This is a genomic window from Priestia sp. P1_B12_1, from assembly GCF_056406695.1.
Map to the genome: position 1 here is coordinate 922,256 of NZ_JBFTZR010000002.1, position 57,671 is coordinate 979,926.

The window sequence follows — 57,671 nt, forward strand, 5'->3', positions numbered from 1 at the left end:
TCTTCTTACTGCTCAATGAAACCTGCCTTAAATCATATAATTAATTCTACAATAATTGGATTAATTTAATTAAAATGGAAAAAAAGATATTATTGGACATTAGGAGGTATTTATGTACAAATTTTTGATTTTTATTATAGTAGCGTTTTATATCGCTCATTATGTTGAAAAATACTTAAGAAAAAAGATGCACTTAGAAACCGATCCAGAGATTTACAGAAAAAAAGTAAACAGGTGGCACTCAAGAATAGAAGTTGTACTATACATAATATTTTTATTTTCCCTAAGCTATTATAATCAAGTCCCTATGTGGATTATTTTAGCTGCTTTTTGTATTGTTTATCAGGGATTTAATATATTTATGGAATGGAAATTTGCAAGAGAAACGAGGGAACACCTTTTAGCCGTTATTTTCTTCTTCTTTTATTTAGCTTCTATAGGAGTTGGCACTTTATTAAATGTATTTTAAATAGGAGTTGAATATTATTGCTAAAAACATTTTTATACCTCTTACTATTATTGTTAGTAGCATCTCTTATTACAAAGTATCTTGCTATAAAATTAAATGTTAAAGATGACCTCGACACTGAAAAAATTATGTGAACAAGTGGCATAAATGAGTAGAAAAAAGTTTTTATTATACTCTTTATTGCTTTTGAACAGGTTCCTATGTGGGGCATGTTAATTATTTTCTGTTTATGTTATTTAAGTTTCCGAATCTTTATGGAGTGGAGATATAACGGAGAAACGAGGGAATATTTACTGTCATTTAGTCTCCTGATATATTTTTTAATAGCAATTATTATTGGAGCAATATTGAATGTTTTCTAATGGTTTATTTATACATACACAAAGAGCTATGTACGTTATAAAAAGCATAGAAAATAAATACACTATAATACATAAAAGCAGGTGGAAATAATTTTTATACCTATATTAGTTTTACTAGTTGGTTTGTATCTATTAATCTCGGGAATTTTAATCATTGTAAAAGATAAAAACACAAAAGGAAAGACTAAAAAAACTTTAGTTTTTTTAGCAGTAGCATCCGATATAGTTACTGATCCAGTGTCGTCTTCTGGGTTCCGTATTATGCTTGGTGCTGTTCTTATAATAGGTGGATTAATTTTATTATAAGAAATACCTATTGGTATATAACTATGTTTCAAAAGGACTCATATCAATTAACCGGTATGAATCCTTTTTTATTACTAAAAACGTTCGTAAAAGTGCATGGATTCCAGAAGACGTTCATAATTGTTTTTATAACTTAAGCGAACGATAAAGATGATAGATTTCTCATGAAAAAGAAAAGTTCGTAAAGGTATACCTTTGCGGACTTATAGAAAACCTATCCTTTTATTAAATTGGTATAAAATAACATTATATAACCAATGGAACTGAATAACTATCTAACATATGTTATGATGGATAATTAAGGAATAAACATATAGGTAGCGAGGGGATTTCAAATGAGAAAGTTGAAAGGATCTTACTCTTGGGTTGTAGCAGGGCTGCTAGTGTCTAGTGCCTTTGTCAATTTTGTTTAGAAAGGACAAACTTGACCAGGATACTATACCTTATGTACATTATTGATATTAATCATCATAAAGATAATGCTATATAACTATGAAAAGAGTGAGAATAAAAAAAAGTAATGCATCACACTTTAGGTTTGCTGCATTCCTTTTTATGTGCCCATAATTTGCTAACACCTCACATTGTGAATTAGGTAGTTACATATAGAGGAATGAAAAAAGGAGGCTAAGTGTGGGATTATTTTTTAGAAAGATCGACCCTGATAAAGATAGTAAATATAGACAATGGTTAAATTCCATGTTGGTAGTCGCGATACTAATAAACTTAATAAATAGTTTGTTTTTAAATTGGCGGTGGCTTTATTTTACAATGACCATTGTAATTGGCATACTGGCTATTTTAATATTTAAGGAATATAAAGGTGAGAAGTAAAGGGTGTATGAAATTGTGTATGAAAAAGAAGATTAGTTTAAAATTATTTTGGATTCTTAGTATTATGGCAACTATAATTTTTGGTTTTATTCCAAACGTTGGTATTAGGATTGAAGGACCATATCATTATTTCGGTTTTCCTGCTCAATGGTTGGGATATTATAAAGGTCCAAGGCTAACTTTTAATATATTAGGTATCTTGTTTAATATTGCTTTCTTTTATTTTGTTTTCTTTATTTCAAACAAAATATTAAAGAAGATTTTAAGAAGCACTGCAAGTTAATTGCTTTTAGATAAGAAGATTATAGATAGTAAATAGATATACTTTTTGAAAAAAGCCTAATATAAAAAGAAGAACCTACTATTATTGTATAGCAGGTTCTTCTTTTTACTTATTTCTATAACGTACAATATGTTAACTAATGCTGAATATAGTGTGCAAAATTCTTTAGCTTAAGAAATCCTTTTTATATCGAACAGCAAGATATATACCTGCAGCAAGGAATGCCAGGGAGTATTTAAATAAGAAGAAAATTTGCCACATATACTCTTTTGGAAAAATGAGGTCGCATAAAATAATTCCACACAACATAATAAGGGCACTTTTTAAATTTATTTGATTGGTTCTTTCGTCAGACACACTCATTCCCAATTTTTTTTGAAATACGTATACTAAGATTATTGCGATTATAAGCGATAAAAGTCCAATACCAATCAGCATATTCCAGTTACTATTTGATTGTTCTGTCCAGGTTTTTAAAGGGATAAAAATAGCATCTTCTATTTTGTCAGTTATCATCTCAGTCACGTCCTCCCACATAATTAAAGATATCGTTAACGTCTACGTCGAAGAAATTAGCTATTCGAAAAGCTAAAACGAGGGAAGGAGAATAATTATTTTTCTCCATCACATATATGGTTTGTTTGGATACTCCTACAGCGTCTGCCAATTCTTTTTGAGACATTCTTTTTAAAACTCGGTACTCATAAACTTTATTTTCAACGTAGTCACCATTTTTTTCTTTCAATGTAATCACCTTCCTTTTTTGACTACAAACAAATAATACAACAAACTTATATAAAGGTAAAGTAAACTTATACAAAAGATAAATATTATTATACGATTTATGATAATAAAAAGGGTTAGACTCTTAGCGAGGAATCTAACCCTTTTCCATTTTTAATCGAAAATATAAATTCTTTCTCACTGTCTATAAAGCACATTATGTTAACTAAGTTTATATGCTATATGTGAAAAAAATAGATGTTTTGTAAAAGATATTTGACAAAAAGAAAATATTACCATAAACTATAAATGTAAAAAGTTTTTTACATTTAAGGGGTAGGTTGATAAGTATGAATAATCGTATCAAAGAACTTAGGAAATTTAATAAGTTGTCTCAAGAGGATTTAGCTAAAGCTTGTGAAGTATCCAGGCAAACAATCAATGCTATCGAGAATAACAAATATGACCCAAGTTTAGCTTTAGCATTTCAACTAGCAGAAAACTTAGAAGTAAGTGTGAACGAATTATTTTTATATCAGAATGGGAGGAATTCGTAATGAAAAATGTACAAAGAAATTATATTTTGGGTATTGTTGTTTTGCTAAGCTTCGCTTTTTTTCTAATCACTATGTATATTACAGATTTTAAGAATGGATATAGTATAGGAGTAACTGGTGTTATAGGAATAGTCGTAGTTTTAACTAGCATATTTCAATTTGCTACTTGGGGATTCGATAGAAAAGTTCAAAAAGATGAAATGGGCAAGAAGGTTGCTACTATAAGTGCTAAAACAAGTTATCATATCTTAACAATATCTCTCTTTGTTTTATGGGTAGCAGATCGTATTATTTTTGTCAGAAGAAATGATTTCGGTAATATCTCTTTGTTTGCAGCTATTTGCCTGTCCTTAGTTATTTTTCCGATTGTTCAATTCTTCTCAGCAAGACAATATAAATAAAAACTTAAAAATAATGGAGCGTTAACAAAATAAAAGAACAACCTCTGCAGTGGACGAGAGGTTGCTCTTTTGCTACGTTGAAATTTGTAAAAATAGTCTGACCCTTAGTGTAGCATATTATGGTATCAAATGCTATTTTTGGGTCTGAAGCATATGAATAAAAGGTGCGCTTTTTATTCATCGATTTAGTTGGTCCTCCTAATGAAAAGCCTAATAAATCAAGGATGTATAAAAAGCTGCATAACTCATAATTGAGACCTCTTTCGAACCCTTACTCTCATAAGGGTTCTTTTTTGTGATGTGTTCCGGAAAGAGTGCTTATGTTGACTAGAAATTACTGTTCTCTGTATATAAAATGTACGTAACTAAGTATATTCAAAGGAGATGTCTCGTTTTGTTAGATTATATATGGATCGATGGAGATGTACCTATTTTGTCTCAATTACCTAATAACTTTAATTCTGCAGCTATTCTATTCCACCCTTTTATTCAAATGCCCTTTGGTTGGGATAAATCAAAGAGAGAAAATCCTTATCAGCATATATATCCTAGTGATGAGGAAATGCTTAAACTTGGAGAACCAATACTATGGAAAGAAGTAATGGCCAAATGTAATTTAAAATCCTACAAGGAACTATTCAAAGCGTTGCAACACCTTACTGGTGTGCCTAGTGATGAATATAAAAAATTAGCTCCTTATGTTAAGTCTAATCCAGATTTTTATTACCCAGAAGAAGATCGTACATCGTTGTTTATACTAAATAGTTTAGTAGAGATCCTCTGTTCAAAAGGGGCAAATACTTTATATTTTTCTGAACCTATTCACGACACAAACGGTTCATTTAAAGTCAATAATGTGTCATCTTTAGAAATAGCTAACTTATCTCCTAACGAGTCAATTATCACAGATGAAAATATGGACTTTGCATTTATGGGGATCTATGATTCGTTTATAACATTGCTTTTAGCTAAAGATACAAATATTGAGGATACAATTAAGTCTCTAAACCTTGAAGCTTTAATATGTGATAAAGAAACACAGCTTAAATCGTTTATTTAATAGGTACCAATAAGATACATTATGGTAACTATAAATGTACGACCCATACATGAGATAATAAGCACAAAAAACGTTAAAGGAGAAACGACTTTGAAAATAGAGAATCGGAGATTCGCAGAGAAAGCGTTAAGGCATTTACTTGTTGGTAGTCAAATGGATGGAATAAAGTTTGCGTCTGAGGTTTCCGCCATTTCATTAATCTTTACTCAGTATGATCGAAAAGAAGATGATGCATTCATTTTAACGATTGAAACAGCGTGGACGGTATATGAAGAGGTCCCGCTTGTCTATCCATCTTCGGAGAGAGAAGTCCCCACACATACTGAAGAACAGCACTTTAAACATATTTGGGATGTTAAGAGACAAAAAATAGTGGATGTACATTTAGGTCATCGGTCGCCCCATCTAATCATTTCATTTGAATCAGGTAGCATTTTGTTTGTAAATGGTCATGATACGAACTATGAATGTTGGCAACTAGGTGATCATTGGGGAGGAAGCGACAATGAGTGGCTTTTAGTTGCCGTTCCAGGCGATGATATAGCTGTTTGGTCTCCTGAACACTTTGAATAAGCTCCTAGAAGCCGTATTATGTAAACTGAATTTGTATAATTTATACACTGAGTATCAAAGTGAAACTGATATAATAAATAGAACTTATAACATACATGGGAGAATTAAATATGGATTCTAAACAGTTATTTTTAAGAGAACTACATAGCATCATTAAGAAATATGCAGAAGTAGGGGAACAATTGAAACAGCCAGATAAACAATTATCCTGGGAGGAATTCGATTTAACTGAAGAAGAAATAAGTGCTTTAAATGCTCAAAAGTTTACTGACGAAAGTATTAGTGCAATTGAAAAAATCGTAAGAGATAATATTATGGGTGCTTTTCATAGTGCTTTTTGTTTACTAGATGGGGTAAGTGATCCTGTATCAGAGAACGAAGAAGATATATGGGTTGGTTTAAAGTTAGAAGAAAAACAAGACGACGATGAAGATGAAGAATTTTTACATGATGAACTGTATAGTTCATATTGGGATTGGCACGACTTAAATAATAAAGACAAATAGAGCAATAATAAAATTCTTTAAGAAGTACTATAAGGTAATGAGAAAAGGAGACTCTTAAAGTGTTAAATATTAAGAACTTTCATTTGTTAAATAGTCTTTCACCAGAATTTTCGTTATTAGATATGAAATACATCACAGAAATAAGGTATTTTATAGAATATAGCAACAATTTTTTGTTTGATGAAGAAAACAAAACTAATTTGCATGTAATTTTTCTTTTACAACCTAAAGGGAATCATAACTTTTATGAAGTCAGTATGAATTTTTATGGAGTAGAAAATTTCGAACTATTTGCCAATGGCGGAGCTATACAGCTATCTATACTACAAATAATAGATATTAGTGATAGAAGTTGGGAAAACATTAGGTTTCAAGTAAGAGACGTAGAAAATGAAGATATCGACTTTTATTGTAACAGTATTGAAATTTTAAATGTTAAGGAATCACAGATTATTGATGGCTAATACATATATATTTAGATAGCCTTTCTACCGATAGAATGTTTTATGTTAACTAGTTCGTAAATTAGTGCATCAAATTATCTTTAGGTGTAATGATCCTAGAATTATTATGAAGTTATCATCTTTTAACCATTGAAAATGATAATTACTTCTTATATGATTCAGAATTGACAACAGATTAAATGTGATGACTAACCGGAGGATATTATGAGGCTTTTAAAAAAAGTGTTTAAGCGTAAAGTTACATGGATTGTTTTTTTGATTGTAATAGCTTTTATTTATTTAAATAATAGTTCTTTACTGGCTAAGGAAAGAGAGAGTCAACCTTTTCTGCTTGCTCATAGAGGCGTCGCTCAAACATTTACGATGAAAGATATTCAAAATGATACGTGTACAGCCGAAAGGATTTACAACCCTGAACATAATTTTTTAGAAAACACCATTCCGTCTATGGAAGCTGCTTTTGAAGATGGGGCTGATATGGTTGAACTTGATGTTCACATTACAAAAGACAATCAATTTGCAGTATTTCATGATTGGACAGTAGATTGTCGAACAAATGGAAAAGGCGTTACAAGGGATTATACAATGGCTGAGTTAAAAAAATTAGATATTGGATACGGATATACAGCTGATGGAGGGAAAACGTACCCTTTTCGTGGTGAGGGAGTCAACCTCATGCCTTCTCTGAATGAAGTAATGGAACATTTTCCTCACCAAGCATTTCTTATTCATGTGAAAAGTAATGATCCTAAGGAAGGAAAACAATTAGCTAAGTATTTATCACAATTTTCCAAGAAGCGTTTAAAAAATATAACCGTTTATGGTGGAGAAGAACCCATTGATTCATTAAAAAAGGAAATGCCCAACCTAAAGGTTATGTCCAAAGCGACTATGAAAGATTGTCTTATCCCATACATAGCAACAGGTTGGACGGGGTACGTACCAAAGGCATGTGAAAATACAGAATTACATATACCAGAAAAGATTGGGCCTTTTCTATGGGGATGGCCAAGTCGTTTTTTAAATCGAATGGATGATGTAAATACTCGAACAATTATCGTAGGAGGAAATGGAAGCGAGTTTTCAACTGGTTTTGATTCTATTCAAGATTTAAAAAGACTTCCAAATGGTTATTCAGGAGGAATATGGACCAATCGTATTGATAAAATAGGAGATTACTATAAGACGAATGAAGAGTAATTTTAGAATCATTGAAGCAATTAAATAACAGCAATGAGGCGATTGGTTTTTATTCCAATTGCTTTTCTTATTTATGTTTCCTAGAATTTACATTACGTTAATCAACAATCCATTGGATAAATGTGTTAAATTTAATAATATTAGGGGGGATATACCTGATTTATTTAGTTTGCACAATCATTGTTTCAATAATTATTATCTTCCAGATTGTTAAAAATAGAGATTTCATATGGTTATGTATGTTTATTCCTATGCTCATAGACCTTCTCATAGGAAAGATTCACTTTTTTGATTTTATAACTAATGGTTATAGGACTGCTATTCTATTAATTCTTTATATCGGAATATATTTCACTTTGTTTTTATATGACATTAATAAAATAAATCCTGAAGAACAACCTGACAATTAAAGTATACTTTAATTGTCAGGTTGTTCTTCGTACTAATAAGCCATTTTATGGTAACTAGAAGACTATAGTATATAAATTGTATTAGGGCTATTACAAAGAAAAGAGTAAGGAGTGCTAAAGTGTCTGTTGAAAGAGATAATATGATTAATTCTTTAAGAAAAAATGTTATTCCTACTTTGAGAGATTGTGGTTTTAAAGGTTCCTTTCCTCATTTTTATCGGAAACTGGAGAATCGCGTTGATTTGTTAATGTTTCAATTTAGTGCTTGGGGTGGAGTTCTCTACGTAGAGGTTTCTAAATGTTCTCCAGGAGGTCATATAGATGTATCTGAAACGTTTTATACACCTAACAAGGTAAAGGTCTATAATATTGATACCGCCCCTAGACAAAGGTTAGGAAAAGAAATAGATGAAATGTTTAAATTTAATAAGGATAACACAGAAGTGATTTCATTGAACGTGAGAGAATCATTGAAAGAAGGAGAAGAATGGTGGAATTCTTCTGCTAATTGGTGGGTTTAACACACATAATTAAGTAGCGATAAGAGTTGTTGTGTACACTTAAGTTGTATATGATATTCATAGTTATAAGTGCTTAAAAGGCAGGGATATTGTATGAAAGATAATGTGATAAAGAAGATATATGAACAGGGTTATCCTGATGCACAAACTGCACCTTTAGTTTCTCTAGAAGAGTTTTTCGAAGGTAATGAAGATGAAGGCTCTATTGGCTGTAATCTTATGGACCATCCAGGAGTTGATACTTTTTATTCTGTTTTACTAGAAATTAAAAGTAAGCCAAGTGTACAAGACGTACTTGTTGAAATTATGGAAGTTGAAGACGGGGAATATTGGCCATTTTCGGAAAGAGTATATATCCTATCAAGCGCTAATCCCGAAGAAATAGAGGAATGGGTTAAAATCTTAGAACCTGACGAAATTGAGGAAGGTTATATGTTTGGTACCCCCCCTACTGCTCCAGAGTTGTACCCTAATCATAAAGTGTTTGGAGTTTGGTGGGGTTGATAAATAAAGCTTTATCTAGTGCTTACGAAACTGGTTCTTTTTATGAAGGTAATATGGACTTTAGAGAATTAATTTTTAATTTAGAGACAAAATTGATAGAACTCGTTGATCTTGAACCTTTAAAGTATTTATATTTCAACGTAAAGGACATTTCTCTACGTCATAAATTACTCTTGGTTTTACGAGATATCTATAACTCTCAGCTTAGTGAGTTTTTTCAAAAGGCCTATAAGAAAGAGCGAGATTTAGAAATGAAATTAATAGCTGTACGTGGTTTAGTGAAATACGTTGAAGAACATGAAATAAGTAAAATTATGAATCATTTCATGAAAATCTTGATAAAGAGGCCTGAACACACTCCTTACAATTATAAAGAATATGAATATTTGCGTTCACCGAGTGGATTACCTTATCTAATTAAGGAATATAATTATAACTGCTTTCATCAAGTATTAGAGCAAGTAGAAAAACAGTATGAAGCTATGCCCTTCCAATTTAAGAATCATTATACGTACGATGAAAATGATAATATAGTCGAACTACGAAGCCCTGATGAGAGTGATCAAATGATTGAAGACTTCTTTAAAATAAATTAACTTCTAAAAGACGTTAGACTAATGTTCTAACGTCTTTTGCTACCTAAAATACGTTTTATATAAATAGGATATACATATTCAATCGAATTATAGTATCTTAAATAAAGCTGAATAGATTAATTGAGGAGCATAAAATATGTTTAATTTTAGAAAAAAAGAGAAGAAATTTTATTTAGATGCAAGCCAAATAAAACAACTTATTGATTCATATGAAGGATGTATTGCAACTGATAGGATTACAGTAGATGGTTGTAAGGTTGGTTATATGTATAGAGAAGAACCCTATGAATATAACGAGGCAGATAGTGGTTGGAGATTTCTTTCCGGAGATGAAGATGATCGTTACATGAATAATTCTAAAAAACACGGTGTTTATCTGGTAAATACAATATGCAATTATGATCCAGATATAATGCCGTTTCTTGATGCAGAACCTGGTACTGCATATATTCGTGATGAAAAAGGCAATTTCGTTCTTGATGAGGAATAAAACCTGCCTGTCGATACATTACATTAAACAAGCTTGTATATGATAGGCTCTTTTAACATTCCTTGTTATTCTACTTATAACTAAACTTTTGATTGAAAGGAATTACACATATTGAATTCAAAAAAGTCAGTGCAAGTAGGCGATATTTTTGCTGCTCCGTTGCCGATGAATAAGTATGGTGCAGTTAAAGTAATAAATATAATTGAACGCTCTTATCTTCTTGGTATTACAAATTATATAGGTGAACAGATACCTACAATCGATGATCAGAATGTTTGTCAAATTTTAATTACAAAGTCTTTACTTAATGAAAAAGAAGAACCGACATTCAAGTGGGTAGATGGAAGATTACCTAAAGAGTTAATCTATATTGGAAACATTCCTTTAGCTCAAGAGGAATTAGGTATAGAGTCAAATGTGTATGGAGGGATGTGGTCAAAAGAATGCGCGATGGATGTTTACTATAAATGGCGAGAAGAAACAGATCCTCAAGGGTTTAAACTTGAGATGCAAAAGAAGATAGAAGAAGCTGACGCTTATGCTCGTAGAAACAAGATTATGAAACCAAAGAAAATGATGGATGATCAAATTTTCTGGAACATCATCTCTTTATTAGACTGGAGTAAAGAAGATGAAGAAGAGATTGTAGATGCTGCTATTAAGGAACTTGCTACTTTCACTGCATGGAAAATAAGACATTTTGAAGAAACTCTATCTTATAAGCTTTTCTTATTAGATACAGAAGAGCATGCAAGAGAAATCGGAGAATATTGTTTTTCTCCACAAGATCAACATTTTTCACCTGATTTTTTCTTATATGCACGATGTGCAGTAGTGGCTCGTGGTAAGGAAGTTTTTGAAGATGTCTTATCTAATCCTTTAAAAATGCTCAAGGATACTGAATTTGAAATTTTACTTTCTCTTTCATCGGAAGCTTATCATTTAAAAATGGGCAAAGAATTCGAATATGAAAGTGGATGTAGTTATGAGACATTTTCAAATAAAGAAGGCTGGTCAAATACTCTTTAAGAACAAAAAGGGGGTGCTTACAATGATAAATGAACCTTATGGACAGCATTGGAAGGGGCATAAAGGCTTTAGAGCCATTGAAGGTAATGATGTTTATAATCATCGTTTTGGAGGACAAGAATGGAATGTACCAAAATGTCAGTTATGTGGCGAGGATTTACATCAGATTTTATGTTTTGATCTAAAGGATGATAGATTAAGTGAACTACGAACTTCTAAACTAGAAGAATTACCTTTAATATCGTGCTTAAATTGTTCTACTTTATGGGATCCTCAAGTATTTCAATTAAATCCTACAACAAAAAATGTTACTGTTTTAAGTCAAAATGATAAGGAAAAATGGATTCAAGACGAAGAAGATAAAATACCTGTTCCTCTTCCTTATACGAAATTCAAACTTATCAATATGTTAGAAGAAGATATACCAGTCAATGAAGATGCCTACTATGATGCATTTGACTTATTTGGTCAGGAGTATATATGTAGAGTGTTGGGAGCGCCTCTATACGTTAAAAAGCCAAATGATATAAGCTGTCCAACCTGTAACCATGACATGCAATATGTTTCCAGTATCACTCATGATTTTGAAGTAGATCTTGTATCCGTGGTGGACCTTTTCCTGGGAGAAATGATTATCTATTTTTATTTTTGTAAGGAATGTTTAACCCTAAAAACAGAGATACAAGGTACATAACAACTACATAAACCATAAAAGCCCTTTTACGGGCTTTTTGTACTTCTACCTAGATTGATTATGTGAACTTGTTTTGCATATCCTATGCACCTTCATTTAGAGAACTAGATGAATTAAACTATTAGATAAATGGGGGTAAAAATATGAATAAAAAAATATTAGGTTCTTTCGAGGTGAAAGGAAATCAACTTATTGTTTCAGATCCGTGTTATCCAGTAGAGGACGCTTTTGACAAAAGTGACATATTATCTTGGGTATTGGAGCCAGCTAAAAGTGGAGAATGGGAATCGATTGTCTTCTTCACTGAAGATTTTACGATAACTAAATTAATAGCCTGTCACCGTGATGTTGAATTGGGTTCAGAATGGACAGAAACAGGTAAAAATATCGGCGTTGATTCTGCTATGGCGGGTATATTTGATGCATCCGTTTTCGGTAGAGATGGAGCTATTTCATATGAAGTAAAAAATATTTATGAGATAGAAATGGATGAAGAAGGCATGAAATATTATGTTGCGTGCTCAGACATTATCGCTTCTTCTGATGACGAAGCTGGCATCGTAGCAGGTGGTACAGTTTCAATGTCTGGTATAGGTGATGGATACTACCCCGTTTTTGTTCAACAAAATGATCAAAATGAAATTGTTGCTGTTTTATTGGAATTTTACGTAGAAGATGAAAAAGGATAAAGAAGTAAGAGACTTCCAATAAAGGGAGTCTCTTACTTCTTTATAGAGTTTTGTATATGGTAACTAAGGATGTGGATACCATATACAAGTAGAAATTATATTATAAAGGGATATGGACTTCTTTCATCCAACTGCTTGTTTTAGACTTAATAGTAATCAATTGATTGCTTTCCCATTTCAACTGTCCTAAGAATCTAGCATATACAACTTCATTCCCAACTTCTTCTACCAGTAGCTCATTAATTATTCTTAAGCCTCTTTCATTGTAAACTTCACACCATAATTGAAATCCAGAATATCTATGTACTCCCCTTAACATTGCTAAGAGCTTGCGATCAGGGCTTTTCTTTGGTGTTTTTGCAACTAGAAAACTGGCTTCATAACCTTGGCTAACTATTTCTTCTAGAGCTTCTTCTACATAATTCTGTGTAGTTACTAAAGAAAATGAAGAGTATTTTTCTAAGACAGGTACTACATAGCTTCTAACTATGTTACAAAATGCTTGATATTTTTCTTCAACAGATTCTAATTCTATAAATAACATATAATCATCTGGAAGAAGGATTTCAACCTCCTTAAAAGCTTTCATTTCTGAGTATGATATGTCCTTATTGGGGTCGGCTAGACAATATAAAGTAATACTGTTAAGTTCGTCTAATTGTAATCCTAGATCCTCTAATTTCCTACAAAAAATCAATTCGAAAACCCTAAGTCCGTGTATATTATTGTAATGATTTTTAGGTCTTTTCTTTGCCCAATCCATAATATGAATATCAAACATTTAAATGGTGTCCCTTCTTGTTTATAAATAAAAATTAAATATTACTTAACTAACTACCATTTTAAACATTAATTTTAGAAATGCTACTAATCACTGTGATTACGTTAACTAACTTTGTATGGAATATACATAAGGTAATTGAAGAGTATTAAAGTATATGGGAAAATAATTGAGGAATTTTTGTTGTTTAATATTGTGCAAAAGAATCTATTTAAATAAATAGTTACGACCAAGGAGGAAACAAATGCGAGATTGTCCCGAAGAATTAGACTTTATTTCATTATTTGAATGTATTCCACTTAAAAAGGACCAAAATGAGAGCTTTTTGTACGATGAGTCCACTTTTACCTTTACGAGCGAAATGAACAGGTTTGAAGTGAAAATCTCACCATTCTATAATTTTTTCTCGCTTTCAGTAAAGGATTTAGAAGATGATGAGATCTTTTACTACAGCCTCGAATCGGTTACAAAGATTGAGATCATGAATGATAATAAAGAAAGCAAAGCAATTCGATTATTTATAGATCAAGGAATTGACCGTTTTATAATGATTATGGATTTAGTATTTAGACCAAAATTTAAAGTTGTACTAAAAGAAGTTTTAGATTCCTAGAATACCTGTTATGTTAACTAATTATGTATGAAGTATACATACGTTTTATAGAGATTTTGATATATAATTAAGGTTAAAAAAAGAATTATTTCAGGAAGAGGAACATGTGTGAAACGTCGTCAATTGTTGTCTTTATCGTTAGTTAGTAGTTTATTAGTTATTTTAATATCATTCTTCCAATGGGATTTAGTTGATCTTATAACGGAATTTTTAATGCTGCCTATTTGGCTGGGTGTATATGCCTCCTTTATCATTATGACCGGGTGGGCACTGGTTCATCTTTTTAAATATAAATATTGGCAACCTTTTATTATCCAACTTATAACTATTTTAATATGGTTTTTCTTTCCCTTCAATCAAGTTAATCTTGATATGAACTTCAAAATTCATCAGGATAAAAGGGAAGAGATTGCAGTTAAAATAGAGAGTGGAATACTTAAACCTAATGTATCTTATAATTCATCACTTATTCATTTACCTAAGGAATATAATCAGTTATCTAAAGGTGGAGGAGATATTGTACTAGAAACAAAAGGTAAGAAAAAGTCAATCCTGTTCTTTACATACAGAGGAATGCTAGACAATTTTTCGGGATTTGTATATGCTCCAAATGATCAGAGACCTTTAAAGAACGACTTTGATGGGGACTTTAAACAAATAGAAAAAGTACATAAAAATTGGTATTACGTATCGTCTTATTAAAAAAGAGGGCTTTTAATTTATAATTAAAAGCCCTCTTTTTTTACTGTTTTTTTTAAGATTTCCTATAAATGTTGATTACGTTAACTAACCTTAATAAGTAAGCCTCTTTATGTTAAAGTGAACATAGAAATATATATATAAGTCTGGAGGCAAGTTATGAAACGCGCAGTAGGGATATTTCTTATTGCTCAAGCTTTATTAACGTACTTAACTATTAATATGAATTATACTCCTTATACAACTACAACAGTGAATGACAACACGGGAGCTGTGACAGTTTCGTATAGTTATCCTTGGGTATATTGGTTAGGTTTTATTGGTTTGGGTATTATGCTTCTAGTGGGAACATATTTAGTTTTTTCTAAAGAAAAGAAGCAGATCTTTAATTAAAGGTCTGTTTTTTTTATTTCTACCGACAAAATTGATTATGATAACTGCTTATGTATGGAATATACATATGTGCTTGGGAGACTTTTGATATATAATTTAATAAAGAGAATTTAATTAAAAATGTATCTAGAATCTATGGAGGCTTTATGCTAAAGAATTTATTTAAGAAAAAAATTACTGAAAAAGAATTCTGGTCTTGGTTTGAAAAGAATAGCGAAGATTATTTTCAATTAGATGAAAATAACTATGATCTTTTATTTAACAAATTGGGCTTACAATTATCAAAGTATCATAAAGATTTAACTTTTGAATTTAGTGTAGAAATGGACCAAGGAAAAAGAGAATTTATTATCAGTGCAGAAGGAATGGTTTCAGCGTTCCCTGCTGTTATAAAGCTTGTAGAGGAAGCTCCTTGCCTTGAGAAATTTAATATTGTAGCGTTTAGACAAAGACAGAATAGCGAACAGGAAATTTATTTTGAAGATATTGTTTTAAATACAAAAGATATCTTTTTTACGTATAGAGAAGATAAAGAAATGAATTGTTTAGATATTGTTATTTACATTAAAGGATACACTGAAGAAAATGATCAGTTTATTGGTGCAGCATTTATTATGCTTGATAGTTTAATTGGTGAATATGATGTAGGTGTAAAACTTGGTGAAATAAATTTTGAACCATATCAAGGAGAGAAAGAAGCAGAGCCTATTTTAAACTTAGTTTCTCTAGTCGATAAAATATGAGTTAAAAGAGCGTAAAGTTTTTAATAGACTTTACGCTCTTTTATTCCTAGAAACAATATTATGGCAACTGAATTTAAAAAAGAGCACCTGTTCAAAGGTGCTCTTTTTACTTATCGGTACAATTTGTTCTTTGATTTTTTATGTACGTACGTATAGCAAATATTCCTATTACACTTAAGATAAGGATAATAACGTTAATAAACATGTCTAGTAAATTATTTAAAGGTAAGTATGACATGAGTAAAAGTGAAGGTATAAATAATACACATTCCCATATCATCATGTCTTTAAATAGTTTTTTTGTATGTAACATATCGTTCAACTTTCTTTATTCCTCCGTTTCATGGCTTACAAAGTTCTTTTATTTAATAACTTCATTCAGGTTATCTTCTGCTTTCTTCATAGGTTTATATACAAATACGTGTAAGCATAGCCCTACAACTGCAGTAGCATTAAAAATAATACTTATTATTGGTAAAGTCCATTCAAGAAATATAGGCAAATGCTCATTAGTACTCATTGTAGAAGTACTAACTCCAATTATTAAAATGAAAATTAGCAAAGGTAAATTTTTAATCAATATGAATCCCCCTATACATTATCATTTTTATTTTACCATAAAAAGAAATAAATGTATTTTTAGTAAACGTGCTCATAATTGGTGTTATGTTAACTATATCTATGTATTGAATGCATGAGATAATAAAGGAAAATAGTTTAAAAGGAAAGATGTAGATGTTTAACAAAAGGTTTTCAATCAAAAAAGCTCAGCATTCCAACGAGAGAGAAAAAGAATATAAGGAATATTTTTCAGAAATCGTGTTTAAATTTGGCGATACTTTATCAGTGGAAGGTAATTCAGTATATTTGTTAAAAGACGAAGAAGAAATAAAATTAATTCAGCCATTGCGTTCTAAGACATTTTGGTATGAAACATGGATAAATTTAAAAGATTTTTATGGTTTGGAGTAATTGTGAATATTGAAAAGAAATTCTTATAGACAAGCCTTCTTTCATGTTCCTAGAATCCGTTTTATGGAAACTAGGTATTTATAGAAACATTTAAGTTCCATTTTAAAGGCATGTTACAATTTGATTGTAAGGAAAAGGGGTGGTCATCACGGAAGTTATGGACATCATCATTATAAGAGGAAAAGAAAGAGTGGGAGTTTCTTTAGTAGTTAAATGAGAAAAGGGTACCTCGTTCTAATGGCATTGGAGAAGGAAGTCCCTTTTTAAAAAAACTTGAATTCTATATGACAAACAAAAGCGTAATCAGTGCTAAAATAGCCGGAAGTCCCTGTTTTATAATAATTGACTTGTTAGATGTAAAACCACCGTAAATAGCTGCTACCACCACACAAATGATAAAAAACAACTGAATCATATAACCAATTGAATTAAATCCAAGTATGAGCCCCCAAACGAGTCCTGCGGCTAAAAATCCATTGTATAATCCTTGATTTGCAAACATAATAGCTACATTCCGATCTCCTTCCAAGTGCTTAGGTAACTGGAATGCTCGTTTTGCTACCTTCGAACGAATAAAAAACATTTCAAGAATCATAATGAATAAATGTTCTAATGCTACAATTCCAACTAAAATAGCTGAAAGTATCTCCATGCGCCATTCTCCTATTCTTTTTTCTGATTTTTCCATCCATAACAACTCATGAATTAACTTAATGTATTTTTCTCGAGTAAAATCAATAACGCCTAAATTAGCTTATTTAGGTGCGTTTATTAGTTAAGTTTATAGAATAGATACCTTGCATCTTAAGTCCTTTTTAGATAATCTGCTTGTTCTTATTAGGTTAACTTATTGTTTAGTTAGAAATCCTCATTATTTAAAAAAAGTAACGAATCAATTGTCCCTTTTATTTTATATTCAAATGTTTACAAGTCAATACTGTTATCAATAAACCTTTTCATCAATAGTAAAGCCAATTTTGGTTTTACTATTGATGGGAAATAGAAAACTTTGCTGTTCACGCCCAGCAGCAATGTCCTCGAAACACTCTCGGTCATATAAGTGACAAGCATTCATGTATTGATGTAGAAATACAAGAGTTTTTCAAAACAAACAAAAGAAGTAAGGTCAAGACCGTCAGCATCTTCTAGTGGCATTAAGATCAATCTAACATAAGGAAATTACATATGGAAAACAAGAAAAGCCCTTAATTAGTTAAGGACTGAAAGGGCTCTTCTTGGCTACGAATAAGTAATGGCTTTATAGATGGAACCATCTAGTCCATTTTATCATGTATTCACCGTAAAAAAGTAATTTTTATCCTTTAAATAGAAAATCTTTAAAATGAATAAGACTAGTTAGAATCAACATTTAGGCTATGACGGCTAAACAGAAGAGATATAAAAAAACAAAGGGAACTAGTCGTTTCCTTACCGATAAAAAAGCGCTTCGTATAATTACGTAAGCGCTTTTATTTTTATTCTACATCTGTTAGGGGCCGATATTGTTCAGAGGTAATTAAATCACCTTCCATAAGAACATAAGGGTGTGTTTCCATCAAAATAGTTTGGAGATACTCCGGCATCCTCTCTGCTTTGTATGCACAAATTAACGGAAAGGAGAGTTTATTTACTGCATCATCCACGATTCTTTCAAAATCTTCAATGAGATGTAAGGGATCTTCCATCGTACTCCATTCTACATGTGCCCATGATCTAAAAGAAAGTTTATTTTCTAGATAGAGCTGTACACTCTTCTCAAAGTAAGCAAGAATAGCAGGAGGATGATAACTACCACTTGAATAATAGAAATCAAAGTTGTTTATACGATGGATTTTTTTCATTTGATCTGTTGTTAAGAGTGCTTTTAAATGGTTATGAATAAAAGGATAAAAACGGTCATTTTCAATAAGAAGAATGCAATCTCCAGCAAGAATCCCCTCTTGAATATAACTTACAGCTTGTTGTATATACGTTTCTTGCTGGTCATAAGAATACAGTATATGAACACTCTTTTGTTCTGCAAACAACTGATTCATTTTACTTTTTAACATACAATCCCTTCTTTCTTCTCGCTTTCTCATTATACGTGAATTATGTATCTAGAATACAGTGGTATTTTATTGAATTTTCAAAAAATAATAAAAGTGCAGAAAGTTCACTTTTAAAATACTTCTCTAAATTCCGTCCCTAAGGGAAACCTTGTTAAATTAAGGTTGTATAAAAAGCTGTATGTTCCGTAAATATAGAACTCAACAAACCCCACGTGGCACAAGTGGTTCTATTTATTCTGTGTACAGGAAGAGTGATTATGTTAACTAAGGATATATATCTTAAGCTTAAAACCACAAAAGATTCCTTACAATTCCTGTTATATCAAGTAAATAAATTATGTGGTTTAATAAATTAAAAAAACTTTTAAAAGAAGTACATTATGGGGGTTACAGCAAAGAATTTATTGTTATTTATTTTATGGGGAGGTTTAAGTGCCCTTATTTTTCAATTAGTCTCTCCTTCAAGCCTTTTAGTTCAATGTATACTTATATTTTTTATTGGATCTATTGGAGAATATTTAGGAAATTATCTAAGAAGCACACGTGAAAAATGGATAAGATAAAATACTCTTATTTAAAAAGGTTTGAATACTGATAATACGTTTTATGGTAACTAAAGAAATATACATTATTAAAGTTAAAAAGCAAAAACCCCCTTCTCTCTAAGGCGGTTTTAGCTCTTACGTGACTTTATCCAATGACACCTTTTGGCATCTTGGTTAGTATGCTCCAATTACGATTCTTTCATTCACATAAAATTAAAAGAGACCTGTAGACCAGGCCCTCTTGTTACCTTTTTTCCTTTTCAATATAAAAATCTGGGTGTTGATAGTTCTTCTCTAAAAAGGTTTTCTGTTCTTTTTCAGCAAGCTTATTATTTTCAACGGTATTGATATAAGCATCATAAGTGGCGAAGCCATAAAGGGAAGGGAAAAACAGTAACCATTCTGCATTTAATACGTTAGTAGCCTTTCGGATTTCGCCTAAAAAGAGAAGAGAAATAGCTTCAAGAAGATGAGAATAGTAAAAGAAAACAACCGTCCAAGTAACGATAAAAAAAGCAACGATTATTCGATGAATATAAAGCTGACCTAAACCTGGCATAAATAAAGACCATACGATAGACATAAGAGGATTTCTTTTATCCAAGTAGTTAATCTCCATAGATCCTATACTAAAGGAATTAAAGGTGTGATTTTCTCTTTCAGCTAAGACATATATTTTATTTAAATCAACTGTCGTTCGATAACTATCCCATATGGCAAAGATATAAACCGGAATATAAATGAGAAGCCATCTAGTGTTTAGTGACTCTTTGGCCATGTCTATGTCTCCTTGAAAGGAATGAATCATAGCCACGTTTATATTAGACTGAAGGTTAATAACAACCTCCCAAATAAATAAAACAAAGCCTCTAAGATATTTGGATAAAAGTAAATGTCCAAAACCGGGAAAAGCTGCTGACCACCAAGCTATGATGTAAGGATTTCTTAAGTGAATTTGAGTGGTTCCAAATATACTAACGTGGGCTATATAGCGTCTTGCCGTATTATCATTTTTATAATTGTCCATATATGTTCTCCTATGGAATTGTTATAGGATTGGGAAAATGTATTTTACATCTTTAATCCATAATTAACATACTGTAATATATTTATTCCGTTTTCCACATTTAAAATAGCTAAAAAACCTTCATGAAACAAAAAGGTTTCTTAGCTATTTATAAAATCTTTTCATAATTTCTCTAGAACACTTAATTAATCATAATATTCCGTCTTTTAACTACAATTTGTAAACGCTATCATATATACTATATTTAGGTTGTATAGCACGCGTGGCTATCAACGTATGTGGCGTAGGCGGAGCCAGTACAGAATGGAAAGTGCTTATCATATAAACATCAGTTGTTAATTTATATGTATAAAAGATTGCTAGTTAGGCAATAATTAAGAATAAGAGCATGAACAAAGGGGGTAAAACGATTGAGCAAACAACAGGGTTTCTCTACATTTATTAAAGAAGAACGTTTTGACTTACATTCGTACCTTACCTATTTATTTATCAATGAGTGCCAGGAGAATGCAGTAAATGAGTTAGAAAAGGAACATGTAAGTCAATAAATTTTAAATGTTGAAAGGATTACGAATTATGGAAGAAAAAAAGTGTAGGTGACTTGATCTTTCTCAATGGAAGGAACAAGTCGCCTATTTGTGTTTCGTCTAGACATTCATTGTGTTAAAAAGCGAATATCTCTACTTCGTATAACTCTCTATTATATCTTCTTACCTTTAAGTATGTTATTGAAAATACAATAATTAAATATAAATTCCATAATAATTTATGTTTAGTATTATTTAAACAAATTAATCATCAATCTAATTAATTATAAATTTTATATCATTTAAAGAAGTAAACATATAAAGTTTGTTATTAAAATTAAAGTTGTACTATTTACTTAATATGACGACAAATAAGAAGTTTTTCTACAAGGTATGTAATAGTTAACACTATTTTTAATAAAGTGCGTTAACTATATACATGAAGTATTGTACTTATAATGAATATAAAAACGACCAATATTGTATTGGTCGTTTTTCACAAGATAAACCTACTTGTTCAGATGTCTTTAAGTATTATATGTTTCTCTACTTTATTCATCTAAAATGATAAAGGTATACTTATTTCACTTTCACATTAGTTTTATTCACTCTATTTTTTCTAATAGAGTTTGCTGTATTCCATGTTTGTTTTCCATTCCCAACCTCATAACATTTTTGTTATATGCGTTATAAAAAATATGCATTTCATTTATAAAAAAGCCTAATGTACCATAGAAGAGGATTAAGTTTCAAGAAATTAACTGGAGGTAATTAGTATGGTCAATCGTAATAAATTGTTTCTATTTGCACTTATACTAGCTGCATTTAACCTTAGGCCAGGTCTAACTTCAGTTAGCCCAGTATTACATGGAATAACGAAGGATCTAGGTATGAGTTCTACTTTAGCTAGTTTGCTCACTTCCATTCCTTTGTTATGTTTTGGTTTTTGTTCGTTATTTGCTGGTCGTTTAGCAAATCGCTATCAACCAGAGAAGATGATTACTTTCGCTATAACTTGCATAGGTATTGCAACATTTCTAAGGGCCTTTACAAATTCTTCAATTTACCTGTTAATAACGGCTTTATTAATTGGTGCAGGAATTGGTGTTGTAAGCCCTTTGCTTTCTGGTTTTATTAAAAGTCATTTTCCAGACAAGGCAGCATCGATGATAGGCATATACTCTACTTCAATGGTAGTGGGTGCATCTATTTCTATTGGGCTAACAACACCACTTCAACACTGGTTCAATAATTCATGGAAAAATGGATTAGCATTTTGGAGTATTCTTGCTCTACTCGCTATTCCACTTTGGCTTATGGTAATAAAACAATCCCGTATTCCTGTAAGTGATTTTTTACAAAAGACGAAGGCTTCTTTACCATTAAAAAACAAAAAAGCCTGGCTATTAACTTCTTTTGTAGGGATTGTAACTCTTCTATTTTACTGTTTTGCAGCATGGCTACCAGCCATTGTAGAGGAAAAAGGGTGGACACCAGCATTTGGTGGTCTTGTAGGTACAATTGCTATGATTTCACAGCTACCAGCTACTCTTTTATTACCTAGTCTTTTAAAAGTGCTACCGAGCAGAAGGTTTTGGATTACAACCTTTACCTTAAGTATAATAATTGGTTTATCCCTTTTATGTTTTACAAACGTAACACCTATTGTTTCAAGTATATGTTTAGGAGTTGGTGCCGGTGGTCTTGTGTCGCTAACTTTGTTGTTACCATTAGATATGGCATCTTCCCCTCTAGAAGCAAGTACTTGGTCAGCAATGACTCAAGCAATTGGATATATGATTGGTGCAGTCGGCCCATTTATAATTGGATTTCTGCATGATTATCTAGGAAGTTTCGTTCCGACATTATATCTTCTTATAATTATAGGATTCATTGCCATCTTATTAGGGTGGAAAATCACCAAACCAGCTAAAGGTAAAACAGAGGGCTTACCTGTGAAATAAAAACCACGAAGTAAATCGTGGTTTTTATTTTAGCTTTTAAAAAAGCTAAACAACTTTCAAAGTATAGAATGATATTACTGTGTGCAGGAGAAGGTTTAGCCACATGAATACATTTGGTCAGATAAATAGTAGCGATTATATAGAATCACACATGGATACCGCCTACTAATAAAGACTTATATTACTCGATTATTAGCTTAAGACATATTTTTCACATTTCTGAGGTGACGTTATGGATTTACATGATTTAACAGGCCATCTTATTCATCGAACAGATGTAAGAGCAATGAATTATTTCAAGAAAAAGCTCAAACCTTATGGCATGACTCCAGTACGATGGAGCATCATGAGTGTTCTAGATTCTCAAAAAGGGATCACCCAAACAGAACTAGCAGAAGCAATTGATAAGAAACAAACAACTATTGTAGAAATGATTTATGCGATGGAGGAAAAAGGACTCTTAAAAAGAATATACAGTAAACGAGATCGTCGCTTACACTATCTATTTCTTACAGAAAAGGGGGAAGAGTTAAAGAAAATTCTTTCACCTTTAGTTGAAGACGCTCACCTCTTCATCACGCGTCAATTAAGTAATGAAGAAAATACTCAACTAAAGACATTGTTAAACAAGGTATATAACGGTATACAATAAGCCGTGTTACTGAATATTCCTTATAAAGAGAAACCTTTTTTTATAAGCATTCAATAAATACTCTTCCTAGCCACTACCATTCATAAATAGTAGAAATAAAAAAGACAGCCACTTTTTGAATCAAACAGCTGTCTTTTTTATATGCACTAAATAGCAACACATGTTTATTTAAGTACTATTTAAGCATCTTCTTGAGCAAAAAGGGTACGAGCTGTTTGGATAAAAGCATCTGTCGCTTTGGATATATCTTTCATATCTAGCACTGCTATATTGATATCTCTATACGTATCTGGTTTTAACTCACGAACAACAACTTGGTCTGGCAACCACCAAATATTTTGTTTTGTTGTAATGGTAATTCCTAACCCTTCTTGTATCATACTTAATCCTGTCTCTATATAATCCATCTCAAACCGTACTTTAGGAGTCAAGTTATACTCGTTGAATAGAGCATGAATCTGTACCTCATAACCGCATTTTCCAATTAGTATATCTTCACCTTGTAGGTCAGGAATACTTATTGTTTCTTTCTGAGATAAAGGATGGCTTGAGTGCATAAGTACAATCAGTTGATCTTTAATTAAAGGTAAGGTATCAAAATCTTTATCAGGAGGAATGATAATTCCTACATCAATGCATCTGGAACGTAACCACTCTTTTACTTGATCTACACTACCTTCCGAAAGCTTGATTTCTATACCAGGATACTGACTTTCCATTGCACGTATGATCTTAGGAATAAACCTAGTACAAGCAGTTCGGTAAGCGCCAATGTGTACCTTTCCAATTTCTAACCCCTGTTCAGCCACAATTAATTCATCTACTTTTTGTAATTCACTCAGGATTGTTCTAAAAGTAATTAATATTCTCTCTCCTACATCTGTAAAAGATATTCCATTCTTCTTATCTCTTTTAATTAACTTCGTTCCTAATTCCGATTCAATTGTTGCAACGGTACGACTTACCGCAGGTTGTGTCATATGTAGCTCTTCACCGGCTTTTGTAAAACTTCCTGTTTCTGATATCCGGACAATAAGTTCAATTTGTGATTTGTTCATATCAATTTTGTTATCTCCTATATAATTAATATGCATTTCATTTGTATTAGAATCCAATGTATCATGAAAGAGAATTAAACTTCAAGAAATTAACCGAAGATAATTAGGATTAGCGATTGTAATAAATTATTTTCATTTGTGCTTATAGTACTGTTTTGAGGATTTTATTTTTAAAGTGCATTTGGCTTTAGCAATACTATATAATGATCCATCAGGAAAATGAGATCTCTATAGTATACTTGCAACTATAATTTTAGCTTGTACTCATATGGGGTATCTAATTCATTCAGAAAAAGGGGTACTAACAATGGAGGATAACTCGAAGTTACAGCAGGCGACAAAAATATATAAAGCACTCGGTGAACCGACCCGATTAAAGATTGCTCGTTTGCTTGCTAATGAAGCAAATTTATGTTGTTCGGATATTGGGACAAAACTTGAATCAATTGCTGGATCAACTTTATCCCATCATTTAAAACAATTAACTGATTGCGGACTTCTGAGTACTTATAAAGAAGGCACATATATATACTACAGCCTAGACCGTGAGTTAATTGGAAAGTATGCTCCATATGTAATGGAGTAATTTCTCTTAGTTCTATATTTCTATACTTAAGGAAATATAGAACTAAGAGGTATGATTTTTCTTGTCTGGATTATGGCTAAATTGCTTGATAGGTATCCTCATCTAAATTCTGAGTATATCCATTACTAGTACTTTAGATAAAAAGGCTAAAGCAAATCATCTATCATTATTATAAGCGCGTTAAATTCATGTTGTGTCACCTTTATAAAACATTTCTGAAGAAATTGTAAAGGTCCCTTTGTCTACGTGCAAAAATCAGCTCTTTACAGCTAATTTTTCAAAAGCTCGGTTAATGTATGAACTTAAATCTATATTTCTAGAAATACCAAAATATAAAACAAAAGGAGAATGAATAATGGCAATTAAGCCTGTTGATTTAAAGAAAGCATACCGTTTATTACAAGTAGGTCCAACAACCATGATTTCTGCTAAACACAATGGGATAGAAAATGTAATGGCAGCCGCTTGGGTCGGTCTGGTGGGAAATAATAAAGTGATGGCGTTTATCGGCAAACAAGCTTTCACACGTGAACTCGTTGAAAAGAGTGGTTATTTTGTAGTACATGTTCCAACTGTTAAACAAATGGAAACTGTCTTGTATGTTGGTGAGCACAGCTCTAAAGAAATAGACAATAAACTTGATAAGATCTCACTATTTTACCAAGAAGAGTTTGATTTACCACTAGTTGAAGGTTCCGCTGGCTGGCTAGTATGCAAGGTTCTTCCAAATTCTGAAAATGAACAAGAACATGATCTTTTCATGGGTGAAATTGTTGGTGCTTGGAGTGATGATCGAGTATTCAACAACGGACATTGGATTTTTGATGATGCTCCTGATGAATTGCGTACAATACACTATGTTGCTGGCGGTCAATTCTATGCTATTGGAAAAGGTACTAAATTTAATCACGGACCTGGTACAGACTAAATAAATTGGTAAAGAAAACTCTCACAGTCTCATTTTGGTTAGATGAAATGGCCAAAGAGGAAATGCTTTTGAGGATGGACTGAGTCTTAAGAACAAGTAAAAATCAGCCTTACAAAAAAAGTGGCCTTTCTCTAACGAGAAAGGCCGCCCATATTGTTTACTTATTTTGTTCGAGAGTTACATTTTCAACTACCACAGCTTTTTCAGAACCTGTAACTGAATTGGAACTTGTTCCTGTCTCCATTGTAAAGGCCAGTATAACAACGGCTGTCAAAGCAAGTCCTCCAACAGCATAAGCAGCGTAACGCTTTAAGCTCTTTACAGTTAATTTTTCAAACGCTCGGTTAATTTGCAAGATGTCAGTAGAGTATAAAAAGTTAGCTTCTTAATTCATGGTTAATGCCTGCATCATAGAAAAATTGTTAATACTGCTTTTAGATTAATTTTCTTTTAAATGATACCCTTTGAACTCGTAACCGTACACGCTCGTCAACTCTACAAAGCTCTTATAGGAATAAGTGATAGCAACCGGTGTGCCTACTTGGACTTTATCATAAAGCTTTTCGATGTCTGCATTATGCATTCTTACGCACCCTTGACTCACATATTTTCCAATGCTACTTTCATTGTTATTGCCGTGAATACCGTATGTATCACCATACGTACCGTTTGCATTTAATCCTAACCACCTTTTTCCTAATGGGTTGCGAGGATCGCCCCCAGGAATATGTCCTGTATAGTAAGGACGGTTTTTAATTTTGTTTACCACTTTAAAGAAGCCAACAGGTGTTTTATCCCATGTTTTTCCCGTTGCTACTGGATCAAACATTTCAATATAGCCATTGTGAAAATAGGCAAGCTTGTTGTAGTACTTGTTAATAATATCAAATCTTGATTCGTAGGCTTGCTTGCTGCTTCTGTTTTCACCTGATTTACTCCACATAATGCGACCATTAATAAGGTAAGAACGGTCATTGATTTCATGAAAATGTTCTTCATAAAAACTCTCCTCTTTTTTATATTTTTATAAGAAATAAAAAAGCACCTTTCAATTAGAAAGATGCTTTCTCGTCACCATCATTTATAAATAAAACCCTAGTTAATCGATTATTTTTTAAGTGAGGCTTTTCTTCTATTATGATTTTTAGTTATTTAAGCTTGAAAATAGTCCGTTTAGTTCTAACGATTGTAGGAGAAAATGTGTTAAAATATTCCGGAAAAAGGAGTGGTGAACCATGGAAAAAGTAGTAAAAGCGATTCAAGACGAGTATCCGGATGATTTTGCATGGTGTTACGGCTGCGGCCGATTAAATCAAGACGGCTATCATTTTCGGACAGGGTGGTTAGAAGAAAAAACCATTACCCTTTATACACCTAAGCCTGAACATACAGCCATACCAGGATTTGTTTATGGCGGACTTCTTGCATCACTGATTGACTGCCATGGAACAGGCTCTGCATCTCTTGCTCTATATCGTAAAAATGGCTACGAAATAGGAGATTCAGCAGAGCCGCCGCGATTTGTTACCGGTTCTCTCCACGTAGATTTTAAAAAACCAACGCCGCAGGGTGAAGTACTAAAAGCAATAGGAACGGTTGAAGAAATTCACCCGAAGAAATGGAGAGTTAAAACAGAAGTATACGCAAGCGACATCATTGTTGCGACCGGAGAAGTTGTGGCAGTTGTTATGCCAAGTACGTTTAAACGCAAAGAAGACTAAAAATGCAAAACAGTTACATAAAAAGGGAGGAAAAGGGATGGGTAAATGTAATTTAGACCACTCGGCAGAAGATGTCCAACAGAAGTTTAACTCGCAGTCACAATGGCTGCCAGAAGATATTCGCTCGTTATTTCATGAGTTTCTCGTACGAAATCCTTCGCAAACAACATTAAACGAGATGTTTCACTTGCTGAAGAAATATGATTTGGTTGATGAACAAGAAAGAAAAGAGCGAGATCGAAAAATCAAATGGCTGATATTAAATAAAGAAGATACGAAGGCTTAATTTTTTAAGTGACATAGATTTAGCCAATTGAAGGTATTTGAAACATTGATAAACGAGATTAAGATATAACTACATTAACCCAATCTAAAGACGCACAAATTGAATACATGAGCTAGTATCGACTGCTTGTTACACCGCAGTTGATTTCCGTGCAAGACTTCGCTTTCCGCGGGAGGCCGGTAAGCCTCCTCGTCGCATACGCTCCTGCGGGGTCTCACCTGTTCCGCTTTCCCGCAGGAGTCTTCGTCTTGCCCTCCAATCAACAACTAGAAGCAACTACATACAGTAAACCTGCGTTTACGACCACAATGAAAAAATCCGAACGAGGTCGATTCTCCAGCAAGAATCTCGCTTCATCGTTCGGATCTTTCTTCAAATAAAATACTTTTACCCCAGCCTCTTTTTAACGAGGTTAAAAGTAATCACCACCACTTAAACCCGTCGTCTTCTAACAAATGATTTGAAGCTGCTGGTCCCATCGTACCCGCAGTATAAAAATGAAGAGGAAAGCGTTCATCATTAAAAACTTCTAAAATAGGTTGCACCCATTTCCAAGATAATTCAACTTCTTCCCAATGAGCAAAAAATGTGGAGTCTCCCTGTAAAGCATCAACTAACAGCAGTTCATAAGCTTCGGGTACTTCTTTTTGATTTGTTGAGAAATTGATAAAAATAGGTTCGATTTTATTGTCATTCAAAGGGTTTTTGCTGTTTAATTGCAGTGATATACCTTCATTTGGGCTTATTTCGACAACCAAAAGGTTGGGAATAACTTCTTCATCTGTATAAACATCCTTTAAAGGATGTTTAAATTCAATGACGATACGCGTGCATTTTTTACTCATTCGTTTTCCTGTGCGAAGATAGAAAGGTACTCCTTTCCAAAGCTCATGATCAATCCATACCCGCACTGCTATAAATGTGTCATTAACGGAAGCAGCATTGATGCCGCGCTCATCTTTATATCCTATAACGGAACGATTTTGGATTTTTCCCGCTTCGTATTGACCTCTTATGACGTTCGAATGGATAAACTCTTTTTGTAGAGGGCGAAGGCTTTTCATAATTTTTATCTTTTGTTGGCGAGTCCTTGCGATGTTAAGTGTCTTTGGCAGCTGCATGGCAGTCATCATCAGCATTTGAAGCATATGGTTTTGGAACATATCCCTAATTGCACCAGACTCATCATAGTAAGGCGCTCTTTCTTCTACACCAACTGTTTCACTAGCTGTAATTTGAACATTTGCAACGTAGTGATGGTTCCATAGTGCTTGTAAAATAGGGTTTGCAGATGCTAGAGCCTCCAAATTTTGAATCATGGGTTTTCCCAGATAGTGGTCGATACGATAAATCTCTTCTTCATTGAACGTTTCAGTAAGCTTTTGATTTAACACTTGAGCAGATTGTAAATCGTGTCCGAAAGGTTTTTCGATAATAAGACGTTTCCAGCCTTTTGTAGATCCCAATCCGCCGCTATTTATATTTGAAGCAATAACGTCTACAAATTCAGGAGCCACTGATAAATAGAAAAGACGATTTTCAGGAATATTTAATTCTGCTTCGCCTTCTTGAATAGCATGCAGCAACTGTTCATATCCATCACTATTGGTAACATCCATTTTATGATAGCGAACTGTCTTAAGAAATTCTCTTATCCTGGATTCACCTTGTCTAAAGCGCCTTGAAAAAGTCTTTACTGATTCTTCTACATATATTTGAAAGGCATCATCAGACCAGTTGCTTCTATCCGTACCAACAATAGAAAAGGAAGAAGGAAGCTTTTTATCTAAAAATAAATTATATAACGCAGGAAAAATTTTTCTTTTAGCTAAATCTCCTGTTGCTCCAAATAAGATAAAGGTCATGGAATCCACTTCTGACGCTTGTGGTGAATGAGACTTGAGACAATTATCACGTGAACGAGCTACACTGCCCAATTGATCTCCTCCTTTATTTTAACGGTCTAGTGTAGTGAATATAGTCTTTTATCACCTTTACAGATTACAGTATAGCAGGTACAATTTTCCTTTATAAGTAGACACTTTATTTTCATATAGTGTCTAAAACTATACTATTACGCATAAAAAGGGAGGAAAAAGGATTGAGCAGACTCTTTAGCAAAACGTTTAACTGTGAAAAGGAATTAACGTTAACGATCATTGGTGGAAAGTGGAAAATGTTGATTATGTGGCACCTAGGAAAAGAAGGGACGAAACGATTTGGGGAGTTAAAGTCCATGATGCCGGGAATTACTCAGCGAATGTTAGTAAGTCAGCTGCGAGAATTAGAAGAAGATCAAATCGTTCACCGAAAAGTCTATCCGGTTGTCCCTCCAAAAGTTGAATATTCCTTGACTGAACACGGGAGAAGCTTGATGCCTATCCTTAAGAGCATGGATGAGTGGGGAAAAAATTATATGGAAACCGTTATAGAGCCTGAAATGAACAATTCCAGCCATATGGGTTAAAATCTTTTGTTGAAAAGGATAAAACTGTCCCTATTATTCAGAATTTTCTATAAATAAAAATGATACGCTGCATTGAAGCGTCCATAGTATATTTTTAGTGACTATATGTTTTAAAAGTGCCTACTTTTTTTTTGAAAGTAACGGTTTTACAATGAATTCATGCTAGACAACCCTATTTAATGAAGGAGTGAAGTCAGTATGGAACTTCAATTAGCATTGGATCTTGTAAATATTTCAGAGGCAAAAGAAGTAGTGCAGGAGGTTCAAGAGTATATCGATATTGTAGAAATTGGAACTCCAGTTGTGATTAACGAAGGGCTAAAAGCAGTCAAAGAAATCAAGGAAGCCTTTCCGTCTTTAAAGGTATTAGCTGATTTGAAAATTATGGATGCAGGTGCTTATGAAGTAATGAAAGCTTCTGAAGCGGGGGCTAGTATTATTACCATTCTTGGCGCTACTGATGATTCGACTATAAAAGGCGCTGTAGAAGAGGCCAAAAAACAAGGAACACAAATTCTTGTTGATATGATTAATGTAAAAAACCTTGAACAACGTGCAAAAGAAGTCGATGCACTCGGTGTTGACTATATTTGTGTACACACAGGGTATGATCTTCAAGCTGAAGGAGAAACCCCGTTCGAGCAGCTTCAAACGATTAAACGAGTTGTGAAAAATGCAAAAACAGCGGTGGCAGGGGGCATTAAACTGAATACACTTCCTGAAGTTGTGCAGTCACAGCCGGATCTTGTGATTGTAGGCGGGGGGATTACAAGTGAAAAAGACAAAAGAAACGTTGCAGAAGAAATGAAAAAAGTAGTCAAACAAGCAACTTTGGTCTAAAAATAAGCAAAAGTATTTAGACCTTCAAAATTAATTAATCGGTAAATGGTTGAAAAATAAGATAGCTAAGTTATTTTAGCTATCTTATTTCCGTCATTTTTAGTATAACCATTCATTGATAAGAGTCATTTTGATAGATAGATAGTTTCTTTAAAATTCGTTATTCGAAAGAAAAAGACGATGGTTTTTCTGGGATTTTAAAGTTAAGAAAGCGTTATCCGAACATTAGCGAAAGAAAGTGCAAAAAAATCTATGTCACACTTTTTAACAAAATACTTTGAAAATTATGAATATTAAAAATATAATTAACTATCGACAATATTTAACATCTTTAAACCAAAAAAGGAGGGAGATATAAAGTGATGGAACATAAGAGGATAGTAGTGATAGGAGCTGGAATTGTCGGGTGCAGCATTGCCTACTATTTAAGCAAAATGGGGCAAAGAAACATAACAGTGATTGAGCAAGGCCCTTTGTTTGAAACGGGAGGATCTACTTCTCACGCTCCGGGGCTTGTATTTCAGCTTAGCTTTTCAAAAATCCTTACAACACTAGCTTCTCAAACAGTCGAGACCTTTAAAGAGTTGAGTACAGATGAACAGCGCTCGTTTTATCCTGTCGGCAGTTTAGAAGTTGCCCGTACATCCGAGCGATTAGAAGACCTAAAGAGAAAGGCTGGTGTTGCTAGCTCATGGGGAATCGAAGCTTTTCTTCTTTCACCGCAAGAATGCGCAGAAAAAAATTCGCTGATTTGTCCTGAGCGTATTTGCGGAGGTCTCTATGTTCCGTCAGACGGTATTGCCAAACCTTTGCATGCCGTTGATAAAATGACTCGTTTTTCTAAGGAGTGCGGAGTAGAATTTTACGGTCATACAGAAGTGACGAATATTGAAGTGACAAATGGTCAAGTAAAAGCAGTGTACACGAGCGCTGGAAAATTTGAAGCAGATGTAATCGTGTGCTGTGCCGGATTTTGGGGACCTCGTATCGGAGAAATGGTCGGTGTAACGATTCCTCTTCAGCCAATGGCTCATCAATATGTGTTTACAAATGATTTACTTGAATTAAACGGAGAAACGGAAGAAGCGGCGACTCCTCTTATTCGAGATCAGGATAATGCAATTTATTTTCGTCAGGTAGACAAAGGGCTTGGGATTGGATCATATCAGCATGAACCGTTTCCAATCGAACTCAGTGACATTACAAAATACGGAGAAACAAAAGAAATGCCTTCTGTTAAACCTTTTACACCAAAAGATTTTGAAAAACCGTGGGAAGATTCAATGGAATTAATTCCGGTATTAAAACAAGGGGGGATAAAAAAAGGAATAAACGGCATTTTTTCTTTCACACCTGATGGGATGCCGCTACTTGGCGAATCACAAGCAGTAGGGGGATTTTGGGTAGCCGAAGCCATATGGGTAACGCACTCTGCAGGTGTCGCTAGGCAAATGGCTGAATGGATGATGAATGGTGCACCGACTGTGGATTTGGAGCTATGCGATATTAATCGTTTCGATACGTATGCATGCAGCCCTGTTTATTACAAACAGCGGTCTATTGAAGAGTATGAAGAGGTTTATAGCATTCATCATCCATTTATGCAGCGAAAAGTATCGCGAAACATGCGCGTAAGTCCATTTTATATGCGTCAGCAAGAACTAAAAGCGTATTTTAACGAAAAAGCAGGGTGGGAGCAGCCGCAGTGGTATGAAGCTAACTATCCGCTTATATCCACGTATGAAAAGAAGATGGTAATAAGAAAGGGGTGGTCCGCTGAATATTGGTCACCGATTATCGAGGCTGAACAGTTGCATACTCGTCAGTACGCAGCGATTTACGATACAACGGCAGCAAAGAAAAGGTTGGAAATTAAAGGGGAAGGAGCTCTCCAGTTTTTACAGAAGCTAACGACAGGAAATATAGACATTACAGTAGGGCAAAGCATACGTACGTGTATGTTGCATGAGCGAGGCGGCATAAAAGATCAAATAACGGTTATTCGCAAAAATATATCCACTTTCTTGATTGTTTGTACGGGAGCTGTAGAAGCAAGCTGGATTCAAAAACACGTGCCTCAAAACGGTCAAGTTGTTTTTCAAGATGTAACGTCAGGGACATGCAGTATAGCATTAATTGGTCCTAAAGCTACAGGAGTAATGAAGTCCGTGGTTCAACGCTCAGACCTTAGCAGCACTTGGATTGAAGGACAAGCGAAAACGATGTTTATCGAAAATATTTTAGTTCTTGCTCTGCGTGATTCCTACGGGGGAATGGAGAGCTGGGAGTTGATTACGACTTCTGATCAAGGCCTGAATTTATGGGATTTATTAATTGAACAAGGACAGCCTTATCAGCTGATTGCCGCGGGAGACCGTGCTCTTGAAAATCTTCGAATTGAATCTTTTTCGTTAAAAAGCGGGAAAGACTTTTGGAGCGAGCATCATCCATATGAAGTTAACCTTCATAAAATGGTTGATTTAACAAAACCATTTTTTATTGGAAAAGAGGCATTGCTTGATCGTCAGCGAAAAGATTCTGAAACAGTATTAGCGACGCTCATATTAGATGATCCTTCAGCGATAGTAATGGGATATGAACCGGTCTTTTATGGAGAAACAGCCCTCGGATTTGTGACAAGTGCCGGCTATTCATACAGCTTAGGAAAAGGAATTGTACACACTTTATTATCTCGAGCTGTACATGAAGAAATGGTTTTAGAAGTCGAATACTTTGGTCAGCGTTATAAAGCAACAATGATGACACACTCCCCGGCAGTAGTTTAATTGATCAATCCAAAGACAGGAGGAATGCAGATGTCAACACATTATGATGTCATTATTATCGGATTAGGAGCTATGGGGAGTACGGCTGCTTATCAGCTCGCCAAAAAAGGTCAGCGGGTATTGGGGTTAGAACAATACGGTCCCGCTCATGACCTAGGATCGAGTCACGGCGGTTCTAGAATCATCCGACAGTCGTATTTTGAAGACCCCGCTTACGTTCCATTATTGCTTCGCGCTTATGAATTATGGAATGAAATTGAAAGAGAAAGCGGTCAAGAAATTCTTACGGTTACCGGTGGACTTATGATGGGACCTCCTGATAGCTTGACGGTTTCTGGAAGCATCGAAAGCTCTAAACAGTGGAATCTTGCGTATGAGATTCTAGAAGCAAAGGATATTTACAAACGGTTTCCGGCGTTTACACCTTCACCTGCTACGGTTGCTCTATATGAAGAAAGAGCTGGATTCGTCAGGCCGGAAGCGAGCGTATATACTCACCTTCTTCAAGCAGAAAAGTACGGAGCTGAGCTTCATTTTTTTGAAGAAGTGATGTCGTGGGAAGCTCACCCTTCTGGTGAAGGCGTGCGCGTTGTAACAGCTAATGGAATATATGAAGCTGGAAAAATCATTATTTCTGCAGGCGCTTGGGCACCCGATTTATTACGGGATTTAGGTGTTAGCTTACAAGTAGAGCGTCATGTGCAAATGTTTTTTGAACCAACACAAGGAATAGATATTTTTTCAGTGGGAAAACAGCCGATTTATATTTGGGAAGCAGATGATTATGTACAGTTGTATGGTTTCCCTTCTTTTGGATTAAAGGCTGAAGGAGCAAAAGTGGCGTTTTTTCGAAAAGGAACAGCGTGTACGCCGGAAACGATTGATCGAAATATATATGAAGACGAAGTGAACATGATGCGGCACTATCTATCTCAAGGTATTCCACAGCTTAACGGTCGATTTTTACAAGGGAAAACGTGCATGTATACCAATACACTAGATGAGCATTTTGTCATTTCACTGCATCCTGAATATCCTCAAGTAGCGATTGCAGCTGGATTTTCTGGACATGGTTTTAAGTTTGCAAGCGTAGTAGGAGAGATTTTAGCAGATTTAGTGATAGAGGGAAAAACCAATCACCCAATTGATTTGTTTACTCCGCAGCGATTTGCGGCGAATAAAATAGTATAAATCGTCGTCAGCTCTTGCGAATGGTTCTATTTAAATGTTTCTAAAGAAGCGAAGGAGGAATAGTAGATGGTTATGGAACATGGTTTAGTGAATGATAATGGGAGACTTGAGCCCACGTTGAAAGGAGAGCTGTATACATCTTCGGACATTTTTAAGTTAGAAAAAGATCATATATTTTCTAAATCATGGAGTTTAGTTGCATTTGAATACGAAATAGCAGAGCCAGGACAATATATTACGACGAGAGTTGAAGACGAAAATATTTTAATTATTAGAGGAAAAGATCACGTGCTGCGTGGATTCTTGAACGTATGTCGGCATCGAGGAGCTAAGCTGTGCAGCCAGGCATCCGGTAAAGCAGGTGTCATTCGCTGTCCATATCATTCGTGGAGCTATAGCTTAGATGGTGATTTAGTAGGTGTTCCTAACACAAGCCACTGTCGAGAGGAACTCGTGCATAATGAAAATTATGGACTAACATCCGTTCACATTGAAGTGTGGCACGGCATGGTTTGGGTTAATTTATCTGACAATCCTATGTCTGTTGAATACCAGCTAGACGCACAAATTTTTGATCGTTTTGGAGAACTTTATACGTTTACTAGATATGAAATTCAAAACTTGAAATCTGCTCACCGTGAAGAATATGAAGTTGAGGCAAACTGGAAGCTTATTGTAGAAAACTTTCAAGAGTGTTATCACTGTTCCTCTATTCACCCTGAACTTACGGCAACGCTACCTGAATTTCGTTCGGGAGTCGGCACTCAAAGTTCCGTGGGAGGCGGAGCTAAGTTTGGGGATGAATTAGAAGCTTTTTCAATCAGTGGGAAAGGAAGCCGCCCTATGTTAAAAGGATTGCTTCCTGAAGATGACCGCACGTATTTTGGCATTACCGTTCTGCCGCTTGTATTTATCAATTTAACACCGGATCACGTTATTATTCATCGTATTATTCCAATTAGTGCAGAAAAGTCTAAAGTGATTTGTGAATGGTTATTCGACCCGGAGGAAATGGCTAAGCCTGATTTTGACCCAAAAGATGCTGTGGAATTATTTCACCGCGTGAATTTACAAGACTTTGAAGCGTGTGAGTGGTGTCAAGAAAATATGAGCTCAAAATCTTATAAAGAAGGAGGTATTTTAGTACCTATCGAACAGCACGTTTCTCATTTTTACAATTATGTATTGGAAGCAATCGGTATGAAGGTCGAATAGTAAGTAGAAGTGGTCTGACACGTTACCTTGAGGTGTCAGACCACCTCTAACAATCTACTTTAAAATAAGGGGGAAATAAATTGAGTACAAGCTCTAAACTAACAGAACCCATTATCCGCGTTACCGATGTTTCAAAAGTATTTGGTCGCCAAAAAGAACAGGCTCTTAAGCTCCGAGAAGCTGGACAAAGTAAATATGAAGTCGAACAAGCTACTAAGACAACCGTTGCTATTTACAATGCTCATTTCGAAGTGAAAAAGGGAGAAACCTTTGTGTTAATTGGATTATCAGGAAGCGGGAAATCTACTTTACTTCGATGCTTGAACGGGCTTGTAGAACCGACAGAAGGGACGGTATATCTAGAAAACACAGATATTTCTCATATGCCAAAAAGACAGCTTCAGGAAGTCCGGAGAAATAAAATTGGGATGGTCTTTCAAAATGTGGGCCTCCTTCCAAACCGCACTGTGATTGACAACATTACGTTTGGTCTAGAGATACAAGGTGTAGCAGCAAACGAAAGAGAAAAGCGAGGGAAAAAGGCTCTTGAAATGGTGGGCTTAAATGGACAAGCTTATAAAAGAATTTATGAATTATCAGGAGGTATGCAGCAGCGGGTTGGACTAGCAAGAGCTCTTGCTTCTGAACAGGAGATTTTGCTGATGGATGAGCCTTTTTCAGCTTTAGATCCTCTTATTCGAAGAGATATGCAAAAGCTATTTCTTGATATTCAGGGAGAAGTACAAAAAACAGTTATTTTTGTGACGCATGATTTGGATGAAGCATTAACTTTAGGCCACCGGGCTGCCGTGATGAAAGACGGGGAAATTGTACAGCTTGGAACCGCTGAAGATATTTTAAGTCAACCGGCAACTGATTATGTAAAGCTGCTTGTTCAAGACGTTAATTACGGCAAAATTCGCCTTGCTAAAGACGCGGTGATTCCGGTAGAAACGGCTGCCTATGAGTATGAGTCACCGCAAGTCGTATTAAGAAGAATGAGAACCAATCATTTATCTACTATTTTTGTTCTTGATAGCGCTGATCGCTTATTGGGCTTAATGAGCATTTATACGGTGATGGAGCTGATAGAAGCTCATAAGCATGATTTAAAAGGAAAAGAAATGACACAGCCGCATTGTGTTAATCCTGATATGTCTTTACAAGAAATGATTCCTCTATTTACAGACAGTCATTCGCCTGTAGTCATTGTTGATAACTATCATCGCCTACAAGGTATGATTTCCCCAAGCACTCTTATTGCAAATCTCACTGAACGTACTTCAGTGACCGAGCAACAAGAAGTTAAGTCATATCAAATGGAGGTCCGATAAATATGATGGTAAATTCCGCGACGATTCCTCGCATCCCTTTAGATAAATGGGCAAATTCATTTGTTGATTACATGATTGATAGTTTTTCAGGTGTATTTACTGGAATCAACCAGATAATGACCAGCTTAATAAGCAGTCTCGAATGGGCATTGACGGCTTCTCCTTCACTAGTAACGGTCGTTGTTTTTGTTCTATTAGCGCTATGGTTAACAGATTGGAAGATAGCTGTATTTACGTGTTTTGGTTTACTTCTTATTATTAGCTTGAATTTATGGGAAGCATCGATGCTGACCTTATCTCTCGTTTTAGCTTCTACTATTATTTCACTTCTATTTGGCGTTCCTTTAGGCATATTATCACACCGCTTTAACAAAGTTGGAGCAGTGATAAAGCCCATTCTTGATATTATGCAAACAATGCCTGCTTTTGTTTACTTAATTCCGTCCGTACTTTTATTTGGATTAGGGAATGTTACAGCTCTTATTGCTACTTTTATTTTCGCAATGCCGCCTGCGGTTCGTCTGACGCTGCTTGGACTTCAGCAAGTTCCCCAAACCACTTTAGAAGCAGCAGAAGCTTTTGGAGCGACGGAATGGCAAAAATTAATTAAAGTCCAGCTGCCGCTCGCTTTGCCTATGATTATGTCGGGTGTAAACCAGGTTATTATGCTATCTCTTTCGATGGTTGTTATTTCTTCAATGGTCGGTGCAGGTGGCTTGGGTGCTGAGGTATTAAGAAGCATCAGTATGTTGGATGTAGGCTTAGGATTTATCGGTGGGATTGCGGTTGTCATTATTGCCGTTATTTTAGATCGTCTGACGCACCTTTCTACTCAAAAAAGAAAAGGCATTCAATCAAGTAAATAAAATGAATAAAGGTGGGAGTATATGAAACAATCAAAGAAATTTTCTTTTATTATGCTAACAATCGTCATTATGCTGCTTGTCTCCGCATGTGGCAATAGCAATACAGCAAGCGACACGACGACTAAAAAAGAAATTACAATTGGATACATACCATGGGACGAAGCCGTAGCTGTTACGTTTCTATGGAAGGAATTATTAGAGGGAAAAGGTTATAAAGTTAAAGCAGTTCAAAGCGACGTAGCTCCGCTTTTCTCAGGAGTTGCTCAAGGAAACATTGATTTATTTTTGGATGTATGGATGCCGACCACCCATAGTGCTTATATGAAAAGATTTGGAAAACAAGTTGACGTGCTCGGTACTTGGTATGATGAAGCAGATAGCGGATTGGCCGTTCCCGATTACGTAGACGCCCAGTCACTAGCTGATTTAAAAAATAAGAAAGATGAGTTTAACGGAAAGATTATTAGTATTGAACCAGGATCTGGAATAAACGGCCTTACTAAAGATCATGCGATGCCAAGCTATGGGTTAACAGACTGGAATTTAGTAGAAAGCAGCACAGCCGCCATGTTATCGGAGTTAGATAAAGCCATTGCTAATAAAGAACCCATTGTTGTTACGTTATGGCGCCCCCACTGGGCTTTTGAAAAGTATAATCTCAGATACTTAAAAGACCCCAAAAATACGATGAATCCAACTGGACCTGAAAAAATACAGTCGATTAGCAAAAAGGGATTTAAAGAAGATTATCCAGAAGCAGCAAAGTGGCTGAAAGATTTTTCTATTAGTGCCGATCAACTAGCATCTTTAGAATCAGAAATTAACAGTGCAAAAGACGAAACAAAAGGTGTGAAAAACTGGATTTCTAAAAATAAAAAAGTGACGGAAAGCTGGGTAAAATAATAGATGGAAAACAAAAGGCTGTCTCATAAGTGAAGCTATTGACTTAGAGACGGTTTTTTTGGGGGGGAACTTTTTATCTGCATTTTTTCTAACGGATTAAGTTCGGTAAAATCTCAATAAATGAAAGTTTTTTAACCTGATATGTAAATTAAAAAAATATATTTAAATTAAAAAAAGTGGCATTGCTTTCTATTATCCAAGTACAATTTAAATAATGAATGCTTTACGTTTCGCATGTAAGTATTTATTTATACCTATGTTGTCATAATTTATGTGATTCCCCAAAGCATAAATTACTTTTCATTACCTTATTGTGTACAAAAATATTGTAAGATAGGCTCATGCTTTTAACAGCATGGGCCTATTTTTATAGACAGCTTGAAAATAGGTATTTGCAAACTGGAAAATTAATCTTTCCCTCTTGTACAATAAATATTCTTCTGTACAAAAATAGAGTGTATAATAGGAATGTTGACTTGATAGGAAAAAGAGAGAGCCTTATCAAGCAAAGGAAGATGGAGTGGAGAGTGTGTACTGAAAGTGAAATTGTCCAGCAGCAAAAATAAACATGTTTTTCGAATGCTTCTAGAAGAATATCTAGAATGAAAGTAGGAACATTATGGAAAAGAAAATGAGGTTTGGCATCAAATCCAAAATTATTATTGGATATTTAATTGTTATTGTCTGTTTATTCATTGCATTTATTGTTTTAAACAGTCAAATTTCATCTTTGCAAAAAGAACGAAATTTTATCATTGATCATGATATTGAAGTGCATGATTTGACCAATCGAATTGAAAAACACCTGCTCGATATGGAAACCGGACAAAGGGGCTATATTATTACAGGAGAAGCGAGTTACTTAGAACCTTATAACAGCGCAGCATCAAGTTGGGAAAAAGATTATAATGCGCTGTATCAGCTTCTAAATAATAATCCAAATCAGCAGGAGAAACTGGAGAAGATTAAAGGAAGCATTCAAGACTGGATTGAAGCTGCTGGTGAACCGACCATTGCATTAAAAAAAGAAAATAATACAAAAGAGCTTCAGCAGTTTTTTGAGAAAGATCCTGGGCGCCAGTATATGGATGATATACGCAGCCAGTTTACTTCTTTTAGAAATGTAGAGAAAAAATCGACTGAAACAAGAGCAACAGAGTTAGACGAGAAAAATCAAAAAATAAAAATTGGACTTTACGGTTTGCTGTTATTTGTTACGCTTATTTCACTTGCTATCGCTATTGTTTTGTCCAATTCCATTGTGAATACGATTAAAGAAGTTACGCAAACAATCAAACGAATTACGGCTTCAAAAGGCGAGTTAAAAGGAAGAATTAAAGTTCGATCTAATGATGAAATTAAAGATTTAGGGATAGCCACGAACGCGTTGTTAGAAAATATTGAAGAGCGAAACTGGCTTCAAACGAACATTGCTCATGCTGTAACGATGTACCAAGGCATAGCATCTGTAGACAAGCTTGCGGAAAAATTTCTCTTTACGGTTTCAGAAATGACAGGAGCTTCTTTCGGAGCATTTTATGTTCGAGAGGAAAATGATAAAGGAGATCTATTCGTCAAACAAGCTGCTTTTGCAGATAGAAAAGGCGATGCGGGAAGAGAGAGCTTTTTGATAGGCCAAGGGCTCATTGGACAAGCTGCTTTAGAAAAAAGAACCCTTGTCATAAACGATGTACCTGACACGTACCAGCTCATTGCTTCAGGATTAGGAGATGTAAAACCTAAGAGTATTTTTATTGTGCCCGTCTTATTTGAAGATGAGGTAATTGCAGTTATCGAGCTGGCATCGCTGCACGAATTTACAGTTTTAGAGCAAGAACTTATTAGTCAAGTGATTGAAACGTTTGGTCTCACTATCAATGGTGTAATCAGACGGATGGAAATTGCCCGTCTATTAAAAGAATCTCAGGCGATGACAGAAGAGCTCCAGGCTCAGTCTGAAGAACTTCAAACACAATCAGAGGAACTGCAAATGCAGTCTGAAGAGCTGCGTATGATTAATGAACAGCTAGAAGAAAGAACAAAAGATGCAGAAGAAAAATCGTTTGAATTAGAGGCTGCAAAAGAAGATTTAGAAGAAAAAGCTCATCAGCTGGAATTGAATTCTCAATACAAATCTGAATTCCTTGCTAATATGTCGCACGAGCTTCGAACACCGCTTAACAGCATTCTTATTTTGTCTGAAATGCTTGAGGAAAACGCGGCTAAAACGCTATCTGAAGATGAAGAAGAATATGCTCGTATTATCCATTCTTCAGGAAAAGACTTGTTGGCATTAATCAACGATATCTTGGATTTATCAAAAGTAGAGTCTGGAAAACTAGATGTCTTGCTTGCTGAGATGAATATGAGTGAGCTTCCAGATCAAATTGAACGTAATTTCAGCCACGTTGCTGAACAGAAAGAAGTAAAATTAAAAATTAATAAAGCACAAGATGTACCGGACATCATTCACACGGATGAAAAGAGATTCCAGCAAATTGTGAAAAATCTTTTATCAAATGCATTTAAATTTACGGAATCGGGATCTGTCACAGTATCTATTCAACAAGTAGCTGACCATCGTCTTACAACAGCTATGCGTACAGTCGATACGGATTGCTGGCTAGAAATAGCTGTAGCTGATACAGGGATTGGTATACCAAAAGAAAAGCATCAGCTTATCTTTGAAGCGTTTCAGCAGGCCGATGGAGCTACGGTTCGCAAGTACGGAGGAACGGGACTTGGCTTATCTATTTGCAGTGAGTTTGCAAAATTATTGGGCGGCTGGATTTCCCTAAGCAGTGAAGTAGGAAAAGGAAGTACGTTTACACTCTATCTTCCTAGTCTCTCTAACGGTCTTGTTGACTATGAAAAAGTAAATTTTGCATATGAAGAAGTAGCAGTATCTGTAGAAGAAGCTGTAGAAGAAGCTAAACCTGAAGCAGAAATAACTGAAATTGATCATCCTGTACAACCAGTTGAACCTTCATTACAAGATGATGAAAATGTATTTCAGGATAAGCGAGTGCTCATCGTAGATGATGACCAGCGCAACATCTTCGCCTTAAAAACTGCGCTAGCTAAACAAGGTATGACCATTATGACAGCTCATAACGGAATAGAGTGTCTTGAAATGATGAAGAATAGTGAACCATTTGATCTCATTTTAATGGATATTATGATGCCGCAAATGGACGGATATGAAGCGATGCAGAAAATTAGAGGAGAGCTAAAGCTTGTTGATTTGCCTATTATTGCATTAACCGCTAAAGCGATGAAAAATGATCGTGAAAAATGCTTGGAAGCTGGAGCATCAGATTATATCAGCAAACCTTTAGATTTAAATCAGCTGTTCTCCGTTATGCGTGTATGGCTAGTAAATTAAGCGGGGTATGAAACATAAATGGATATGAAGCACCTAGATTTAAGTGAAGACTTAGTTATGAATAAAAAAACAGATTTGGAGATTGATTTACTGCTGACGGCTATTTATCGATTAACAGGATTCGATTTCAGACAGTACGCTAAATCTTCTATCTGTCGCCGAGTCTATAATCGAATGAAAATTGAACGTATTCCAACTGTGTCTCGATTGCTAGAAAAAGCGATTCACGAAGAAGAATTTATGAATCAGCTTTTAAATGATTTTTCGATAAATGTAACAGAGATGTTTCGCGATCCAAGCTTTTTTAAAGCATTTCGCACAAAAGTGATTCCGGTATTAAAGGATTATCCGGAAATTCGCATTTGGCATGCTGGCTGTGCAACGGGCGAAGAGGTATTTTCTATGGCGATTCTTTTAGAAGAAGAAGGGTTAATGGATAAAACGGTCATTTACGCAACCGATATGAACGAAGATGTATTAGAAAAAGCAAAACAAGGTGCCTTTTCTTTACGTAAAATGAAGTCATATACAAAAAATTATATTCAAGCCGGTGGAAAGAACGCCTTCTCAGAATATTATCAGACGGATCATCACTATGCATATTTTCATCCGTCGCTGCTGAAAAATATTATCTTTGCTCAGCATAATTTAGTCACGGATCAGTCATTTAATGAATTTCACGTCATCATTTGCCGAAACGTCCTTATTTATTTTACAGCTCAGCTGCAAAATCAAGTGTATAATTTATTTTCAGAAAGCCTGTGTACAAAAGGATTTCTTGGACTTGGTGATAAAGAAACGCTTCGCTTTTCTGAAGGGTCCGCTTCTTATATAGAGTTTGCAGGTAACGAACGAATCTATCAAAAGCAATAAAAAAAGGACCTCATGGTGAGGTCCTTTTCTTACTGTGCTTGCGCTTGAATCATGAGTACACACATATCATCAGGCTGATTTAACTTTTGTTCTTCTGAAAAAATTTCATTCATGAATGTTTTTGGATTGGTCCACTTTTGTTCGGTCAATTTCTGCAGACGAAGAGCGGATTCAATTTCGCAAGGACCCATTGATTCGAGAGCTCCGTCAGTAAATAGCAAAATTTGCACATCGTTCTCAAAGCTGACAACAGATTTCTGAACGTCCATTTCTTCAAAAAACCCTACGGGGCAGCTGCCGCGCTGAAGAGGAACAAGCGTATGTTCATCTACTAACATATAACCTTCTGGATGCCCGGCATTCACGTATTCTACCGTTTTAGCTTCCGTATCAATAACTAAATAAATAGCAGTGAAATAGTATGGAATTTCATCTTTTTCGCTGTGCAATAATTCCATGTAGCGATTCAACTCTGTAATAACCTGCTCAGGGTCTACGAGAGACTTGATAGCTTCTCTGAGCACAGACGAAATAAACATACAAACAAGCGAGGCAGAGATGCCGTGCCCCATCATATCAAAAAGGATAATCCCGTACCGGTGCTCATCAATTTTGTGCCAATAGTACATATCACCCGCTAATTTAAAAGAAGGATAATATGAAACTTCCATTTGAATATCTTTCTCTCGTAAAGGGGGACTGAGTAAGTTTTGCTGTACGTGCGTAGCTAAATCCAACTCATTTTGAATTTTCTTTTCATGTTCCGTGTGCCAGTCAATTTCTGCTTTAAGGCGTAAAGCTACCCGCATACGAGCCAGCAGTTCCACTTTATTAATCGGCTTTGTTACATAATCTGTTCCGCCGGCGTCTAGAGCTTCTACTAATTTGCTGCTGTCTTCTAGGGCTGTGACAAAGATAATTGGAATATGTTTTAAGCGTTCTACCTGTTGAATTCGCCTGCAGGCTTCGATTCCATCAATTTCGGGCATCATAATGTCAAGTAAAATCAAATCGACCGAATTCGTTTTTGAGTTCTCATCGTCCAGGTTAAGATAGTCAAAAAGGGCATGGGCAGACGTAAGAGACACACAGTTATCGTAGCCAGCGCCTTTTAAAATTTTTTCAATCACAAATAGATTGACTTGATTGTCATCTACTAGAAGAATGGTCATGCTTTATTTCCCCTTATTATGTTTGAAGACTAATGATTGAGTATGTAGTTTTCAAGCATTTTTTATACTTTTTCTGTTTTTCTATTTATCTATTATACAGAAAACAGAGCGTTTAGGGTATTTTTTAAGATTATTCTTTTCTATTAAAAAAGTCATTCGTCCCCAGAAAAGGAGACAAATGACTTTTTATAGCGATTTGTATAACGCAAATATCCCGAAAGTCAGTACAACCGCTCCCGAAATACGATTTACCCAAATTAAGCTGTTATTCGTAAACTTCGAACGGGCAAGACTAATAGCAAAACTGAGCGAAAGCCACCAGCAGGCCGATCCTAAAAATACGCCTGCAACCATTGTCAAAGCAGAAGCAGCATCAAATGCTGATTTACTAATGCCTACACCAGAAAATACGCCAATAAAAAATAAGATCGTCATTGGATTCGTAACTGTTAAAAAAAGAACGGATGTATAAGAACGAAGTAAACCTTCTCCTTTAGCAGCGGCAGCGTGCTCCGCAGGTCGAGAACGAAAAGTTTGTACACCTAAATAACATAAAAATAATCCCCCAATCAGCTGAAGCCAAATCTTTTGGGTTAGTAAAAAGGTTGTAATGAACGTTAGGCCAAACGCAGCGATGCATCCATAAAGAGCATCTGCTGTAGCTGCTCCCAGCCCGGATACAAATCCGTGTAATCGCCCTTTAGATAACGTGCGATTGATACATAAAATACCAATGGGACCGACGGGAGCAGCAACGGAAAAACCGATCACTAACCCCTTTAGAAAATAAAATAAGTTCATCTTTTACGTTGCTCCTATGAAGTTTTTCTTTAGTATAGTACAAAAGCAATCGTGAATGAAGCCAAATTTGAGAAAGTTGTTAACACATATTTTTAGTCTGTTCGGGTACATCATAATGGTGTTATAAAAAACATCACTAGTAAATTTATTTTAATCATTAAAAAGTTCAAAAACTAAATTATTTTACACAGAAAATTAAATGTAGTAAAATAATTCACTGTTACATATATAGAAAGATCTACCACTGAAAAGTAGTCATTCGTAATGAGATGAAGAGAGGTTAGTCATCATGAGTAATCTGTTTGCAAAAAAAGATGTTAACAAGCTGTTAGAGGAAAATGCAGCAAAAGAATCAACTAAGACACTAGGGTTAGTTGATGTTATTTTGATGGGAGTAGGAGCAACTATTGGGACAGGAGTTCTGGTTATAGCAGGGCTAGTTGCCGCCAGGGATGCAGGGCCCTCGGTTTCCATTTCCTTTGTTATTTCTGCAGTAGCCTGTATTCTTGTTGCGCTGTGTTATGCAGAATTTGGTTCAGCTGTTCCAAGTTCGGGAGGCGCATATACATACATATATGTTTCACTAGGAAAATTTGTAGCGCATTTGATAGGGTGGTCCATCGTAGGATGCTATACGGTATCTTTAGCTTCTGTAGCGGGCGGATGGTCATCTTATGTGAATAATGTGCTTACTGAATTTGGTATTAGACTTCCTGAATCGTTCACGGCCATACCAAGCAATGGAGGTATTATCAATCTTCCTGCAGTATTTATTGTGCTGTGCATGTCGTTTTTATTAACAAGAGGGGTAAAAGAAAGTAAAAAAATAAATAACTTAATGGTTTTAATCAAGATAGGTATTGTTCTTTTATTTGTAGCCGTGGGCGTCTTTTTTATTCATACAAATAACTGGCATCCATTTACCCCTTTTGGTGTGAAAGGAATCTTTGCAGGCGCAGCTTCCGTCTTTTTTGCTTATAACGGATTTGATGCCATTTCTACTTCGGCAGAAGAAGTGAAAAATCCGCAAAGAAACTTGCCGCTAGGTATTTTGATTGCACTGAGTGTTTGTGCAGTCATTTACGTAGTAATTGCATTAGTATTAACAGGAATGGTTTCTTATAAAGAGCTAAACGTAGGCGATGCGTTGTCATATGCGCTCAATAGCGTAGGACAAGAATGGGCAGCGCTCATTGTATCTATAGGAGCGGTTATTGGTATTATGGCCGTCGTATTTGCTTATTTGTTTGTCGTGCCTCGCATACTGATGTCAATGAGCCATGATGGATTATTGCCGTCTCTTTTTGCGAAAGTAAACCGAAAAAACAGTGAACCTGTCATATCCACATGGCTTGTCGGGGCGTTAGGCGCGATCGTAGCTGGTTTTGTTGATTTAAAACAGCTGGCAGATTTAGCGAATATGCTGGCGATTGTCACGTTTGCTGCCGTTTCATTTTCGATTTTGGCTCTGCGAAAAAGTCAGCCTAATTTAAAACGCGGTTTCAAAGTACCTTTTGTACCATTTATTCCGATTATTGCTATTCTTTGCTGTATCTTTCTCATGTTCAACTTATCAATGAAAACGTGGATGTATTCAATCGGCTGGATGCTGATTGGCGTCTTTATTTACGTTGGATACGGTAGAAATAAAAAGAGCGTTTAACCAAAAAGACTCTAAGCCAATGAGCTGGAGTCTTTTTGGTTTATATATTTTTCTTGAAAGTAGTTCATGCGCACAACGTAAAGAATAAAATTTCATTTGGGACATATGTCCTTTTTATTTTAGGGAGTGTTATTGTTTAATAAAAAGAAACCGTTATGATGGAGAGGAAAACATGAGGGAAATTACAAGTCAGAAACAGCTGCTGGAGTATATAAATACTTATAAATTAGAGTCAGTTTTCAAGAAAGACTTAATACCGCATTTGTCACTGTATGAAGTAGAAGCAGGAGAACGCGTTTGTTCTCAAGGAGATGCGTCTCATTGTTTGTACATATTGGTGAAAGGCAAGGTTAAAGTTTATACCATATCGCCCGAAGGCAAGACGCTTGTTCTTTCCTTTAAACAGCCCCTTGAAGTAATAGGCGATATTGAGTATGTACAAGATGTTGATATTATGAATACGGTTGAAGCCGTTTCACCTTTAGTTGTTATCGGCATACCATACAAACGATTAAAACAGCATGCGAGCAATGATCCACAGCTGCTGACGTTTTTACTGGAAATGCTCACAAAAAAGTTTTGCGCAAAATCGAACTCGCTAAGCTTTAATTTAATGTACCCAGTGGAAGTGCGGCTGGCTAGTTACTTGCTCTCTATTTTTTGTGAAGAATCGCATTTGGTTATGAATCAAAAAACAGAAAGCTTAAAAGATATAGCTAATTTAATCGGAACGACTTACCGGCATTTAAATCGTGTTCTTCAAAAATTTGTAGCGCAAGGAGTTATTGAAAAAAAGAAAGGCTCCATTATTCTCAAAGATAAGGAAAAACTGAGCTGTCTAGCAAACGACAATATATACGAGTAGAAAAAGTAATAGATTAGTTGAAGGGGAGAGAGAAGAATGAAAACATACCGAACGCTGCTATTTGACATTGATAATACGCTTTTAGATTTTAACGCAGCCGAAGAGCAGGCTTTACAGCTTCTTTTTGCTAACCACGATATTCCGCTGACTGAGGAAAGCAAAAAACGTTATAGTTTAATTAACCAGGGGTTATGGACAGCTTTTGAAGAGAATAAAATAAGCCGTGAGCAAGTTGTAAATACCCGCTTTTCTACTCTATGTAAAGAATATGGAATAGAAAAAGACGGAAAGCTACTTGAAGCAGAGTACCGAACGTATTTGAATAATGGCCATCAGCTAATTGACGGAGCAATTGAGGTAATTAAAAAACTGAGCAGGTACTATGATTTGTACGTTGTTACAAACGGAGTCTCGGCTACACAGTATAAGCGCCTTCAAGACTCAGGCCTATATCCTTATTTTAAAGAAGTATTTGTTTCAGAAGATACAGGTTTTCAAAAACCTATGAAGGAATATTTTGATTATGTTTTTTCACATATAGAAGAGCTGTCCGTACATAAAACATTAATTGTCGGAGATTCTTTGAGTGCAGATATTCAAGGCGGGCAGCTAGCCGGTATTGATACGTGCTGGTTTAATCCTCAGGCAAAAAAGAACGATACAAAGTGGGTGTCAACCTACGAAATAGGAAGACTTCAAGAGCTTTATGACTTGCTGAACGTAAGTAATGAAGCTGCTTCATTACAAGTGTAAAATATATAATAAAAGAAACAAAAAAACACCAGTCCTTTCCTCTGAATAAAAAGGCTGGTGTTTTTTATTTTATGGCTTTTGAGAGCTTAAAAATAACTCTAGGGATATCGGTCTATGAACGTAATTACTAAGGTAATCAATACATATTTAAACAGTTTTATCTCAAAAGCAATAGGGTATTTTAACAATATCCCAGATAAAGTAAGTAACTAGGAGGTCGTAAAAGATGATTAATGGAAAAAGCTTATCTCGTTCAGGAAAGAGTTCATATAGAAGAGAAACAGCGGTTGGAAAAACAGGAATGGTAGCCAGTGCTCATCCAATTGCAACAGACGCCGGAGAACAAGTGCTAAGAGCTGGAGGCAACGCAATTGATGCAGCAATTGCCGTTCAGTTTGGGCTCAACGTCGGAGAACCGATGATGACCGGTATTGGAGGCAGCGGCTTTTTTATGGTGTATCACAATGAAAGCAAAACAACTAAAATTTTTGACGGGCATTCTCAGGCTCCTAAAGCAGCTTATCCTGAAATGTTTCTTGATGAAAATAAAGAAGTTATTCCGTTTAGAAAGCGTTCTACTCATGCAACGGCAATTGGAATTCCAGGAATTTTAAAGGCGATGGAAGCAGCTCGTAAAGAGTATGGAACAAAACCCCTTGCTGAATTGATTGAACCGGCTGCCAAAGCAGCAGAAGCAGGTGTGGAAACAAACTGGGTTCTTGGAGATATTTTAAAAACATACGCTTACCGACTAGGAGAACATGCTAAGCAGCTATATTCTCCAAACGGCAAGCCTATGCAAGAAGGAGATATGATTAATAAAAAAGATCTTGCTAAAACATTTCGTATTCTTCAAGAAAAAGGTATTGAGGCTTTTTATGAAGGTGAAATTGCAGAAGCCATTATTTCAACGATCAAAGAGCACGGCGGTTTTATGGAACTGTCGGATTTGAAAGAATACCAGATTAAGATCGATGAGCCCGTGTGGGGAGATTATAAAGGATACCGAATTGCTTCTTCCAACATGCCTAGTGCAGGAGGAACCACCGTGCTGCAAATCTTAAAGCTATTAGAGGACTTTGATGTGTCTCAATACGACGTGAAATCTTGGGAAAAGTATTATTTGTTTGCAGAGGCTATGCGCATTGCATTTTCAGATAAAATTGCATTCTCTGGAGATCCAGCCTACAGTGACATTCCACTAAAAGGGCTTTTAAATGACGAATATATAAAGGAACGTCAAAAATTAATTAATTGGAAACATAAAAATGAGAAAGTTGATTTTGGCAACCCGTGGAATTATGAGAAAGGCCAAAAAGTGAACGTTGTGCGTCAGCCTTATGAACCTGAACGTGAGCTTAGTGAAACAACTCACTTCACCGTAGTTGACCGCTGGGGTAATATTGTCGCTTGTACATCAACTGTGGAACATCCTTTTGGTACAGGAATTATGGTTAAAGACCATGGATTTTTACTCAACAACGAGCTTACTGATTTTGATGCTATTCCTGGAGGATTAAATCAAGCAGATGCAGGAAAGCGTCCGGTTAGCTGTAAAAGTCCAACCATCGTTTTTAAAGATAGCGAACCTGTACTCACTCTAGGATCTCCAGGCGGACCAACGATTGTAGGGTCTGTGTTTCAAACACTTATGAATGTCTTAGACTATGGAATGGATATAAAAGAAGCGATTGAAGAACCAAGAATTTTTAATAGTACAGGATCACTTATCGGTTGGGAAGCCGGAGTGGATATGAATGCCAAAGGAGAGCTAGAAGCCATGGGATTTAATTTTGGAGATGAGCCATTCCCAATCGGAAATGTTCAAGGGATTCAAATCGATAAAGAAAACGGCCGTTTATTTGGAGCAGCTGATTCCAGCCGTGAAGGAAAAGCAACTGGCTTAGACTCTTAATAGTTAAAAAATGCATTGTACGCCCTCTCTTTTGTAAAAAGAGAGGGCGTACAATGCATTAAAAAAGATAAAAATGAGTAGGTAAAAAGAAGGAATATTTTTTTCTAAAAACATACTTTAGACCTTTATTATTATCAGCCTAATCTTCAGAAAGGAAAAAGAATAGAACGTTTTCATGTCCGGCTAATAAAAAAAAGGTACTGATTTTTCAAGAGATTAATGAAAACAGAATGGTCGGAAAGTATAAAAAACGGAATAGCGTTTTCAATGCTGGAAAGATAAAGTGTTTAATCATGTAGAAGTATAAAACGAAACGTCTGGAAATCGTGGTTTGAAATGTAAAAAAAGCCGTACACTTTTGTTGGAAAAACGGTTACATAAAAAGGGCTCTTACACGTAAACTTTGGTCCTAGTTACAGCTCAATGAAAAAGATAAAAATGAGAAATAGCTACATTTGGCATGTTTGACTTTCGTCATTTATCCAAGTAATCTTTTGGTTGAACGGAACCGGTTCTGTTTTCGGATTTTTGATAGCTAATTGAATTAATAAATTTATATTCTTTACTAACACAAAAGGAGAAAACATATGAAAATGAAACGAGTTGCTAAGCATACAACTGCTGCTACATTGGCTGCAGCCCTACTAGTAGGTGGAGGATATCAAACATTTGCTAAAGGAAATGACAGTAAAGACTTTAATAATAGCTACGGCATTTCGCATATTACTCGCGATAATATGGTGAAAATTCCACAGCAGCAAAACAGTGATCAGTTTAAAGTTCCTGCTTTTAATGAATCAACTATTAAAAACATTGCTTCTGCTAAAGGAAAAGATGCATCAGGAAATACAATTGACTTAGATGTATGGGACAGCTGGCCATTACAAAATGCTGATGGAACAGTGGCGACTTATCATGGATATCAAATTGTGTTTGCCCTAGCAGGTGACCCAAAAGATTCGAATGACACGTCTGTTTATCTTTTCTATAAAAAAGCTGGAGACAAATCAATTGACAGCTGGAAAAACGCTGGAAGAGTGTTTGAAGACAGCGATAAATTCGTTCCGAATGACCCGCATCTTAAAAATCAAACACAAGAATGGTCTGGTTCTGCCACGTTAACAAAAGATGGTAAAGTTCGTTTATTCTATACGGATTATTCAGGTAAACAATACGGAAAACAAACGTTAACGACAGCTCAAGTGAACATGTCTCAGCCAGACGATACTACGTTAAAAGTTGACGGAGTAGAAGATTACAAGTCAATCTTTGATGGCGACGGAAAGATTTATCAAACGGTTCAGCAGTTTATTGATGAAGGCGGGTATGACACAGGAGATAACCATACGCTAAGAGATCCTCACTACATAGAAGACAACGGACATAAGTACCTTGTTTTCGAAGCGAACACTGGAACAGAAGATGGCTACCAAGGCGAAGACTCTTTATATAACAGAGCATACTATGGAGGAAACAATCCTTTCTTCCAATCTGAAAAGAAAAAGCTTCTTGAAGGATCTAATAAAGAAAAAGCTTCTTTAGCAAACGGGGCTTTAGGCATTATTGAGTTAAATGACGACTATACGCTTAAAAAAGTAATGAAGCCGCTTATTACATCAAACACAGTTACAGACGAAATTGAACGTGCAAACATCTTCAAAAAAGATGGAAAATGGTATTTGTTCACCGATTCTCGCGGATCTAAAATGACGATTGATGGAATCGGACAAGATGATGTGTATATGCTAGGCTATGTTTCAAATACGTTAACAGGAAAATATAAGCCTTTAAATGATACAGGATTAGTTCTTCATATGGATTTAGATCCTAATGATAAAACATTTACGTATTCTCACTTTGCTGTACCGCAAACAAAAGGGGATAATGTCGTTATTACAAGCTACATGACAAATAGAGGCTTTTATGAAGACAACCACTCTACATTTGCACCAAGCTTCTTAGTGAACATTGACGGTTCAAAAACATCTGTTGTAAAAGATAGTGTTCTTGAGCAAGGTCAGTTAACAGTAGATGAAGACTGAGCGCTTTGCAATAGCAACAAAAGAAAATGGTGATTGTAATCACCATTTTCTTTTGTTTTATTCGATGTAGACAAAAAAGAGAAAGGTGGGGTTTGTTTGAAGAAAAAAGGTGCTTATAAATGGATAGCGCTTGCCGTTCTTTTAGTTGTAATAGCCGGACTCATTATAGCAGCCGTATCCCAAAAAGAGGATACAAAAGACCAAGGAAAAGAAAAAGAGAATAAAAGTGAATCCACTTATCGCCCAGTGTATCACTTCAGCACGCCTGATAAATGGAAAAATGATCCTCAAAAGCCCATTTATTTTGACGGGAAATATCATTACTATTACTTATACAATCATGATTATCCTAAAGGGAACGGGACGGAATGGCGACATGCAACGTCTAAAGATTTGGTTCATTGGAAAGATGAAGGAGTAGCTATTCCAAAGTATACAAATAAAAATGGCGATATATGGTCCGGATCGGTTGTAGAAGATAAAGAGAACACAGCAGGCTTTGGTAAAGGCGCAATTGTAGCGATTATGACTCAGCCTTCTGCCGATGGACAAAAGCAAGAACAGTATTTATGGTATAGTACCGATAGAGGAAAAACCTTTAAATCATATAGCAAAAATCCTATCATGCCTAATCCAGGCACCAAAGATTTTAGAGATCCCAAAGTCATATGGGATAATGAACATGACAAGTGGGTTCTCGTCATGTCAGAAGGTGAAAAAATCGGATTTTATGAATCTTCTAATCTAAAGGATTGGACATATACGGGAGGATTTGTAACTAAAGATATTGGCATTACCGAATGTCCAGACCTTTTTCAAATGAAGGCAGATGACGGGACAGTTAAGTGGGTTCTCGGGACAAGTGCAAATGGAAAAGAAAGCGGAAAGCCAAACACTTATGCTTATTGGACAGGAAATTACGATGGAACAACATTCACTCCCGATATGGACGAGCCGCAATGGCTCGATTATGGCTTCGATTGGTACGGAGCAGTCACGTTTGAAGACGGTAAAAATAAAGGTTCCTTAAAAAAACGCTACGCTTTTGCATGGATGAACAACTGGGATTATCCAGATAAGACGCCAACGATGAAAGAAGGGTTTAACGGCTTTGATTCAGTAACCCGTGAAATTACGCTTTCAAAACAAGACGACAATCAGTACAGCCTGTTATCAAAGCCTGTCGAAGAATTAAATCAGCTAACTGATTCAACAAACTCTCTTGGACAAGTAGAAGTGAATGGAGAGAAAAAGTTAAAGTTAAAGATAAAAGGTGAAGCTTATCAGCTTGATACAGATATTTCATGGTCAGATGCAGAAAATGTAGGCTTACGACTTCGAGAGTCCGCCGATCAAAAGCGGCACATTGATGTGGGTATTTTTGCAAAAGATAACGTCTCATATGTGAACAGAAGCTATAGCAATCAGCCTGATCAAAGCAAAAAGTATGCGGAAAGCCGTGATTACTTTGATGCAGGCAAGAAAAATGTTCATTTGAAGATATTAGTAGATAAAACAAGCATTGAAGTCTTTGTTGATAATGGAAAAACCGTGCATTCTAGCGAGGTGTTTCCGCGTCACAACGACCAAGGAATTACGCTTTTCTCTCAAGGAGGAACGTCTCTCTTTAAAAATATAGAAATCAAACATTTTCGTTCCATTCAGTAATTTCCCTACTTTTAAAAAGAAGGAGCAGAATATCGCCTTATTGTGGTTTAGGACTAGGCAGAAAGGGTACATGTCTACTAACAGCAAATGAAAGGGTGTTTATTCAAATGGAAGAGAAAATGAGACAACTAATAGAGGGACTTAATACCGATTTAGCGGGTGAATATTCGGCGGTTATTCAGTACACTTACTATGCGTCTACAGTAACCGGCCTAGAATATCAAATTTTAAAACCTTTCTTTGAAGGAGAAATTCCTGACGAGCAAGGACACGCCCTTTATTTATCGGAAAAAATCAAAAACCTTGGCGGTGAGCCAACAACAAAGCCGGCTGAGGTGAAGCACGTTTCAAACGTGACGGAAATGCTTAAAGAAGCGAGCAAGGCTGAAAAAGAAACTATCCAGCGCTACGAAGAGCGTAAAAAACAAGCGGAAGAGTTAGGGTTAACAGAGCTTGTTGTAAAGCTTGAAGATATGATTGCAGATGAAACAAATCATATGGAAGAAATGGAACGTTTATTAAAAGATCCCCGACTAAGTTAATCATACAAAATACGTAAAAAGCATCCCGTACCAGGTGTTACGGGGTGCTTTTTTGTAATTTGAAAAGGAAATAAAACATCATGTACGCATGTTTCTATCAATGTGAGGAAAGTCATATTTTTGAAATTATCTATCGCTTTGAAAAAATTTATAGTAAAATAATTATTTGGCTGCATATGGCAGCAACTATATGCGGGGCATCACATACATATAAAGGCTAAAAGGGTATACGTATATTGAAACCGCTTTTATGTTTTGGAAGAAAAACCATGCTATGCCCGCAGTTGCAAGGAGAGAGAAAGATGAGAAAACGAATCATGACAGCGCTGCTGCTTGTCACTGTTTTAGCTGCAATGGAAGGAACCATTGTCAGTACGGCTGTTCCAAGAATTACAAGTGATTTGTCGGGCATTGAGCTAGTTAGCTGGGTATATGCCATTTATATGCTGACAACTGCTGTATCTACACCTATATACGGAAAGTTAGCGGATCTATTCGGCCGCAAAAAAGTGATGCTTGTTGGAATCATTATTTTCTTAATCGGATCGATACTTTGCGGACTTAGCTTTTCGATGCAGCAATTAATTGTCTATAGAGCTATCCAAGGGCTGGGCGCCGGGGTCGTTATGCCGCTTACAATGATTATTATTGGCGACTTGTATGAAGAAGCAAAAGAAAGAGCCAAAGCGCAAGGATGGATTAGCGCAGTTTGGGGAGTTGCGGGAGTTCTCGGACCTCTTCTTGGGGGATTCTTAGTGGATACGCTGTCTTGGCGCTATATTTTCTTTTTGAATATACCGTTTGGACTAATGGCTTTTTTTGTTCTTTTAGTAAACTATAAAGAAGAAGTGGTAAAAGAAAAACGCTATATCGATTATATTGGAGCGGTGACGTTTTCAGTGGGAACAATTGCGTTTTTATATGCCCTTTTAACCGGAAGTCAGCATCAAAACTGGGGAGATCCGACCATTATAGGGTTATTTGTTCTAGCTGTTCTGACATTCATTGGCTTTATTTATATAGAAAAGAAATCGCCCGAACCTCTTATCCCGCTTGAACTGTTTTCCATTCGAAGTGTATCTGTTATAAACTTATTAACACTTCTTGTCGGATCAGTAGTTATTAGTATTACGGTCTACCTTCCAATTTGGAGTCAAGGAGTGCTGGGGAAAAGTGCAACCGCTGCTGGTTTTGTATTAATGCCTATGCCAGTATGCTGGACGATTGGTTCACTGCTTTCAGGGAATTTAGTAGGGCGCCTTAAAACGCACTCCATCCTTACGTTGGGCACGGCCATTGTAAGTACGGCTTGTTTTATGCTGTTTTTAGTTTCCACCCACTCACCCGTATTTTTAATTTATGTAGCCGTTGGGGTCCTTGGGTTAGGAATGGGTATTATTACGCCTATTTTTATGCTGGTTATTCAATCAGCGGTCCCGGCTAGCAAAAGAGGAGTAGCGGTGGCTCTTAATACATTTACAAATACATTTAGTCAAACGCTAGGTTCTGCGGTGTTTGGTACAATCTTTAACTTAGTGACACTTTCACAAGCAAAGAAATTAGGGCAAGAAAATTTAAATGCTTCGTTTGAGACAGGCGGAGTACCAGCAGAAGAACTGTCAAAGCTGCATGAAATTCTTGCATCAGGTGTTCACATTATTTACAGTGGAACATTTTTAGCTGCATTACTAAGCTTTGCTGTTTCATGCTTCCTAGTAAAAACAAGACATGAAAAAATAAAAAATATATCTGTACAAAAGTAACGAAAGAGGCTGAAACACAAGTATTTTAGTTGAAGGACAATCCGAACGAGTTTGATTAGGAATCAAACTCGTTCGGATTTTTTTATAGGTATGGTGAATGTAGCTTTCGCATATCTAGCTGCTTTTAGCTGTTAATTGGATTGATTTCGTTATATATCAGTCTCTTCTTTTAAAAAATATCAAAGAAAGAAAGAAAAAAGATATTGTCTGATAACGTTCCCGCAAACTCATTCATAATAAGAAGGATTTTTATCAATGCAGAAAATTTTTTATTTTTTGTTTTTTTAGTATGGACATTTACCTAGTTGTTGATTATTATGAATTCTATAAGCATTGAATTTTAAGCGCTTTCAAGAGAAACATTTGTCTTTCTCAGGAATACACTTGATTTTTAACTCATATACTGTAAG

60 protein-coding genes are annotated in these 57,671 nt (G+C 35.3%); 47 read left to right on the forward strand and 13 right to left on the reverse strand.

The window, feature by feature from the left end:
* The first annotated feature begins 112 nt into the window (after positions 1–112).
* The 3 genes from AC1D0Y_RS10155 to AC1D0Y_RS10165 all read left to right on the forward strand — a co-directional run bounded on the left by AC1D0Y_RS10155 (position 113) and on the right by AC1D0Y_RS10165 (position 2,254).
* A complete protein-coding gene (locus AC1D0Y_RS10155; protein ID WP_060746757.1) occupies positions 113–469 on the forward strand; it encodes a DUF4181 domain-containing protein in 357 nt (118 codons plus the stop codon).
* A 179-nt stretch (positions 470–648) separates the two neighbouring features.
* Positions 649–831, forward strand: a complete 183-nt coding sequence (locus AC1D0Y_RS10160; protein ID WP_371264483.1) for a DUF4181 domain-containing protein — start codon at positions 649–651, stop codon at positions 829–831.
* Positions 832–1,990: 1,159 nt separating this feature from the next.
* Positions 1,991–2,254, forward strand: a complete 264-nt coding sequence (locus AC1D0Y_RS10165) for a hypothetical protein (RefSeq protein WP_477707543.1) — start codon at positions 1,991–1,993, stop codon at positions 2,252–2,254.
* A 165-nt stretch (positions 2,255–2,419) separates the two neighbouring features.
* On the opposite strand, the gene AC1D0Y_RS10170 is transcribed toward AC1D0Y_RS10165, so the two are convergent.
* On the reverse strand, positions 2,420–2,770 hold the full coding sequence (locus AC1D0Y_RS10170) for a DUF2178 domain-containing protein (RefSeq protein WP_253352518.1): 351 nt from the start codon (positions 2,768–2,770) through the stop codon (positions 2,420–2,422).
* Between the two features lies 1 nt (position 2,771).
* A complete protein-coding gene (locus tag AC1D0Y_RS10175) occupies positions 2,772–2,999 on the reverse strand; it encodes a helix-turn-helix transcriptional regulator (RefSeq protein ID WP_060746761.1) in 228 nt (75 codons plus the stop codon).
* Positions 3,000–3,327: 328 nt separating this feature from the next.
* Here AC1D0Y_RS10175 and AC1D0Y_RS10180 point away from each other — a divergent pair, with 328 nt between their 5' ends.
* The 14 genes from AC1D0Y_RS10180 (at position 3,328) to AC1D0Y_RS10245 (ending at position 12,671) form a co-directional block, all read left to right on the forward strand.
* Positions 3,328–3,534, forward strand: a complete 207-nt coding sequence (locus AC1D0Y_RS10180) for a helix-turn-helix transcriptional regulator (RefSeq protein ID WP_043977756.1) — start codon at positions 3,328–3,330, stop codon at positions 3,532–3,534.
* The gene (locus AC1D0Y_RS10185; protein ID WP_025753491.1) at positions 3,534–3,935 is read left to right on the forward strand and encodes a hypothetical protein; all 402 of its coding nucleotides are present in this window, start codon (positions 3,534–3,536) and stop codon (positions 3,933–3,935) included. Before AC1D0Y_RS10180 ends, AC1D0Y_RS10185 begins: the two co-directional genes overlap by 1 nt.
* Before the next feature lie 394 nt (positions 3,936–4,329).
* The gene (locus AC1D0Y_RS10190) at positions 4,330–4,995 is read left to right on the forward strand and encodes a DUF2711 family protein (RefSeq protein WP_477707544.1); all 666 of its coding nucleotides are present in this window, start codon (positions 4,330–4,332) and stop codon (positions 4,993–4,995) included.
* A 90-nt stretch (positions 4,996–5,085) separates the two neighbouring features.
* Positions 5,086–5,568, forward strand: coding sequence for a hypothetical protein (locus tag AC1D0Y_RS10195; protein WP_098332335.1), 483 nt, complete (start codon positions 5,086–5,088; stop codon positions 5,566–5,568).
* Between the two features lie 110 nt (positions 5,569–5,678).
* Complete coding sequence (locus tag AC1D0Y_RS10200) at positions 5,679–6,074, forward strand: hypothetical protein (protein ID WP_098332336.1); 396 nt, start codon at positions 5,679–5,681, stop codon at positions 6,072–6,074.
* A 59-nt stretch (positions 6,075–6,133) separates the two neighbouring features.
* Positions 6,134–6,538, forward strand: a complete 405-nt coding sequence (locus tag AC1D0Y_RS10205) for a hypothetical protein (protein WP_102813260.1) — start codon at positions 6,134–6,136, stop codon at positions 6,536–6,538.
* Positions 6,539–6,742: 204 nt separating this feature from the next.
* Positions 6,743–7,738 (forward strand): glycerophosphodiester phosphodiesterase family protein, encoded by a 996-nt coding sequence (locus AC1D0Y_RS10210; protein WP_060746768.1) that lies wholly within the window; start codon positions 6,743–6,745, stop codon positions 7,736–7,738.
* A gap of 529 nt (positions 7,739–8,267) precedes the next feature.
* Positions 8,268–8,669 (forward strand): DUF4304 domain-containing protein, encoded by a 402-nt coding sequence (locus AC1D0Y_RS10215; protein WP_477707545.1) that lies wholly within the window; start codon positions 8,268–8,270, stop codon positions 8,667–8,669.
* A gap of 93 nt (positions 8,670–8,762) precedes the next feature.
* On the forward strand, positions 8,763–9,173 hold the full coding sequence (locus AC1D0Y_RS10220) for a hypothetical protein (RefSeq protein ID WP_477707546.1): 411 nt from the start codon (positions 8,763–8,765) through the stop codon (positions 9,171–9,173).
* On the forward strand, positions 9,170–9,769 hold the full coding sequence (locus tag AC1D0Y_RS10225) for a hypothetical protein (RefSeq protein WP_235593610.1): 600 nt from the start codon (positions 9,170–9,172) through the stop codon (positions 9,767–9,769). Before AC1D0Y_RS10220 ends, AC1D0Y_RS10225 begins: the two co-directional genes overlap by 4 nt.
* A gap of 136 nt (positions 9,770–9,905) precedes the next feature.
* Positions 9,906–10,259 (forward strand): DUF2185 domain-containing protein, encoded by a 354-nt coding sequence (locus AC1D0Y_RS10230; protein ID WP_048020727.1) that lies wholly within the window; start codon positions 9,906–9,908, stop codon positions 10,257–10,259.
* Positions 10,260–10,370: 111 nt separating this feature from the next.
* Positions 10,371–11,288: a DUF4240 domain-containing protein gene (locus AC1D0Y_RS10235; protein ID WP_060746771.1), complete on the forward strand. Its 918-nt coding sequence runs from the start codon at positions 10,371–10,373 to the stop codon at positions 11,286–11,288.
* A gap of 22 nt (positions 11,289–11,310) precedes the next feature.
* A complete protein-coding gene (locus tag AC1D0Y_RS10240; protein ID WP_060746800.1) occupies positions 11,311–11,982 on the forward strand; it encodes a hypothetical protein in 672 nt (223 codons plus the stop codon).
* 143 nt (positions 11,983–12,125) lie between these two features.
* On the forward strand, positions 12,126–12,671 hold the full coding sequence (locus tag AC1D0Y_RS10245; protein WP_477707547.1) for a DUF4241 domain-containing protein: 546 nt from the start codon (positions 12,126–12,128) through the stop codon (positions 12,669–12,671).
* A gap of 100 nt (positions 12,672–12,771) precedes the next feature.
* Here the strand turns inward: AC1D0Y_RS10245 and AC1D0Y_RS10250 are convergent, their stop codons facing one another.
* Positions 12,772–13,452, reverse strand: a complete 681-nt coding sequence (locus AC1D0Y_RS10250) for a hypothetical protein (protein WP_477707548.1) — start codon at positions 13,450–13,452, stop codon at positions 12,772–12,774.
* A gap of 244 nt (positions 13,453–13,696) precedes the next feature.
* Here AC1D0Y_RS10250 and AC1D0Y_RS10255 point away from each other — a divergent pair, with 244 nt between their 5' ends.
* The 4 genes from AC1D0Y_RS10255 (at position 13,697) to AC1D0Y_RS10270 (ending at position 15,900) form a co-directional block, all read left to right on the forward strand.
* Positions 13,697–14,065: a hypothetical protein gene (locus tag AC1D0Y_RS10255; protein WP_060746774.1), complete on the forward strand. Its 369-nt coding sequence runs from the start codon at positions 13,697–13,699 to the stop codon at positions 14,063–14,065.
* Between the two features lie 108 nt (positions 14,066–14,173).
* Positions 14,174–14,767 carry a hypothetical protein gene (locus AC1D0Y_RS10260; protein ID WP_477707549.1) on the forward strand — a complete coding sequence of 198 codons (594 nt, stop codon included), beginning with the start codon at positions 14,174–14,176 and terminating at the stop codon, positions 14,765–14,767.
* A gap of 156 nt (positions 14,768–14,923) precedes the next feature.
* A complete protein-coding gene (locus tag AC1D0Y_RS10265; RefSeq protein ID WP_060746776.1) occupies positions 14,924–15,157 on the forward strand; it encodes a hypothetical protein in 234 nt (77 codons plus the stop codon).
* A gap of 146 nt (positions 15,158–15,303) precedes the next feature.
* The gene (locus tag AC1D0Y_RS10270; protein WP_221840314.1) at positions 15,304–15,900 is read left to right on the forward strand and encodes a hypothetical protein; all 597 of its coding nucleotides are present in this window, start codon (positions 15,304–15,306) and stop codon (positions 15,898–15,900) included.
* A gap of 106 nt (positions 15,901–16,006) precedes the next feature.
* Here the strand turns inward: AC1D0Y_RS10270 and AC1D0Y_RS10275 are convergent, their stop codons facing one another.
* Positions 16,007–16,213: a DUF6007 family protein gene (locus AC1D0Y_RS10275; protein ID WP_350163604.1), complete on the reverse strand. Its 207-nt coding sequence runs from the start codon at positions 16,211–16,213 to the stop codon at positions 16,007–16,009.
* A 48-nt stretch (positions 16,214–16,261) separates the two neighbouring features.
* Positions 16,262–16,480 carry a hypothetical protein gene (locus AC1D0Y_RS10280; protein ID WP_060746778.1) on the reverse strand — a complete coding sequence of 73 codons (219 nt, stop codon included), beginning with the start codon at positions 16,478–16,480 and terminating at the stop codon, positions 16,262–16,264.
* Positions 16,481–16,635: 155 nt separating this feature from the next.
* Between AC1D0Y_RS10280 and AC1D0Y_RS10285 the strand changes: the two genes are divergently transcribed.
* A complete protein-coding gene (locus tag AC1D0Y_RS10285) occupies positions 16,636–16,872 on the forward strand; it encodes a hypothetical protein (protein WP_477707550.1) in 237 nt (78 codons plus the stop codon).
* Between the two features lie 280 nt (positions 16,873–17,152).
* Here AC1D0Y_RS10285 and AC1D0Y_RS10290 read toward each other — a convergent pair whose 3' ends face one another.
* From AC1D0Y_RS10290 to AC1D0Y_RS10300, 3 genes are all read right to left on the reverse strand, one after another.
* The gene (locus AC1D0Y_RS10290; protein ID WP_060746780.1) at positions 17,153–17,524 is read right to left on the reverse strand and encodes a DUF1304 domain-containing protein; all 372 of its coding nucleotides are present in this window, start codon (positions 17,522–17,524) and stop codon (positions 17,153–17,155) included.
* Positions 17,525–18,347: 823 nt separating this feature from the next.
* Positions 18,348–18,923 (reverse strand): MEDS domain-containing protein, encoded by a 576-nt coding sequence (locus AC1D0Y_RS10295; protein WP_028408083.1) that lies wholly within the window; start codon positions 18,921–18,923, stop codon positions 18,348–18,350.
* A gap of 789 nt (positions 18,924–19,712) precedes the next feature.
* The gene (locus tag AC1D0Y_RS10300) at positions 19,713–20,495 is read right to left on the reverse strand and encodes a hypothetical protein (RefSeq protein ID WP_028408084.1); all 783 of its coding nucleotides are present in this window, start codon (positions 20,493–20,495) and stop codon (positions 19,713–19,715) included.
* A gap of 410 nt (positions 20,496–20,905) precedes the next feature.
* Here AC1D0Y_RS10300 and AC1D0Y_RS10305 point away from each other — a divergent pair, with 410 nt between their 5' ends.
* From AC1D0Y_RS10305 to AC1D0Y_RS10315, 3 genes are all read left to right on the forward strand, one after another.
* A complete protein-coding gene (locus tag AC1D0Y_RS10305; RefSeq protein ID WP_169305217.1) occupies positions 20,906–21,043 on the forward strand; it encodes a hypothetical protein in 138 nt (45 codons plus the stop codon).
* A gap of 755 nt (positions 21,044–21,798) precedes the next feature.
* Entirely contained in the window at positions 21,799–22,986 is a 1,188-nt protein-coding gene (locus AC1D0Y_RS10310) for an MFS transporter (protein ID WP_060746782.1), read from the forward strand.
* A 232-nt stretch (positions 22,987–23,218) separates the two neighbouring features.
* A complete protein-coding gene (locus AC1D0Y_RS10315; RefSeq protein WP_060746783.1) occupies positions 23,219–23,638 on the forward strand; it encodes a MarR family winged helix-turn-helix transcriptional regulator in 420 nt (139 codons plus the stop codon).
* Between the two features lie 179 nt (positions 23,639–23,817).
* Here the strand turns inward: AC1D0Y_RS10315 and AC1D0Y_RS10320 are convergent, their stop codons facing one another.
* Positions 23,818–24,696 carry a LysR family transcriptional regulator gene (locus AC1D0Y_RS10320; RefSeq protein WP_057241905.1) on the reverse strand — a complete coding sequence of 293 codons (879 nt, stop codon included), beginning with the start codon at positions 24,694–24,696 and terminating at the stop codon, positions 23,818–23,820.
* 307 nt (positions 24,697–25,003) lie between these two features.
* Here AC1D0Y_RS10320 and AC1D0Y_RS10325 point away from each other — a divergent pair, with 307 nt between their 5' ends.
* On the forward strand, positions 25,004–25,282 hold the full coding sequence (locus tag AC1D0Y_RS10325; protein WP_025753557.1) for an ArsR/SmtB family transcription factor: 279 nt from the start codon (positions 25,004–25,006) through the stop codon (positions 25,280–25,282).
* A 355-nt stretch (positions 25,283–25,637) separates the two neighbouring features.
* Positions 25,638–26,210 (forward strand): flavin reductase family protein, encoded by a 573-nt coding sequence (locus AC1D0Y_RS10330; RefSeq protein WP_477707551.1) that lies wholly within the window; start codon positions 25,638–25,640, stop codon positions 26,208–26,210.
* Positions 26,211–26,649: 439 nt separating this feature from the next.
* Here AC1D0Y_RS10330 and AC1D0Y_RS10335 read toward each other — a convergent pair whose 3' ends face one another.
* A complete protein-coding gene (locus AC1D0Y_RS10335) occupies positions 26,650–27,153 on the reverse strand; it encodes a L,D-transpeptidase (protein WP_051421052.1) in 504 nt (167 codons plus the stop codon).
* Positions 27,154–27,445: 292 nt separating this feature from the next.
* Here AC1D0Y_RS10335 and AC1D0Y_RS10340 point away from each other — a divergent pair, with 292 nt between their 5' ends.
* Entirely contained in the window at positions 27,446–27,931 is a 486-nt protein-coding gene (locus AC1D0Y_RS10340) for a PaaI family thioesterase (protein ID WP_028408088.1), read from the forward strand.
* A gap of 37 nt (positions 27,932–27,968) precedes the next feature.
* Entirely contained in the window at positions 27,969–28,217 is a 249-nt protein-coding gene (locus tag AC1D0Y_RS10345) for a hypothetical protein (protein WP_057241908.1), read from the forward strand.
* A gap of 422 nt (positions 28,218–28,639) precedes the next feature.
* Here AC1D0Y_RS10345 and zwf read toward each other — a convergent pair whose 3' ends face one another.
* A complete protein-coding gene (gene zwf / locus AC1D0Y_RS10350; RefSeq protein ID WP_081085301.1) occupies positions 28,640–30,154 on the reverse strand; it encodes a glucose-6-phosphate dehydrogenase in 1,515 nt (504 codons plus the stop codon).
* Between the two features lie 164 nt (positions 30,155–30,318).
* Here zwf and hxlR point away from each other — a divergent pair, with 164 nt between their 5' ends.
* The 10 genes from hxlR (at position 30,319) to AC1D0Y_RS10400 (ending at position 44,077) form a co-directional block, all read left to right on the forward strand.
* Complete coding sequence (gene hxlR / locus AC1D0Y_RS10355) at positions 30,319–30,684, forward strand: transcriptional activator HxlR (RefSeq protein WP_028408091.1); 366 nt, start codon at positions 30,319–30,321, stop codon at positions 30,682–30,684.
* A 198-nt stretch (positions 30,685–30,882) separates the two neighbouring features.
* Positions 30,883–31,524, forward strand: a complete 642-nt coding sequence (hxlA, locus tag AC1D0Y_RS10360; RefSeq protein ID WP_013056245.1) for a 3-hexulose-6-phosphate synthase — start codon at positions 30,883–30,885, stop codon at positions 31,522–31,524.
* A gap of 362 nt (positions 31,525–31,886) precedes the next feature.
* A complete protein-coding gene (locus tag AC1D0Y_RS10365; RefSeq protein WP_063611573.1) occupies positions 31,887–34,310 on the forward strand; it encodes a GcvT family protein in 2,424 nt (807 codons plus the stop codon).
* Between the two features lie 30 nt (positions 34,311–34,340).
* Positions 34,341–35,501: an N-methyl-L-tryptophan oxidase gene (gene solA / locus AC1D0Y_RS10370; RefSeq protein WP_477707552.1), complete on the forward strand. Its 1,161-nt coding sequence runs from the start codon at positions 34,341–34,343 to the stop codon at positions 35,499–35,501.
* Between the two features lie 66 nt (positions 35,502–35,567).
* The gene (locus tag AC1D0Y_RS10375; protein ID WP_060746789.1) at positions 35,568–36,716 is read left to right on the forward strand and encodes an aromatic ring-hydroxylating oxygenase subunit alpha; all 1,149 of its coding nucleotides are present in this window, start codon (positions 35,568–35,570) and stop codon (positions 36,714–36,716) included.
* Positions 36,717–36,796: 80 nt separating this feature from the next.
* Positions 36,797–38,050 (forward strand): quaternary amine ABC transporter ATP-binding protein, encoded by a 1,254-nt coding sequence (locus AC1D0Y_RS10380; protein WP_060746790.1) that lies wholly within the window; start codon positions 36,797–36,799, stop codon positions 38,048–38,050.
* A 2-nt stretch (positions 38,051–38,052) separates the two neighbouring features.
* On the forward strand, positions 38,053–38,916 hold the full coding sequence (locus tag AC1D0Y_RS10385; RefSeq protein WP_060746791.1) for an ABC transporter permease: 864 nt from the start codon (positions 38,053–38,055) through the stop codon (positions 38,914–38,916).
* 21 nt (positions 38,917–38,937) lie between these two features.
* Positions 38,938–39,819, forward strand: coding sequence for a glycine betaine ABC transporter substrate-binding protein (locus AC1D0Y_RS10390; RefSeq protein ID WP_060746792.1), 882 nt, complete (start codon positions 38,938–38,940; stop codon positions 39,817–39,819).
* Between the two features lie 619 nt (positions 39,820–40,438).
* A complete protein-coding gene (locus tag AC1D0Y_RS10395) occupies positions 40,439–43,204 on the forward strand; it encodes a CHASE3 domain-containing protein (protein ID WP_028408098.1) in 2,766 nt (921 codons plus the stop codon).
* An 18-nt stretch (positions 43,205–43,222) separates the two neighbouring features.
* On the forward strand, positions 43,223–44,077 hold the full coding sequence (locus AC1D0Y_RS10400) for a CheR family methyltransferase (protein ID WP_060746793.1): 855 nt from the start codon (positions 43,223–43,225) through the stop codon (positions 44,075–44,077).
* A gap of 29 nt (positions 44,078–44,106) precedes the next feature.
* Here AC1D0Y_RS10400 and AC1D0Y_RS10405 read toward each other — a convergent pair whose 3' ends face one another.
* Complete coding sequence (locus AC1D0Y_RS10405) at positions 44,107–45,249, reverse strand: SpoIIE family protein phosphatase (protein WP_060746794.1); 1,143 nt, start codon at positions 45,247–45,249, stop codon at positions 44,107–44,109.
* Positions 45,250–45,435: 186 nt separating this feature from the next.
* On the reverse strand, positions 45,436–46,050 hold the full coding sequence (locus AC1D0Y_RS10410) for a LysE family translocator (protein WP_060746795.1): 615 nt from the start codon (positions 46,048–46,050) through the stop codon (positions 45,436–45,438).
* A gap of 289 nt (positions 46,051–46,339) precedes the next feature.
* Between AC1D0Y_RS10410 and AC1D0Y_RS10415 the strand changes: the two genes are divergently transcribed.
* From AC1D0Y_RS10415 to AC1D0Y_RS10450, 8 genes are all read left to right on the forward strand, one after another.
* Positions 46,340–47,713, forward strand: a complete 1,374-nt coding sequence (locus AC1D0Y_RS10415) for an amino acid permease (protein ID WP_060746796.1) — start codon at positions 46,340–46,342, stop codon at positions 47,711–47,713.
* A gap of 172 nt (positions 47,714–47,885) precedes the next feature.
* A complete protein-coding gene (locus AC1D0Y_RS10420) occupies positions 47,886–48,578 on the forward strand; it encodes a Crp/Fnr family transcriptional regulator (protein ID WP_060746797.1) in 693 nt (230 codons plus the stop codon).
* Positions 48,579–48,614: 36 nt separating this feature from the next.
* Entirely contained in the window at positions 48,615–49,331 is a 717-nt protein-coding gene (locus tag AC1D0Y_RS10425; protein ID WP_028408103.1) for a YjjG family noncanonical pyrimidine nucleotidase, read from the forward strand.
* Between the two features lie 226 nt (positions 49,332–49,557).
* Complete coding sequence (gene ggt, locus AC1D0Y_RS10430) at positions 49,558–51,246, forward strand: gamma-glutamyltransferase (RefSeq protein ID WP_221840326.1); 1,689 nt, start codon at positions 49,558–49,560, stop codon at positions 51,244–51,246.
* Between the two features lie 587 nt (positions 51,247–51,833).
* Positions 51,834–53,288, forward strand: a complete 1,455-nt coding sequence (locus tag AC1D0Y_RS10435) for a glycoside hydrolase family 68 protein (protein WP_477707553.1) — start codon at positions 51,834–51,836, stop codon at positions 53,286–53,288.
* 96 nt (positions 53,289–53,384) lie between these two features.
* Positions 53,385–54,956, forward strand: a complete 1,572-nt coding sequence (locus tag AC1D0Y_RS10440) for a glycoside hydrolase family 32 protein (RefSeq protein ID WP_477707554.1) — start codon at positions 53,385–53,387, stop codon at positions 54,954–54,956.
* Between the two features lie 107 nt (positions 54,957–55,063).
* Entirely contained in the window at positions 55,064–55,498 is a 435-nt protein-coding gene (locus AC1D0Y_RS10445; protein WP_013056263.1) for a ferritin-like domain-containing protein, read from the forward strand.
* A gap of 302 nt (positions 55,499–55,800) precedes the next feature.
* On the forward strand, positions 55,801–57,261 hold the full coding sequence (locus AC1D0Y_RS10450) for an MDR family MFS transporter (protein WP_060747529.1): 1,461 nt from the start codon (positions 55,801–55,803) through the stop codon (positions 57,259–57,261).
* The last annotated feature ends 410 nt before the right edge of the window (positions 57,262–57,671 follow it).

Bases quoted from the DNA above. Each gene is read 5' to 3' on its own strand.
- AC1D0Y_RS10425 (WP_028408103.1), top strand. From the start codon at position 48,615: ATGAAAACATACCGAACGCTGCTATTTGACATTGATAATACGCTTTTA.
- AC1D0Y_RS10245 (WP_477707547.1), top strand. From the start codon at position 12,126: ATGAATAAAAAAATATTAGGTTCTTTCGAGGTGAAAGGAAATCAACTT.
- AC1D0Y_RS10285 (WP_477707550.1), top strand. From the start codon at position 16,636: ATGTTTAACAAAAGGTTTTCAATCAAAAAAGCTCAGCATTCCAACGAG.
- AC1D0Y_RS10155 (WP_060746757.1), top strand. From the start codon at position 113: ATGTACAAATTTTTGATTTTTATTATAGTAGCGTTTTATATCGCTCAT.
- AC1D0Y_RS10180 (WP_043977756.1), top strand. From the start codon at position 3,328: ATGAATAATCGTATCAAAGAACTTAGGAAATTTAATAAGTTGTCTCAA.
- AC1D0Y_RS10410 (WP_060746795.1), bottom strand. From the start codon at position 46,050: ATGAACTTATTTTATTTTCTAAAGGGGTTAGTGATCGGTTTTTCCGTT.
- AC1D0Y_RS10415 (WP_060746796.1), top strand. From the start codon at position 46,340: ATGAGTAATCTGTTTGCAAAAAAAGATGTTAACAAGCTGTTAGAGGAA.
- AC1D0Y_RS10435 (WP_477707553.1), top strand. From the start codon at position 51,834: ATGAAAATGAAACGAGTTGCTAAGCATACAACTGCTGCTACATTGGCT.
- AC1D0Y_RS10315 (WP_060746783.1), top strand. From the start codon at position 23,219: ATGGATTTACATGATTTAACAGGCCATCTTATTCATCGAACAGATGTA.
- AC1D0Y_RS10450 (WP_060747529.1), top strand. From the start codon at position 55,801: ATGAGAAAACGAATCATGACAGCGCTGCTGCTTGTCACTGTTTTAGCT.
- AC1D0Y_RS10250 (WP_477707548.1), bottom strand. From the start codon at position 13,452: ATGTTTGATATTCATATTATGGATTGGGCAAAGAAAAGACCTAAAAAT.
- AC1D0Y_RS10295 (WP_028408083.1), bottom strand. From the start codon at position 18,923: ATGTTAAAAAGTAAAATGAATCAGTTGTTTGCAGAACAAAAGAGTGTT.
- AC1D0Y_RS10345 (WP_057241908.1), top strand. From the start codon at position 27,969: ATGGGTAAATGTAATTTAGACCACTCGGCAGAAGATGTCCAACAGAAG.
- AC1D0Y_RS10275 (WP_350163604.1), bottom strand. From the start codon at position 16,213: ATGTTACATACAAAAAAACTATTTAAAGACATGATGATATGGGAATGT.
- AC1D0Y_RS10185 (WP_025753491.1), top strand. From the start codon at position 3,534: ATGAAAAATGTACAAAGAAATTATATTTTGGGTATTGTTGTTTTGCTA.
- AC1D0Y_RS10335 (WP_051421052.1), bottom strand. From the start codon at position 27,153: ATGTGGAGTAAATCAGGTGAAAACAGAAGCAGCAAGCAAGCCTACGAA.
- AC1D0Y_RS10290 (WP_060746780.1), bottom strand. From the start codon at position 17,524: ATGGAGATACTTTCAGCTATTTTAGTTGGAATTGTAGCATTAGAACAT.
- AC1D0Y_RS10270 (WP_221840314.1), top strand. From the start codon at position 15,304: ATGCTAAAGAATTTATTTAAGAAAAAAATTACTGAAAAAGAATTCTGG.
- AC1D0Y_RS10230 (WP_048020727.1), top strand. From the start codon at position 9,906: ATGTTTAATTTTAGAAAAAAAGAGAAGAAATTTTATTTAGATGCAAGC.
- AC1D0Y_RS10400 (WP_060746793.1), top strand. From the start codon at position 43,223: ATGGATATGAAGCACCTAGATTTAAGTGAAGACTTAGTTATGAATAAA.
- AC1D0Y_RS10165 (WP_477707543.1), top strand. From the start codon at position 1,991: ATGAAAAAGAAGATTAGTTTAAAATTATTTTGGATTCTTAGTATTATG.
- AC1D0Y_RS10255 (WP_060746774.1), top strand. From the start codon at position 13,697: ATGCGAGATTGTCCCGAAGAATTAGACTTTATTTCATTATTTGAATGT.
- AC1D0Y_RS10265 (WP_060746776.1), top strand. From the start codon at position 14,924: ATGAAACGCGCAGTAGGGATATTTCTTATTGCTCAAGCTTTATTAACG.
- AC1D0Y_RS10445 (WP_013056263.1), top strand. From the start codon at position 55,064: ATGGAAGAGAAAATGAGACAACTAATAGAGGGACTTAATACCGATTTA.
- AC1D0Y_RS10330 (WP_477707551.1), top strand. From the start codon at position 25,638: ATGGCAATTAAGCCTGTTGATTTAAAGAAAGCATACCGTTTATTACAA.
- AC1D0Y_RS10220 (WP_477707546.1), top strand. From the start codon at position 8,763: ATGAAAGATAATGTGATAAAGAAGATATATGAACAGGGTTATCCTGAT.
- AC1D0Y_RS10325 (WP_025753557.1), top strand. From the start codon at position 25,004: ATGGAGGATAACTCGAAGTTACAGCAGGCGACAAAAATATATAAAGCA.
- AC1D0Y_RS10405 (WP_060746794.1), bottom strand. From the start codon at position 45,249: ATGACCATTCTTCTAGTAGATGACAATCAAGTCAATCTATTTGTGATT.
- AC1D0Y_RS10340 (WP_028408088.1), top strand. From the start codon at position 27,446: ATGGAAAAAGTAGTAAAAGCGATTCAAGACGAGTATCCGGATGATTTT.
- AC1D0Y_RS10320 (WP_057241905.1), bottom strand. From the start codon at position 24,696: ATGAACAAATCACAAATTGAACTTATTGTCCGGATATCAGAAACAGGA.
- AC1D0Y_RS10300 (WP_028408084.1), bottom strand. From the start codon at position 20,495: ATGGACAATTATAAAAATGATAATACGGCAAGACGCTATATAGCCCAC.
- AC1D0Y_RS10240 (WP_060746800.1), top strand. From the start codon at position 11,311: ATGATAAATGAACCTTATGGACAGCATTGGAAGGGGCATAAAGGCTTT.
- AC1D0Y_RS10395 (WP_028408098.1), top strand. From the start codon at position 40,439: ATGGAAAAGAAAATGAGGTTTGGCATCAAATCCAAAATTATTATTGGA.
- ggt (WP_221840326.1), top strand. From the start codon at position 49,558: ATGATTAATGGAAAAAGCTTATCTCGTTCAGGAAAGAGTTCATATAGA.
- AC1D0Y_RS10310 (WP_060746782.1), top strand. From the start codon at position 21,799: ATGGTCAATCGTAATAAATTGTTTCTATTTGCACTTATACTAGCTGCA.
- AC1D0Y_RS10385 (WP_060746791.1), top strand. From the start codon at position 38,053: ATGATGGTAAATTCCGCGACGATTCCTCGCATCCCTTTAGATAAATGG.
- solA (WP_477707552.1), top strand. From the start codon at position 34,341: ATGTCAACACATTATGATGTCATTATTATCGGATTAGGAGCTATGGGG.
- AC1D0Y_RS10375 (WP_060746789.1), top strand. From the start codon at position 35,568: ATGGTTATGGAACATGGTTTAGTGAATGATAATGGGAGACTTGAGCCC.
- AC1D0Y_RS10420 (WP_060746797.1), top strand. From the start codon at position 47,886: ATGAGGGAAATTACAAGTCAGAAACAGCTGCTGGAGTATATAAATACT.
- AC1D0Y_RS10390 (WP_060746792.1), top strand. From the start codon at position 38,938: ATGAAACAATCAAAGAAATTTTCTTTTATTATGCTAACAATCGTCATT.
- AC1D0Y_RS10200 (WP_098332336.1), top strand. From the start codon at position 5,679: ATGGATTCTAAACAGTTATTTTTAAGAGAACTACATAGCATCATTAAG.
- hxlA (WP_013056245.1), top strand. From the start codon at position 30,883: ATGGAACTTCAATTAGCATTGGATCTTGTAAATATTTCAGAGGCAAAA.
- AC1D0Y_RS10365 (WP_063611573.1), top strand. From the start codon at position 31,887: ATGGAACATAAGAGGATAGTAGTGATAGGAGCTGGAATTGTCGGGTGC.
- AC1D0Y_RS10210 (WP_060746768.1), top strand. From the start codon at position 6,743: ATGAGGCTTTTAAAAAAAGTGTTTAAGCGTAAAGTTACATGGATTGTT.
- AC1D0Y_RS10170 (WP_253352518.1), bottom strand. From the start codon at position 2,770: ATGATAACTGACAAAATAGAAGATGCTATTTTTATCCCTTTAAAAACC.